This is a genomic window from Bradyrhizobium sp. 521_C7_N1_3 (assembly GCF_052075975.1).
GTDB lineage: Bacteria > Pseudomonadota > Alphaproteobacteria > Rhizobiales > Xanthobacteraceae > Bradyrhizobium > Bradyrhizobium japonicum.
The window spans coordinates 5,133,465-5,189,355 of the sequence record NZ_CP197232.1 but is presented as its reverse complement, the minus strand read 5'-3'; the positions used below and the strand labels follow the sequence as shown (position 1 = coordinate 5,189,355).

General features: G+C 64.4%; 55 protein-coding genes (2 of these 55 only partly in view). 29 read left to right on the top strand and 26 right to left on the bottom strand.

Going from position 1 to position 55,891, the window contains the following annotated elements; genetic code table 11:
* A protein-coding gene (locus AB7008_RS23970) for a FadR/GntR family transcriptional regulator (RefSeq protein WP_304494040.1) crosses the window boundary here: on the top strand, positions 1-678 show its 3' portion. Its footprint begins 270 nt before the window's first position; 678 of the gene's 948 nt are visible here — the last part of the coding sequence; its start codon lies beyond the left edge, outside the window; it ends in the stop codon at positions 676-678.
* Between the two features lie 30 nt (positions 679-708).
* Here AB7008_RS23970 and AB7008_RS23965 read toward each other — a convergent pair whose 3' ends face one another.
* Positions 709-1,698 (bottom strand): zinc-dependent alcohol dehydrogenase family protein, encoded by a 990-nt coding sequence (locus tag AB7008_RS23965; RefSeq protein WP_304494039.1) that lies wholly within the window; start codon positions 1,696-1,698, stop codon positions 709-711.
* Positions 1,699-1,801: 103 nt separating this feature from the next.
* Between AB7008_RS23965 and AB7008_RS23960 the strand changes: the two genes are divergently transcribed.
* Both AB7008_RS23960 and rnd read left to right on the top strand, forming a co-directional pair.
* Entirely contained in the window at positions 1,802-2,701 is a 900-nt protein-coding gene (locus tag AB7008_RS23960) for a LysR family transcriptional regulator (protein WP_304494038.1), read from the top strand.
* 352 nt (positions 2,702-3,053) lie between these two features.
* A complete protein-coding gene (gene rnd, locus AB7008_RS23955; protein WP_041957852.1) occupies positions 3,054-4,202 on the top strand; it encodes a ribonuclease D in 1,149 nt (382 codons plus the stop codon).
* A 201-nt stretch (positions 4,203-4,403) separates the two neighbouring features.
* Here rnd and AB7008_RS23950 read toward each other — a convergent pair whose 3' ends face one another.
* Complete coding sequence (locus AB7008_RS23950) at positions 4,404-5,786, bottom strand: aspartate aminotransferase family protein (RefSeq protein WP_014495749.1); 1,383 nt, start codon at positions 5,784-5,786, stop codon at positions 4,404-4,406.
* Between the two features lie 197 nt (positions 5,787-5,983).
* Complete coding sequence (locus AB7008_RS23945; RefSeq protein WP_080752003.1) at positions 5,984-7,315, bottom strand: MFS transporter; 1,332 nt, start codon at positions 7,313-7,315, stop codon at positions 5,984-5,986.
* A 155-nt stretch (positions 7,316-7,470) separates the two neighbouring features.
* Here AB7008_RS23945 and AB7008_RS23940 point away from each other — a divergent pair, with 155 nt between their 5' ends.
* Both AB7008_RS23940 and AB7008_RS23935 read left to right on the top strand, forming a co-directional pair.
* A complete protein-coding gene (locus tag AB7008_RS23940; RefSeq protein WP_441259644.1) occupies positions 7,471-8,229 on the top strand; it encodes an IclR family transcriptional regulator in 759 nt (252 codons plus the stop codon).
* 95 nt (positions 8,230-8,324) lie between these two features.
* Positions 8,325-9,917, top strand: a complete 1,593-nt coding sequence (locus AB7008_RS23935; protein ID WP_441259643.1) for an FAD-dependent monooxygenase — start codon at positions 8,325-8,327, stop codon at positions 9,915-9,917.
* Between the two features lie 30 nt (positions 9,918-9,947).
* Here the strand turns inward: AB7008_RS23935 and AB7008_RS23930 are convergent, their stop codons facing one another.
* Genes AB7008_RS23930 through AB7008_RS23915 form a run of 4 tightly spaced genes read right to left on the bottom strand, consistent with a single transcriptional unit; the run spans position 9,948 to position 11,966 of the window.
* The gene (locus tag AB7008_RS23930; protein WP_014495754.1) at positions 9,948-10,118 is read right to left on the bottom strand and encodes a hypothetical protein; all 171 of its coding nucleotides are present in this window, start codon (positions 10,116-10,118) and stop codon (positions 9,948-9,950) included.
* A gap of 34 nt (positions 10,119-10,152) precedes the next feature.
* Positions 10,153-10,716 carry an isochorismatase family protein gene (locus AB7008_RS23925; RefSeq protein ID WP_014495755.1) on the bottom strand — a complete coding sequence of 188 codons (564 nt, stop codon included), beginning with the start codon at positions 10,714-10,716 and terminating at the stop codon, positions 10,153-10,155.
* A gap of 25 nt (positions 10,717-10,741) precedes the next feature.
* Positions 10,742-11,362 (bottom strand): GNAT family N-acetyltransferase, encoded by a 621-nt coding sequence (locus AB7008_RS23920; RefSeq protein WP_014495756.1) that lies wholly within the window; start codon positions 11,360-11,362, stop codon positions 10,742-10,744.
* The gene (locus AB7008_RS23915; protein WP_441259642.1) at positions 11,349-11,966 is read right to left on the bottom strand and encodes a hypothetical protein; all 618 of its coding nucleotides are present in this window, start codon (positions 11,964-11,966) and stop codon (positions 11,349-11,351) included. The genes AB7008_RS23920 and AB7008_RS23915 overlap by 14 nt, the downstream gene beginning before the upstream one ends.
* 71 nt (positions 11,967-12,037) lie before the next feature.
* Here AB7008_RS23915 and AB7008_RS23910 point away from each other — a divergent pair, with 71 nt between their 5' ends.
* The gene (locus AB7008_RS23910) at positions 12,038-13,078 is read left to right on the top strand and encodes a LysR family transcriptional regulator (protein ID WP_028157527.1); all 1,041 of its coding nucleotides are present in this window, start codon (positions 12,038-12,040) and stop codon (positions 13,076-13,078) included.
* A 20-nt stretch (positions 13,079-13,098) separates the two neighbouring features.
* Here AB7008_RS23910 and AB7008_RS23905 read toward each other — a convergent pair whose 3' ends face one another.
* A complete protein-coding gene (locus AB7008_RS23905; protein WP_441259641.1) occupies positions 13,099-14,253 on the bottom strand; it encodes an autotransporter outer membrane beta-barrel domain-containing protein in 1,155 nt (384 codons plus the stop codon).
* A 372-nt stretch (positions 14,254-14,625) separates the two neighbouring features.
* On the opposite strand from AB7008_RS23905, the gene AB7008_RS23900 reads away from it, so the two are divergent.
* Entirely contained in the window at positions 14,626-14,832 is a 207-nt protein-coding gene (locus tag AB7008_RS23900) for a cold-shock protein (RefSeq protein WP_007591938.1), read from the top strand.
* Positions 14,833-14,926: 94 nt separating this feature from the next.
* Here AB7008_RS23900 and purN read toward each other — a convergent pair whose 3' ends face one another.
* Positions 14,927-15,580 carry a phosphoribosylglycinamide formyltransferase gene (gene purN, locus AB7008_RS23895; RefSeq protein ID WP_441261241.1) on the bottom strand — a complete coding sequence of 218 codons (654 nt, stop codon included), beginning with the start codon at positions 15,578-15,580 and terminating at the stop codon, positions 14,927-14,929.
* Positions 15,581-15,594: 14 nt separating this feature from the next.
* Positions 15,595-16,668: a phosphoribosylformylglycinamidine cyclo-ligase gene (gene purM / locus AB7008_RS23890; RefSeq protein WP_028157530.1), complete on the bottom strand. Its 1,074-nt coding sequence runs from the start codon at positions 16,666-16,668 to the stop codon at positions 15,595-15,597.
* Positions 16,669-16,822: 154 nt separating this feature from the next.
* Here purM and AB7008_RS23885 point away from each other — a divergent pair, with 154 nt between their 5' ends.
* The 4 genes from AB7008_RS23885 to ppx all read left to right on the top strand — a co-directional run bounded on the left by AB7008_RS23885 (position 16,823) and on the right by ppx (position 22,010).
* The gene (locus AB7008_RS23885; RefSeq protein WP_014495762.1) at positions 16,823-17,365 is read left to right on the top strand and encodes a CDP-alcohol phosphatidyltransferase family protein; all 543 of its coding nucleotides are present in this window, start codon (positions 16,823-16,825) and stop codon (positions 17,363-17,365) included.
* Positions 17,366-17,477: 112 nt separating this feature from the next.
* The gene (locus tag AB7008_RS23880; RefSeq protein ID WP_028157531.1) at positions 17,478-18,155 is read left to right on the top strand and encodes a DnaA ATPase domain-containing protein; all 678 of its coding nucleotides are present in this window, start codon (positions 17,478-17,480) and stop codon (positions 18,153-18,155) included.
* Between the two features lie 144 nt (positions 18,156-18,299).
* The gene (locus tag AB7008_RS23875) at positions 18,300-20,492 is read left to right on the top strand and encodes an RNA degradosome polyphosphate kinase (RefSeq protein ID WP_028157532.1); all 2,193 of its coding nucleotides are present in this window, start codon (positions 18,300-18,302) and stop codon (positions 20,490-20,492) included.
* Between the two features lie 15 nt (positions 20,493-20,507).
* A complete protein-coding gene (ppx, locus tag AB7008_RS23870) occupies positions 20,508-22,010 on the top strand; it encodes an exopolyphosphatase (RefSeq protein WP_304494032.1) in 1,503 nt (500 codons plus the stop codon).
* On the opposite strand, the gene AB7008_RS23865 is transcribed toward ppx, so the two are convergent.
* The 4 genes from AB7008_RS23865 to ndk all read right to left on the bottom strand — a co-directional run bounded on the left by AB7008_RS23865 (position 22,007) and on the right by ndk (position 27,183).
* Complete coding sequence (locus AB7008_RS23865; protein ID WP_441261240.1) at positions 22,007-23,158, bottom strand: PepSY-associated TM helix domain-containing protein; 1,152 nt, start codon at positions 23,156-23,158, stop codon at positions 22,007-22,009. The two genes, ppx and AB7008_RS23865, sit on opposite strands and share 4 nt — an antisense overlap.
* A gap of 30 nt (positions 23,159-23,188) precedes the next feature.
* Positions 23,189-25,522, bottom strand: coding sequence for a TonB-dependent receptor (locus AB7008_RS23860; RefSeq protein ID WP_369525431.1), 2,334 nt, complete (start codon positions 25,520-25,522; stop codon positions 23,189-23,191).
* A gap of 336 nt (positions 25,523-25,858) precedes the next feature.
* Complete coding sequence (locus tag AB7008_RS23855) at positions 25,859-26,719, bottom strand: TerC family protein (RefSeq protein WP_028157536.1); 861 nt, start codon at positions 26,717-26,719, stop codon at positions 25,859-25,861.
* Between the two features lie 41 nt (positions 26,720-26,760).
* Entirely contained in the window at positions 26,761-27,183 is a 423-nt protein-coding gene (gene ndk / locus AB7008_RS23850; RefSeq protein WP_014495770.1) for a nucleoside-diphosphate kinase, read from the bottom strand.
* A gap of 309 nt (positions 27,184-27,492) precedes the next feature.
* Here ndk and AB7008_RS23845 point away from each other — a divergent pair, with 309 nt between their 5' ends.
* The 3 genes from AB7008_RS23845 to AB7008_RS23835 all read left to right on the top strand — a co-directional run bounded on the left by AB7008_RS23845 (position 27,493) and on the right by AB7008_RS23835 (position 30,056).
* On the top strand, positions 27,493-27,747 hold the full coding sequence (locus AB7008_RS23845; RefSeq protein ID WP_014495771.1) for a hypothetical protein: 255 nt from the start codon (positions 27,493-27,495) through the stop codon (positions 27,745-27,747).
* 215 nt (positions 27,748-27,962) lie between these two features.
* Entirely contained in the window at positions 27,963-28,136 is a 174-nt protein-coding gene (locus tag AB7008_RS23840; RefSeq protein WP_441259640.1) for a hypothetical protein, read from the top strand.
* Positions 28,137-28,193: 57 nt separating this feature from the next.
* The gene (locus tag AB7008_RS23835; RefSeq protein WP_441259639.1) at positions 28,194-30,056 is read left to right on the top strand and encodes an ABC-F family ATP-binding cassette domain-containing protein; all 1,863 of its coding nucleotides are present in this window, start codon (positions 28,194-28,196) and stop codon (positions 30,054-30,056) included.
* A 95-nt stretch (positions 30,057-30,151) separates the two neighbouring features.
* Here the strand turns inward: AB7008_RS23835 and AB7008_RS23830 are convergent, their stop codons facing one another.
* The 7 genes from AB7008_RS23830 to AB7008_RS23800 all read right to left on the bottom strand — a co-directional run bounded on the left by AB7008_RS23830 (position 30,152) and on the right by AB7008_RS23800 (position 40,863).
* Positions 30,152-31,117 (bottom strand): tripartite tricarboxylate transporter substrate binding protein BugD, encoded by a 966-nt coding sequence (locus tag AB7008_RS23830; RefSeq protein ID WP_039149430.1) that lies wholly within the window; start codon positions 31,115-31,117, stop codon positions 30,152-30,154.
* Positions 31,118-31,291: 174 nt separating this feature from the next.
* Entirely contained in the window at positions 31,292-32,740 is a 1,449-nt protein-coding gene (locus tag AB7008_RS23825; protein ID WP_441259638.1) for an HlyD family type I secretion periplasmic adaptor subunit, read from the bottom strand.
* Positions 32,727-34,859, bottom strand: a complete 2,133-nt coding sequence (locus tag AB7008_RS23820; protein ID WP_441259637.1) for a type I secretion system permease/ATPase — start codon at positions 34,857-34,859, stop codon at positions 32,727-32,729. Before AB7008_RS23820 ends, AB7008_RS23825 begins: the two co-directional genes overlap by 14 nt.
* A gap of 27 nt (positions 34,860-34,886) precedes the next feature.
* Entirely contained in the window at positions 34,887-37,736 is a 2,850-nt protein-coding gene (locus tag AB7008_RS23815) for a beta strand repeat-containing protein (RefSeq protein ID WP_441259636.1), read from the bottom strand.
* Between the two features lie 513 nt (positions 37,737-38,249).
* Positions 38,250-38,738, bottom strand: coding sequence for a hypothetical protein (locus tag AB7008_RS23810; protein ID WP_028157542.1), 489 nt, complete (start codon positions 38,736-38,738; stop codon positions 38,250-38,252).
* A 166-nt stretch (positions 38,739-38,904) separates the two neighbouring features.
* Positions 38,905-39,357 carry a DNA polymerase III subunit chi gene (locus tag AB7008_RS23805; RefSeq protein WP_014495779.1) on the bottom strand — a complete coding sequence of 151 codons (453 nt, stop codon included), beginning with the start codon at positions 39,355-39,357 and terminating at the stop codon, positions 38,905-38,907.
* 6 nt (positions 39,358-39,363) lie between these two features.
* Positions 39,364-40,863 (bottom strand): leucyl aminopeptidase, encoded by a 1,500-nt coding sequence (locus tag AB7008_RS23800; protein WP_248883050.1) that lies wholly within the window; start codon positions 40,861-40,863, stop codon positions 39,364-39,366.
* 341 nt (positions 40,864-41,204) lie between these two features.
* On the opposite strand from AB7008_RS23800, the gene lptF reads away from it, so the two are divergent.
* From lptF to AB7008_RS23745, 11 genes are all read left to right on the top strand, one after another.
* Complete coding sequence (lptF, locus tag AB7008_RS23795; protein ID WP_028147750.1) at positions 41,205-42,374, top strand: LPS export ABC transporter permease LptF; 1,170 nt, start codon at positions 41,205-41,207, stop codon at positions 42,372-42,374.
* Positions 42,371-43,468, top strand: coding sequence for an LPS export ABC transporter permease LptG (lptG, locus tag AB7008_RS23790; protein ID WP_014495782.1), 1,098 nt, complete (start codon positions 42,371-42,373; stop codon positions 43,466-43,468). The genes lptF and lptG overlap by 4 nt, the downstream gene beginning before the upstream one ends.
* Positions 43,468-45,954 (top strand): LPS-assembly protein LptD, encoded by a 2,487-nt coding sequence (locus tag AB7008_RS23785; RefSeq protein ID WP_248883048.1) that lies wholly within the window; start codon positions 43,468-43,470, stop codon positions 45,952-45,954. Before lptG ends, AB7008_RS23785 begins: the two co-directional genes overlap by 1 nt.
* A 68-nt stretch (positions 45,955-46,022) precedes the next feature.
* A complete protein-coding gene (locus AB7008_RS23780) occupies positions 46,023-46,958 on the top strand; it encodes a SurA N-terminal domain-containing protein (RefSeq protein ID WP_028157545.1) in 936 nt (311 codons plus the stop codon).
* Positions 46,958-47,992, top strand: a complete 1,035-nt coding sequence (gene pdxA, locus AB7008_RS23775; RefSeq protein WP_441259635.1) for a 4-hydroxythreonine-4-phosphate dehydrogenase PdxA — start codon at positions 46,958-46,960, stop codon at positions 47,990-47,992. The genes AB7008_RS23780 and pdxA overlap by 1 nt, the downstream gene beginning before the upstream one ends.
* Positions 47,992-48,849: a 16S rRNA (adenine(1518)-N(6)/adenine(1519)-N(6))-dimethyltransferase RsmA gene (rsmA, locus tag AB7008_RS23770; RefSeq protein ID WP_028157547.1), complete on the top strand. Its 858-nt coding sequence runs from the start codon at positions 47,992-47,994 to the stop codon at positions 48,847-48,849. The genes pdxA and rsmA overlap by 1 nt, the downstream gene beginning before the upstream one ends.
* Before the next feature lie 22 nt (positions 48,850-48,871).
* Entirely contained in the window at positions 48,872-49,930 is a 1,059-nt protein-coding gene (locus AB7008_RS23765; protein WP_441259634.1) for an alcohol dehydrogenase, read from the top strand.
* A 168-nt stretch (positions 49,931-50,098) separates the two neighbouring features.
* Complete coding sequence (locus AB7008_RS23760) at positions 50,099-50,260, top strand: Flp family type IVb pilin (RefSeq protein ID WP_304494021.1); 162 nt, start codon at positions 50,099-50,101, stop codon at positions 50,258-50,260.
* Between the two features lie 70 nt (positions 50,261-50,330).
* A complete protein-coding gene (locus AB7008_RS23755) occupies positions 50,331-50,567 on the top strand; it encodes a hypothetical protein (RefSeq protein WP_304494020.1) in 237 nt (78 codons plus the stop codon).
* A 242-nt stretch (positions 50,568-50,809) separates the two neighbouring features.
* A complete protein-coding gene (locus AB7008_RS23750; RefSeq protein ID WP_304494019.1) occupies positions 50,810-51,520 on the top strand; it encodes a Crp/Fnr family transcriptional regulator in 711 nt (236 codons plus the stop codon).
* A 48-nt stretch (positions 51,521-51,568) separates the two neighbouring features.
* A complete protein-coding gene (locus AB7008_RS23745; protein ID WP_441259633.1) occupies positions 51,569-51,784 on the top strand; it encodes a DUF6894 family protein in 216 nt (71 codons plus the stop codon).
* Between the two features lie 25 nt (positions 51,785-51,809).
* Here the strand turns inward: AB7008_RS23745 and AB7008_RS23740 are convergent, their stop codons facing one another.
* Together AB7008_RS23740 and AB7008_RS23735 are read right to left on the bottom strand one after the other, a co-directional pair.
* The gene (locus AB7008_RS23740) at positions 51,810-52,049 is read right to left on the bottom strand and encodes a hypothetical protein (RefSeq protein ID WP_441259632.1); all 240 of its coding nucleotides are present in this window, start codon (positions 52,047-52,049) and stop codon (positions 51,810-51,812) included.
* A 306-nt stretch (positions 52,050-52,355) separates the two neighbouring features.
* A complete protein-coding gene (locus tag AB7008_RS23735) occupies positions 52,356-52,544 on the bottom strand; it encodes a hypothetical protein (RefSeq protein WP_441259631.1) in 189 nt (62 codons plus the stop codon).
* Here AB7008_RS23735 and AB7008_RS23730 point away from each other — a divergent pair.
* Positions 52,543-52,764 carry a hypothetical protein gene (locus AB7008_RS23730; RefSeq protein ID WP_441259630.1) on the top strand — a complete coding sequence of 74 codons (222 nt, stop codon included), beginning with the start codon at positions 52,543-52,545 and terminating at the stop codon, positions 52,762-52,764. The two genes, AB7008_RS23735 and AB7008_RS23730, sit on opposite strands and share 2 nt — an antisense overlap.
* A 168-nt stretch (positions 52,765-52,932) precedes the next feature.
* Here the strand turns inward: AB7008_RS23730 and AB7008_RS23725 are convergent, their stop codons facing one another.
* Together AB7008_RS23725 and AB7008_RS23720 are read right to left on the bottom strand one after the other, a co-directional pair.
* Positions 52,933-53,223, bottom strand: coding sequence for a hypothetical protein (locus AB7008_RS23725; protein ID WP_441259629.1), 291 nt, complete (start codon positions 53,221-53,223; stop codon positions 52,933-52,935).
* 76 nt (positions 53,224-53,299) lie between these two features.
* The gene (locus tag AB7008_RS23720) at positions 53,300-53,554 is read right to left on the bottom strand and encodes a hypothetical protein (protein ID WP_441259628.1); all 255 of its coding nucleotides are present in this window, start codon (positions 53,552-53,554) and stop codon (positions 53,300-53,302) included.
* A gap of 225 nt (positions 53,555-53,779) precedes the next feature.
* On the opposite strand from AB7008_RS23720, the gene AB7008_RS23715 reads away from it, so the two are divergent.
* Positions 53,780-53,971: a DUF2933 domain-containing protein gene (locus AB7008_RS23715; protein ID WP_441259627.1), complete on the top strand. Its 192-nt coding sequence runs from the start codon at positions 53,780-53,782 to the stop codon at positions 53,969-53,971.
* Positions 53,972-53,985: 14 nt separating this feature from the next.
* Positions 53,986-54,429, top strand: a complete 444-nt coding sequence (locus AB7008_RS23710) for a hypothetical protein (protein ID WP_441259626.1) — start codon at positions 53,986-53,988, stop codon at positions 54,427-54,429.
* Between the two features lie 730 nt (positions 54,430-55,159).
* On the opposite strand, the gene AB7008_RS23705 is transcribed toward AB7008_RS23710, so the two are convergent.
* On the bottom strand, positions 55,160-55,423 hold the full coding sequence (locus AB7008_RS23705; RefSeq protein WP_441259625.1) for a helix-turn-helix transcriptional regulator: 264 nt from the start codon (positions 55,421-55,423) through the stop codon (positions 55,160-55,162).
* A gap of 111 nt (positions 55,424-55,534) precedes the next feature.
* On the opposite strand from AB7008_RS23705, the gene AB7008_RS23700 reads away from it, so the two are divergent.
* Positions 55,535-55,891, top strand: partial view of a hypothetical protein gene (locus AB7008_RS23700; protein ID WP_441259624.1) — the 5' portion only. It continues 258 nt past the right edge of the window; the window shows 357 of its 615 coding nt (coding positions 1-357); the start codon lies at positions 55,535-55,537; its stop codon lies beyond the right edge, outside the window.

The following is a 55,891-nucleotide window of genomic DNA, read 5'->3' as shown; positions in this document are numbered from 1 at the left end:
TTGAGCGACCGGATTTACGACCACGTGCTGGGTCAGATCGCGATCGGCATCCTTCCCGTCAATTGCCGGCTGCCGCCCGAGAATGGCCTTGCCGAACTCCTCGGCGTTTCACGGCCCGTCGTTCGCGAGGCGCTGACGCGATTGCGCGACGACGGCCTGATCGCATCACGCCAGGGTGCGGGCTGGTTCGTGACGCGGCGCCCGGCCGCCAATGCCTTCGACTTCGCGCCCATCAGCAGCATCCCCGACATCCAGCGCTGCTTCGTGTTCCGGATGGCCGTCGAGGGCGATGCGGCCGCCCTCGCCGCACGCAACCGGGACAGGCAAAGCCTGCGCCGCATTCAGCAGGTCCTGACCAGGCTGGATACGATGGTCGCCCAGGGGCGCGAGGGTGGCCTCGGTGTCGAGGAAGATCTCCACTTCCACCGCACGATTGCGGAGGCGAGCGGCAACCGGTTCTTTGTCGAGACGCTGACGTCGTTGAGGGAGCAGATCGCCGTTGGCGTCAATCTCAACCGCAACCTGTCGCTCATTCAGCCGCGCGGTCGCATTCTCAGGGGGCAGCAGGAGCATCGCCGCGTGTTCGAGGCCATCGAGGCACAAGACGAGGACGGCGCCCGCCGCGCCATGCGCACGCATGTCGAAAATGCCCGCAAGAGAATATTCGAGGGGGGCTGATCGCCGCGACGTGAGCCACGCGCCGCGCGGTTAGATCGTCACCACGATCTTGCCGAACTGATTGTTCGACTCCAGGAAGCGATGCGCCTCGACGATCTCCTCGAACGGGAACGTTCTGGCGATCACCGGCTTCAAGCTGCCGTCCGACAGCCCGTCGAGGATGAACGCCTTTGCTTTCGCAAGGCGCGCGGGATCGCCGATGATCTCGTGCACAAGGTAGCCGCGCAGCGTCAGGCACTTGGTCAACACGTTGAAGAGCGGGAACGGCGTCGGCGCGGGGCTCAGCCCGCCATACTCGATCAGGATACCGCCCGGTGACATCGCCGCAGTCAGCGGCTCGAATGCGGGACCGCCGACCGCGTCAAACACCACGCGGACGCCGCTCGCACCGGCGATCTCCGCGAGCCGCGCTTCGATATCCTCCTCCTGCGAGGCGATCACGTGCGCGGCGCCGGCCTCGCGCAAGGCGCGCTGCTTGGCCGAGGTCCGCGTCAGGGCGACCGGGACCGCGCCGATCCGGTTCGCGATCTGGATGGCCGCAAGCCCGACGCTGCTCGATGCCGCCGTGATGGCGACGACGTCCCCTCGCCCAAGTCCGGCGATGTCGACCAGCGCGCCGTAGGCCGTCAGATACTGCATCCACACCGCGGCCGCCGCCTCGAAGCCAAGCTCGGGCGGATGCTTCACGACGAGCTCGGCCGGAAACGTCGCGAGTTCGGCATAGGCCGGCCATCGCACCATCGACAGCGGCGGCACGATGCTGACCGCATCGCCCGAAGCAAAGCCGGCCACGCCTTCGCCGACGGCCTCGACGATACCTGCCGCCTCTAAGCCAAGGCCGGACGGAAATGTCGCGGTCTCGATATAGCTGCCCGTCCGCAGCAGCGCCTCCGCGCGGTTGAGACCGAGCGCCCTGACCCGGATCTGAACCTCGCCCGTTGCCGGCGGTGGAACGTCGATGGTCTCGATACGCAGCACTTCGGGACCGCCATGCCGGTGGAAGCGAACGACGCGGATCATGGATACACTCCAAAACAATTGAACTGAATGGAGCTATGCCGATCCCACCGGAGTGGATAAATGGCCCGAATACGCGAACAGTCGAAACCAGGAGTTTTCAATTATGGACCGCCTGACCAGCATGGCCGTGTTCGTCCGCGCCGTCGATCTCGGCTCGTTCGCAGCCGCGGCCGACGCCCTGGAGATGTCGGGACCGATGGTCGGCAAGCATGTGCGCTTCCTCGAAGAACGCCTCGGCGTCCGCCTCCTCAACCGCACCACGCGGCGGCAGAGCCTGACCGAAGCTGGCCAGGCCTATTACGAGCGCTGCCGCGCGGTACTCAGCGAGGCGGAAGCCGCCGACGCCGTCGTGGCCGATGAACTCTCCGCGCCGCGCGGCAGGCTACGCGTGACCATGCCTGCCCTGCTGGGCCGACACTGCATCGCGCCCTTGCTGATGAAGCTCGCGCGAAAATATCCGCATCTCGAGCTCGACCTGTCCTTCGGCGATCCCATCGCTGACATCATCGAGGCCGGCTACGATATTGCGATCCGGACCGGCGATCTCGACGACCAGTCCGGTCTGATCACGCGGCGCATCGCAAGCCAGCGCATGGTGGTGTGCGGTGCGCGGTCCTATCTGCGCGCCAGCGGCAAACCGAAATCGCTCGACGATCTCGCCCTGCATCAGGCGATCATCTATCGCCGCTCCGGCCGCGTCCGGCCGTGGCTGTTTCCGCAAGCCGACCAGCCGCCACGCGAGATCATGCCTTCGGGCAGGCTGAGGCTCGACGATATGGAGGCGATCGCGGACGCCGCCGCGCAAGGCATGGGTCTCGCCTGGCTGCCTTATTGGCTGGTCCGCGAGCGCCTCGACAACGGCGCGTTGGTCGGCCTCCTCGAAGGCCAGCCCGAATTCCTCTACGAATGCCACGCACTGTGGCCCCGTTCGCCCCGGATTCCGCCCAAAGTCCGTGCCGCCGTCGACGTACTCGCGGCCGCCTTGCCGAAGCTCATGGGGTGATGGTCGAGCCTACCCCCGTTAACCCCCCGTCCACCATCCGGCTTGCCGTGCGGCCGGTAACCACGAGCATTAACAGACCGTCAACGACCCCCCGACAAATCTATCAATGTTTCTGGAGATTTCGCCGTGGATCTGTTGGTTTTCGAGTTCCTGGGGCTGGCGCTGGTCGCCATGTGCGTGGTCGTGGTCGCGCTGCCCTGCGCGCGCAAATCCTCGCACCGGATCCGTTACGAATAGGAATTTGGTCGGAAACAGGCGATTCCGGCCCGATGCAAGGCTCGAATTCGCTTAGAGCCCCTTGACATCACAGCGCTTTCGGCAGAACGGCTGATGTACGTGTCATGGGCCGTTCATGGATTTGATTACCACCACCGCTGACCTCGCGGCTGCCTGCAGCCGGCTGGCCAAGCACCCCGTCATCACAGTCGATACCGAGTTCCTACGCGAGACCACCTACTACCCGCTGCTGTGCGTGGTGCAGATGGCGAGCGCCGAGGAAGCCGTGGTGATCGACACCCTGGCCGAGGGCATCGACCTCAAGCCGTTCTTCGACCTGATGGGCAACGAGGGCGTGCTGAAGGTATTCCATGCCGCCCGCCAGGACATCGAGATCATCTGGCACCAAGCCAACATCATCCCGCACCCGGTGTTCGACACCCAGGTCGCGGCCATGGTGCTCGGCTATGGCGACAGCATCGCCTATGACGCGCTGGTCGAGAAGGTCACCGGCCACCGCCCGGACAAGACCCACCGCTTCACCGACTGGTCGCGCCGGCCGCTGACGAAAGAGCAGATGCACTACGCGGTGTCCGACGTCACGCACCTGCGCGACGTGTTCGCCGCGCTCGACGCCGACCTCAAGAAGCGGCGCCGCAGCGAGTGGGTCTCCATCGAGATGGAGGTTTTGACCTCGCCCCGCACTTACGACTTCCATCCCGAGCGCGCCTGGGAACGGCTAAAGACGCGGGTCCGCAAGCCCAAGGACCTCGCGGTCCTGATGGAAGTCGCGGCCTGGCGCGAGCAGGAAGCGCAGAGCCGCGACGTGCCGCGCGGCCGTGTGCTGCGCGATGAAGCCATCAGTGACATCGCGACCCACGCGCCGAACACGCTGGAGAAGCTCGCCCATCTGCGCTCGGTGCCGAAGGGGTTCGAGAAATCCAAATGGGGCGCGGACATCGTCGCCGCGGTCGAGCGCGGGCTGGGGCGGGATTTTACGACGCTGCCGAAGCTGGAGAAGCCGCGCAACAATAGCAATGGCGCCGCCATCGTCGAGCTGTTGAAGGTCCTGCTGCGCATGACCGCGGAGCGCCACGCGGTCGCCAGCAAGGTGATCGCCACCGTCGACGATCTCGAAGAGATCGCAGCCGACGACGAGGCCGACGTCCCCGCCCTGCGCGGCTGGCGCCGCGAGCTGTTCGGCGATGCCGCCTTGAAGCTCAAGCGCGGCGAGCTGGCGCTGGCGATCGAGAAAGGCCGCGTGATCGGGGTTCAGCGGGCGTAGGGGGCCAGCGCGAACTGCGAACGCGCAACAACTATCAACCCGTCATCCTGAGGTGCGAGGCATGCGGTGCAAAGCGCCGCATGCGGAGCCTCGAAGGGTGCGCGGCCACGCTGCCGCCGCGCCGGGAGAGCCGGACCGTCGCCCTTCGAGGGCCGCTTCGCGGCCACCTCAGGGTGACGGTGATGGAATTGCGCCGGCCCTTTACGCTGGCGTCAGCTTCGCCACTTCCGGCTTCATGTCGTTCAGCACGCCCGTGATCGCCGCGATCAGCTCGTCGATCTGGGCCTTGGTGACGATCAGCGGCGGGCAGATGGCGATGGCATCCAGCATGTTGCGCGAGATCACGCCGCGCTCCTGGAGCATGCGGCTGGCGATGCCGCCGACGGCGCCGGGCGTGCTGGCGGCGGTCTTGCGTCCCTTGTCGAGCACGAGCTCGATCGCCGCGATCATGCCGACGCCGCGGACCTCGCCGACCAGCGGATGGCTGGTGAGCTCGCGCAGCTTGCCCTGCATGTAGCCACCGAGCTCGGCGGCGTGCGCGACCAGGCCGCGCTCCTCGATGATCTTGAGATTCTCCAGCGCGATGGCCGAGCCGACGGGATGGCCGCCCGCGGTGAAACCATGGCCGAGCACGCCGATCTTGTTGCTCTCGTCCGCGATCGGCTCGAACATGCGATCGTTCAGGATGATCGCCGACAGCGGGAAGTAGCTCGAGGTGATCTGCTTGGAGACCACCATCACATCCGGCTTGATGCCGTAGGTCTCGCAGCCGAACATCTTGCCGGTGCGGCCGAAGCCGCAGATGACCTCATCCGCGACCAGCAGGATGTCGTACTTCTTCAGGACGGCCTGGATCTTCTCCCAATAGGTCGCCGGCGGCACGACGACACCGCCCGCGCCCATCACCGGCTCGCCGAAGAAGGCCGCGATCGTATCCGGGCCTTCCTTCTGGATCAGCGCGTCGAGCTCCTCGGCCCGGCGCGTCGCGAACGCCTCCTCGCTCTCACCGGGCGCGCCGTCCTTGTAGAAATGCGGCGAGCCCGTGTGCAGGATGTTGGGCAGCGGCAGGTCGAACGAGCGATGGTTGTTCGGCAGGCCGGTGAGGCTTGCCGAGGCAATGGTGACGCCGTGATAGGCGCGCATCCGGCTGATGATCTTCTTGCGTTGCGGCTGGCCAAGCGAATTGGAGCGATAGGCGATCAGCTTGAGGACGGTGTCGTTCGCCTCCGAGCCGGAATTGGTGAAGAACACCTTGCTCATCGGCACCGGCGCGAGCGCCACCAGCTTCTCGGCGAGGTCGATCGAGGGCCCGTGCGATTTGGCGGAGAACGTATGGTAGAACGGCAGCGCCAGCATCTGCTTGTGCGCCGCCTCGACCAGCCGCTTCTCGTTGAAGCCGAGCCCGACGCTCCACAGGCCGGCCATGGCCTCGAAATAGCGCTTGCCCGACGCGTCGAACACGTAAGGGCCCTCGCCGCGCTCGATCACCAGCGGACCGGCCTGCTGATGCGCGCGCGCGTTGGTGTAGGAATGGAGCTGGTAGGCCACATCCCGGGCCTCTTGCGAATTGGGCAGCATGGACATTGCGGGATTCCTCAACGGTGCGTCATTGGAGGTCATGACGCAGACCTGTCCAAACGACGAGCTTGTCCAAAGAAAACGTCGACATCTTGGCTATTGTGGCAGGCCGCAACTTGCAACGTCATTTCGTTGGCAACAAGCGCACACGAGCGTTGCAGGAAAGCAGCGCTGGCACTTCGGCACAGGATATATCGCCTCGGCTAGCCTCGCCGTGCCAGCACGAAGGCCGCCGCCGCAGCGATCAATGCAGGGACGGCCGCAGCGCCAAACAGCGGCTGCGGTCCCATGTCGCGGGCCAGCATCACGCCGCCAATCAGAGGCCCCACGATCGAGCCGATGCGGCCAATGCCCAGCGCCCAACCCACGCCGGTCGACCTGATCGCCGTCGGATAGAAGGTCGCCGTCAGCGCGTTCGAGGCGATCTGTCCCCCGACGATGCAAAATCCCGACGCGAAGATCGCGATCGTGACCAGGACGATCGAGTGGCTGGCCATGCCGACGCCCGCAACCGCGACCGCCGCCACGAGATAGGTCAGCGACAACGCGCGAAACGAGAAGCGGTCGATGAACTGGCCGAGCGTGAACGTGCCGACCACGCCCCCGACCTGGAGCATCGCACCAATCGCGGCCGCGCCCGAGACTGACACGCCGAGATCGTTCAGCACGGTGGGCAGCCAGTTCGACAGCAGATACAGGTCGAGCAGGCTCATGAAGAACACGACCCAGAGCAGAACCGTCACCGATGCGCGCCCCTCGGCGAACAAATGCGCGACGGGCAATCCCGACAATTTGGGCTCCTGGACCACGAATTTGGCATTGCCGGCGAAGGATACCCCCGGGGCCAGCTTTTGCAGGAGGTTCGCCACCTCGCGGTCGCGGCCGCCCATCATCGCCAGGAACCGGATCGACTCCGGCAACGCCCTGAAGAGGAAGGCCAGAAGCAGCAGCGGCACGAGGCCGCCGACGAGGAACACCGAGCGCCAGCCGAAAGCCGGGATCATGGCGGCTGCCAGCAGTCCGCCCAGGGCCGCACCGATCGAAAAGCCTGCGAACATGATCATGACCATGGTGGCGCGGCGGCGATGCGGGCTGAATTCGGAGGTCAGCGCAATCGCATTGGGCATCGCACCGCCGAGACCAAGACCGGTCAGAACGCGCAACGCGATCAGCCAGGTCGTATCCACCGCGAACACGGTGAGCAGCGTCCCGATGCCGAACACCAGCGTGCTTGCAAGGATGATGCGGCGGCGACCGATCCTGTCGGCCATCGGACCGAAGATCAGGGCGCCGATCATGAGGCCCAGAAGCCCCGCGCTGAACACCGGACCGAGGCTGCCACGCGCCAGCTTCCATTCCTGCGCAACTGCAGGAGCGACATAACCGATCGCCTGGGTGTCGAAGCCGTCAATGAACAGCACTGCGGCGCAGACGAGCAGAACCCGGATCTGAAAGGCGCCGACCGGCTGACGATCGACATAGGCGGGAACGTCGACCGTGCCTGACACGATCTCATCCGTAGCTGTGACGGCCATGCCCAACCCCTCCCCGGCAACTCATGCACTATTATTCTTCTTAAAATCTCTTATAGTGAGATTATAGCGAAGGCAAGCCACCGCCGTGCCACCGTTTTGCGGCCGGCGCGAATGCGGGTATCACGGCGAATACGCGAAGCTGGATCGAATCTCACTTGGTCAAAGCAAACAGTCAGGATCGGGTTCTTGCCGTGCTCGATCTCTTCACCGAGGCACGGCCGCAATGGTCGCCCGAAGAGCTGATGAACGAGCTCGGCTACACGAGGCCGACGCTGTACCGCTATCTGAAGAGCTTGAAGGACAGCGGCTTCGTGATGCCGACGCGCGGCGGCCGGTTCGCGCTTGGCCCGCGCGTGGTGGAGATGGACTATCTCAGCCGCCGCTCCGATCCGCTGATCGCAGCAGCCACCCCGCATCTGGAGCGGCTGTCGGCCGCGCACCCCTGTACGGCCCTGGTCGTGCGCTGGTATGGCGAAAAGATGCTGTGCGTGGCTTCGATCGCTTCCGTCGTGAATCCCGTGAGCAGCTATCCGCGCGGCCGACCGATGGCGATGGGACGCGGCGCAATCGCGCGCTCGATCATGGCCTTTCTGCCCAAGCAGCGCGCGATGCCGCTGGTGACTCGCTATGCCGCCGATCTGCGCAGCGTCGGCGTCGGCGACACCTCCGACGAAATCCTGGCAGCGCTGAAACGCGTCCGGCGCGCCGGCGTCGCCGTTGCCTTTGGCGAAGTGACACCGGGCGCGGTCGGGATCGCCGCGCCGATCCTCGATGCGGGCTACCCGATCGCAAGCCTCTGCATCACGATCGCCGGACCACATGCCAAGGGCGAGTTGATCGATCGCATCAGCGCGGAGGTCCGCGAAGCGGCCCGGCAGATCTCCGAGGCCGCGACAGACGGCACCACACCATAATCTCATTATGTGAGATTTTACTTGACGACATCCCTGCGACGTCTCATGAGGACGAGCGATCGCGCGTCGCGCGATGACAATCGTGGGGAAGCGATGTGAGGCAGGCTTCAGCGGATAGCGACGCGCCCGTCGTGATCGTCGGCGGCGGACCGGTCGGGATGGGTCTGGCGATCGGCCTTGGCCAGCGCGGCATCAAGACCATCGTCGTGGAACGCCACGAACAGCCGCAGCCGATCCCCAAGGGTCAGAATCTCACGCAGCGGACGATGGAGCATTTCCATTTCTGGGGTGCGGAGGCAGCGCTGCGCGCGGCCCGCACCATTCCTCCCGACTATGGCATCGGCGGAATGACCAGCTACGGGACGCTGCTGAGCGGCTACAATTACAACTGGCTGCAGCGCGAGCTCGTCCGCCCCTTCTATTTCACCGACAACGAACGCCTGCCGCAATACGCGACCGAAGCCGTGCTGCGGCAACGGGCGGTACAGCTTCCCTCGGTTGATCTGCGATACGGCTGGACCTGCCGGGATGTCCGGCCTGACGCCGAGGGCGTGAGCCTCGACATCGAAAGTCGCGACGGGATGACACAGAGCCTTCGCGCCGACTATGTGATCGGCTGCGATGGCAGCCGATCGATTGTGCGCGAACGCGCCGGCATCACGCAGACCCGCTCCGACCACGACCGGCTGATGGTGCTGCTGGTGTTTCGCTCCGTCGAATTGCATCGACTGCTCGAGGCCTTTCCGGGCAAGTCGTTCTACAGCGTGCTGCACCCGGACCTCGAGGGCTATTGGAAGTTCTTCGGCCGGGTCGATCTCGGCAGCACCTGGTTCTTCCATGCCCCCGTTCCCGCGGACACCACCGCCGACAATTTCGATTTCCGACGCTTGCTGCACGATGCCGCCGGCGCACAATTCGACATCGAGTTCGAGCACATCGGATTCTGGGATCTTCGCTTCACGGTCGCGGACAGCTACCGCGCAGGCCGCGTCTTCATCGCCGGAGATGCTGCGCACAGCCATCCGCCCTATGGCGGCTATGGCATCAACACCGGCTTTGAGGACGCCGCAAATCTGGCGTGGAAGCTCGCCGCGACTCTACAGGGCTGGGCGCCAGCCGGTCTGCTCGACAGCTACGATGCCGAGCGGCGTCCGGTGTTTGCGTCCACCGCGCGCGATTTCATCGAGACGCCGATCTTCCGCGACCGCGATTTTCTTCGCCGGCACGATCCGGCGCGCGATCGGGCGGATTTCGAGACCGCCTGGCACGAGCGGCACTCCGGCGCGCGCGCCGAGGTCAACGCCTTCGAGCCGAATTACGAGGGGTCACCAATCGTCTTTGGTCCGGCCGGCGCTGTCTGCAGCGCGATCGGCTCGCACGCCTATTCGGCGCGCGCAGGTCATCATCTCACGCCGCAAGCTCTATCGTCAGGCAAAGACGTGTTCGAGGAATTGGGCGACGGCTTCACCTTGATCGATCTGACGGACGGCGGCGCAGCTACAGCTCTCGAGCAAGCCGCCGCGCGGCTTGGCATCCCGCTGACGGTGATCAGGGACACCGCATCAGGCGGCCGCGAGAAATACGAGGCGCGGCTGATCCTGGTGCGGCCCGATCAATTCGTTGCCTACGCGGGCGACAGCGCTGATGACGCCTCCGACATCCTGATGCGCGCCATCGGCCGATCCTGAGAGAAACGCCTTCGCCGCAGGTCCGAAACCCTACGCCGCGCCGTCGTCATCCTCTTCGGCGGCAGCGCGAGCGGCTTCCTTCACCTCCACCAGCGCCATCGAGAGCAGATAGACGGTTGTGGGCAAGCCGACGCGGCGCGCCATCTCCACGGCACGCGACAAATCGCTCGCCAGCTCCTTGAGCTCGTCCCCCCGTGACAATGTCCCACCCCATCCATCCGCCGACCACGGCCGCCTAGACCGCGATGGCGCCGCTGGTTCTGATCAGTTCGGCGCTGGCATGGACTGTAGCAAAATTCCCGATCACATTCACCACCGACTGTTTGTAGGCGGCGGCATCGCCCGTGCCCGGCTGCCGGCAGGCCACGGCGTCAGTGACGATCTGGTAGCGATGGCTACGGTGAAACCCGTCGACGGCGGTCGCCAGGATGGTTTCGTCCAAGGAAAAGCCGACCAGAATGCAGCGCACATTGCGGATATTGGACATGTAGTCCACGAACCGCGAAGAGCTGTAGGCCGACGGCAGCGGGTGCTCGAACGTCATTTCACCTGGCCGCGGCTTCGCCTCCGCGACCCAATCAGTCAGCCTGGATGCCGGATTGAACCAAGCCGCCTGGGCGATGCGCTTCAGATGCATCACCGGCCAGAGATTGGTGCGCCACAGTGTCAGGAGTTCCAGGCAGCGCACAGTGGCGGCCTCGCCGTCGAGGATGACATGGCGACGCCCGGGGGTCAGGTATTCGACCTGGAGATCCGCACAGACCAGGATCGGCGGATCGTCGGTAATGGAAGCCAGCATTGTCTTGCGCAGAGCTGCACCAATTTCAGTGGTCGGCGAGTGCGAGGTCCCGTAGCGGCGAAGTCACCGCCCGCCCCGCCGATGCGTCGAGCACGCCGGGCCGGTCCCAATCGCCCTCGGGACGGATGATCACATAGGGATCGCTGTCCAGCGTGATGGCGTCCGGCCCCGGCTCGATCTCCAGCAGCATCTCCGTGTAGGAGAAATCCGAGAAGGTGATCTTGCGGTTGTGACCGAGCGGCTTGGCGCCGAAATGAGCCCAGAAATCGACCAGCCGGTCCTGGGCCTGGCCGTAGATCTTGCGAAAGCCCTTGCGCTTCACGTAGTCGACGCTCGCCTGGACCAGCTTGAACGAGACGCGCGAGCGCCGATATTGATGGCGCACCGCGAGCCGCTCCACCTTGGCGAAATCGCCGAAGAAGCGTACCCGCAGGCACCCCGCAGGCTCGTTGCCGACGTAGCCGATGAAGTGCGCTGCGACCATGTCGTTGCCGTCAAACTCCTCGTCGAACGGACAATCCTGTTCGGCGAGATAGACCGCCGAGCGAATGGCGGTGACCAGCATGAGGTCGTTGGGATCGCGCGCGAGGCGAATGGTGATGGCGCGGGAGTCGGGTTTGGCGAGGGGAATCCTAGTGCCGTGCATCTGCAAAACTCCTTGTTTGGATGATCGCGCCCGGCATCCGCATCGGCTGCCGATGCCAGGGCCGCTCGTAACACCAGAGATCTGGCTGGAAGCTCGGGACGGGGTCGAATGCCGTCGCCTTCATGATGTCGCGTCCGGCCACGGTTGACGGCTGCGCATAGCAATCCGCGCCACGAAACCTTACCTGACGTAGATGAGCAGCGGCCTTGCCCAGACCAGCGATACCTCGGCCCGTCGCCGCGATCGCCCAGATGTAGATCGCGGCAACCTCTTCCTTCGCGGAAGCGAGATAGCGCGTTTCGGGTGCGGTCAGGCAGATATCGTCGAGCAGCAGCGCATCATGTCCGCGGTCGTTGAGGAACAAGAAGGCCATGCCGCCGACCAGATTGCCCTTGCGACTGAACGTCAGGATGCTCTGAGGATCGAACGTGAAATATCGCGCAAGCTCTGCCGTTCCGATCTGCACACCCGGCACCAGCCGGTGCGCCATTTCGGAAAGCGCAGCAATTTCGGAAGATTGCGCACATCGGACATCGACGTCCGGACTGAGCGGCAAAGCATCGAAATCATGCCTTGCGGCAAAGGAGCCCCTTTCCATACTCATGTCACCCCTCTATCGTTCGAGGATTTAGTGCCCCGCTATGACGACGAGCTTAGCGGTTGGGGATCTGGCGTATGCAGCAGTTATTGCACCGGGGTGCTGCTTTGATGCAGCACCGTGAAGAAGCCCTGGACGCGTCCTGGGACGATTTGAAACTCTTTTTAGCTTGCGCAAAATATAAAAGTTTCCGCAACGCGGCCGAAGAACTCGGCCTCACCTCCACCACGCTGATGCGTAGGATCGACCGGCTCGAAGAGAGCATCGACTGCAAGCTGTTCCTGCGCGACCAGAGCGGACTGACGCTCAGCGATGAAGGCACTGCGATGATCGCCGACGTCGCACATATGGAGCGTCATGCCTTCAACGTCTTCCGGCGTGCCTCGCGATCGTCGAACGACACGTCAGGCACCGTGCGCGTCGCGGTGACGGAAGGCCCCGGCAATTTCTGGATTCTGCCGCGGCTGATCGATTTCCAGAAGACCTATCGCAAGATCACCGTCGATCTGCGCTGCGCGATGGAGCAGGCCGACGTCGCCCGGCTTGAATCCGACATCGCGATCCAGCTCGAGCCGCCGACCAATCCCGACCTGATCGTCGCCAAGCTCGGCCGCCTGCACATCTATCCCTTCGTCTCCAGGGAATACGAGAACCTCTATGGTGTGCCGGCGTCCCTCGCCGAGCTGAAGAACCATCGCATCATCAAGCAGAGCGCGCCGCAGGTCGACGACGGCGCCTACGCCCGCGTGCTTGGACTGAAGTCGCTCGAGGGTATCGTCGGGATCAAGACCAACTCCTCGGTCGGCGTGCTCTATGCGGTGGAGCGTGGCGCCGGCATCGGCTTCCTGCCGACCGTGTCGATCGCGCTCGGCGCACCGCTCGTTGCCGTCGATCTGGGCGTCAGCCACCACGCCGATCTCTGGCTCACCTATCACAAGGAATTTCGCGACTCCGAGCGCCACAAGATCGTGGTCGACTGGCTGAAGAAGATCTTCGATGCCAAGACCCATCCCTGCTTCCGCGACGAGTTCATCCATCCGAGTGCGCTGGTGCCGATGATGACGGCCGCGCGCGAGGGTTTTGGGCTAACGGGCTATGTCGCGGCAACGCCGACTTAGGCGAAGGGGGCACTTCGCGCTCACCATCTGTATTCGAAGCCGACCGTGCCCTGGTGCGACGTCAGCTCGTTGCGGAACCTGCCGTCATAGTTGATATAGAGCCGCGCGACGCTGGTGAGACTGAGCGATGCCGAGGCGCCGGCATCCATGCCGTAACGGCCCTCCCCGATGCCGGGAACGACGATGCTCTGGGTTCCCAGGCTGACCTGCACCGATCCCAGGTTCTGGTAGAAATTGTCGACGAACTTGCCGTAGGCCGACAGGTCCAGGATCTTCTGGTCGTAGATGAAGTAGCGCCCGATCTCCGCGCCGATCATCACGCGTGCGCGTGAGAGTGCCGTGGAGCCGACGTCCAATGGATCGAGCCCTCCGGCCTCCTGGAACGCAGCGCTGGTGGCGCGCACATATTCGAGCGCGCCCTTGGGCACGACGCGCATCTGGTCCTTGGTCCAGTAGTAGCTGATTTCGGTCAGGCCACCGTCGATCGCGGCACGATAACTCGCGGTCGCAAGACCAACGCCGGTGTCCCTGCTGGAACGGACCTTGCCGAAACCGTGCACCACCGCGAACGCCCAGGTCCACGGTCCCTTGTCGACCGAGCCGTTGAAACCGATTTGCGTCAGGTCGAGCGTCGCCGACTGCAGCGCCAGCGGCACGTCGATGTCGGTATGACTCTGGTCGACGGAGAAGCCGAGATTGACGCCCGGCGCGACCCGCGCGCCGAAGCCGGCAACGCCGCCAATGGTCTTGCGCTTGTCGCCGACGAAATCGCCTTGCGCATCGGTCCGGACCGAGATGCCATAGCCTTCGAACCAGGTGCGATAGCGCGGATCCTCCGTGGTCGCCGAGGCGCCGCCCCCACCGGGATTGGTGCGCGATGCACGGTTGACGCCGCCGGAGGCCTGGTCGCCGAGCCGCTCCAGGAAATTGGAGCCAAGATTGAGCGCACTGTTGCCGGCCGACTGATCGTAATTGGTCGCGGTCGGCATGGGGGTCGGTGACGGCGTGGGTGTCGGGGTCGGGGTCGGCGTGGGCGTCGGACTCTGCGCGAAGGCTGATGTCGCCGACATCATCACGACGAGTACAAGCGCCATGACGAGCCCGGCCGCGATCCGGCGGACACGGCCCAGCCCGACTGTCTGCCGTGTCTCGGAGAGCTGCAAGGCGCAGCGCATGACGACCAATCCCGAAGCAAAGTGACGGAGCGCAAAAATGCAACACGAACGGCGCGCGCTTGCGGCGATTTGTGCCGAACTGCCACGCAGGGTCAACCGGTTGGCGCGCTGGAGCGGGGCTATTGCCTCGATTGTGGTTCCCTTGCCACAGGTCGCAAATAGCAGACAGCGACACCCGCCGCGATCTTGAAAGCCGTGCACCGCTTGCTAACGCGCGAATTTCATGTTGCAATATTGGACACAATCGGAATTGGCCGCTCGGCTGTGCGTTTCGCGACATTAAGACTCGAACAGACTACCGGAAGCCCGTTTGTGGCGTGGCACGCGAAACTGCGGCCGCGTCTTTTTTGTATCTAGTGGAGGAGATGAGCGATGCCGCAAAAGGGCACCGTCAAATGGTTCAACCCGACCAAGGGCTATGGGTTCATCAAGCCGAACGGCAGCGATAAGGACGTGTTCGTCCATATCTCGGCCGTCGAGCGCGCCGGACTCTCGACCCTCAACGAGAACCAGGTGGTTGAATACGACCTCGTGGAGAACCGCGGCAAAGCATCCGCGGAGAACCTCAAGGTCTCCTGATTTCTCTCAAAGCTTCGCGCGAGAGATCATGACGATGCCCCCGGCTCTGCCGGGGGATTTTGTTTGCGAAGACGAAACACGGTGCGGCGGAGCTTCAGCGCACCACCGGCGACACCAGGAAATTCTCCGAGGGCCCGCTACCCACCGTCTTGCACACATCGCCCTCGATCCGGACCTTGCCGGTCGCAAGCAGCCGCAGCGCCTCCGGATAGATGCGGTGTTCGACTTCGAGGATACGCTCCGACAGCGTAGCGCCCGTGTCGTGGTCGCTGACGGGAACCGCGCCCTGCATCACGATCGGGCCGGCATCGGTCTCAGGGATCACGAAGTGCACTGTCGCGCCAGACAGTTTGACGCCGGCGCGCAAAGCCTGACCATGCGGGTCCAAACCAGGGAACGATGGCAGCAGCGAGGGATGGATGTTGAGCATCCGCCCGTACCAGGCCTTGGTGAACTCGGCCGTGAACAGGCGCATGAAGCCGCCGAGACAGATCAGCTCGATTCCGTGCTCATCGAGCGCGGCCTGCAGCAGCTTTTCGAAGCCGGCGCGGTCCTTGCCGAACGGCTTGCTCTCGATCACCAGCGTGTTCACGCCGCTCGCCTTGGCCCGTTCGAGGCCGAGCGCGTCGGCCTTGTTCGAGATGACGAGCGAGATTTCCGCCGGAAACTCCGCTGCAGCAGCGGCCCTAATCAGCGCGGACATGTTGGAGCCGCGGCCGGAGATCAGGATGGCGACGCGGCGCTTCATCGCAGCGCCAGTCATCACAGTGCCAGGTCGAGGTGGCCGTTGTAGACGACGCGGTGCTCGCCCTCGGCCGGAATCACGGTACCGAGCTGCGCCACCGTCTCACCGGCATCGCTGAAGACCTGCACGACCTGATCGACCTTGTCGGGCTCGACGATCGCGATCATGCCGATGCCGCAGTTGAAGGTGCGCAGCATCTCGAGCTCGGCGATACCGGCCTGGGCGGCCAGCCATTTGAACACCGGCAACACCGGCAGGCGCGCCAGGTCGATGCCGACGCCGAGATGATTTGGCAGCACGCGCGGAATGTTGTCGGTGAAACCGCCGCCGGTGATGTGGGCAAGCCCCTTCACCGCGCCGGTCTCGCGGATCGCACGCAGGCAGGATTTGACGTAGAGCCGCGTCGGCGTCAGCAGCGCGCCGCCGAGCGTCATGACCGGCGCGAACGGGGCCGGCGCCTCGAAGCTGAGGCCGGACTGCTCGACGATCTTGCGCACCAGCGAGAAGCCGTTGGAGTGCACGCCAGACGAGGCTAGCCCAATCACGGCATCGCCTGCGGCGATGTCCTTGCGCGGCAACAAGGTACCGCGCTCGGCGGCGCCGACGGCAAAGCCGCCGAGGTCGTAGTCGCCGTCCTTGTAGAGGCCGGGCATCTCGGCGGTCTCGCCCCCGATCAGGGCGCAGCCGGATTCGCGGCAGCCTTCGGCGACACCGGCGACGATCGAGGCGGTGGCCTCCGGGTCGAGCTTGCCGCAGGCAAAATAGTCGAGGAAGAACAACGGCTCGGCGCCCTGCACCACGAGGTCGTTGACGCTCATGGCGACGAGGTCGATGCCGATCCCGCCATGCAGGCCGGTCTCGATCGCGATCTTGACCTTGGTGCCGACGCCGTCGGTCGCGGCGACCAGGACGGGGTCCTTGAAGCCGGCCGCCTTGAGGTCGAACAGGCCGCCGAATCCGCCGATCTCGGCGTCGGCGCCGGGCCGCGCGGTGGCGCGCACCATCGGCTTGATCAGATCGACCAAGCGGTTGCCCGCGTCGATATCGACGCCTGAATCGGCGTAAGTGAGGCCGTTTTTGCGGTCGGTCATGCCCGATTTCCAGTGGGTTTGCGGCTGGTTACGTCGAATTCCGGGGACGCGCAATGGCAAGCGTGGCGCCCCGCCCTATACTATGTAGATATCAACCGGTTCAGCCTTCAAACGGGCCGGATTCGAGGTCAGGCCGGGTGCCAGGAAGCGCCGCGTGAGTATTCCGAATATCATTACACTGGGCCGCATCATGCTGGTCCCGATCATCGTCTGGGCCATCGTGTCGAGCCAAATGGAGGTGGCGTTCGCCGTCTTCCTCATCGCCGGCATCAGCGACGCGGTCGACGGCTTCCTCGCCAAGCGCTTCAACATGACCAGCGAGCTCGGCGCCCTGCTCGATCCGCTCGCCGACAAGGCCCTGCTGGTGTCGATCTACCTGTCGCTCGGCATCTGGGGCGACATTCCCCGTTGGATCGTGATCCTGGTGGTCTCGCGCGACATCATGATCGTCGCCGCCGTGATCGTGTCCTGGCTGTTCGACAAGCCGGTCGAGATGAAGCCGTCAAAGGTGTCGAAGCTCAACACCGCCGCCCAGGTGGCCTATGCGGCGCTGGTGCTGGCCTCCCTCGCCTTCGGCTTCAAACCGGCGCCCTATGATATGATCCTGATGGGCCTCGTCACGATCTTCACGCTCTCGTCCGTGTCGCTCTATCTCGTCGAGTGGCTGCGGCACATGAGTACGATCGAAGCCAAGTAGCACGATCGAGGCCAAATGAACCGGGATGCGGCCCCGCAAAAGGCCAACTCCCGCTCGATGACGTCGAATCTCTTCAAACGAAGCCGGCGTGCCGGCACGGAGCACAGCAAGCGTGGCAGGCCGCGTTCATCCCCGACAACTGGCATTCTCGCTTCCGCACGCGGAAAGCCTCAGCCGGGACAATTTTCTCGAAGGCCCCGCCAACGAAGCCGGTCTTGCCCTCATCGATGCCTGGCCTGAATGGCCGAACCGGATCATGTGGCTGGCCGGCCCGGAAGGAAGCGGCAAGAGCCATCTCGCCGCGATCTGGGCCGAGGCTTCCGGCGCCCGGTCGACCACAGCCAATGGGCTGACCGCCGAAAACGTCCCGGGAGCGCTCGCCACCGGCGCGCTGGTGGTCGAGGACCTCAAGGCAAAGGAGTTCGACGAGCGGGCCCTGTTTCATCTGATGAACCTCGCCCGCGAGGATGGGGCCTACGTGCTCTTCACCGGCCGCGAGGTACCGGCGTCGCTCGAGATCGAGCTGCGCGACCTGCGGTCGCGGTTGCGTGCGGTGCCTGTGATCTCGCTGCTGCCGCCCGACGACCAGCTCTTCCGCGGTCTGATCGTCAAGTTCTGCGCCGACCGCCAGCTCACCGTGGATGAGAGCGTGGTCAGCTACCTCGCCACCCGCCTGGAGCGGTCCTCGGCGGCCGCACGGGAGGCTGTACAGCTGCTCGACAGCGAGGCCCTGCGCCTCGGTCGCCCCGTCACGCGGGCGCTGGCCGCCGAGCTGCTTCGGGACGCCTGACCCCTCCACGCTGGCTCCAAGGCCGCTTGACGCGGCGCAACGGCGGAACATCAATGTCATCGAAACGTCATCGGACTAACACATGCTCCCGCCGGTTTTGCGCATAAGTCGCAAATTGGGGCGAACTGGATGGATCGACTTCTGATGGACTCTGCGCAAGCCGTTGAAATCAAAGAAAAAGCCCCGGAGATCGAGGGGCTGCCGGCGATTGCCTCAAGCCCCGAGCGCTTCATCAATCGCGAGCTCTCCTGGCTGCACTTCAACCGCCGCGTCCTGGAGGAAGCGGTCAATCCCAGCCACCCCATGCTGGAGCGGGTGCGATTCCTGTCGATTTCAGCGAATAACCTCGACGAGTTCTTCATGGTTCGCGTCGCCGGCATCAAGGCCCAGGTGCGCGAAGGCATTGCCGAGCGCGCCCCCGATGGCCTGACGCCGTCCGAGCAGCTCGCGCTGATCAACCGCACCGTCTCACAGCTCGCCTCCGACCAGCAGGCGATCTGGCGCGACCTGCGCAGCACGCTGGCCGACGTCGGCATCGCACTGGTCGACGGCAAGGACGTCACCAAGGCGGAACGGACCTGGATCGAGGACTACTTCCTCAACAACGTGTTCCCGCTGCTGACCCCGCTCGCGATCGATCCTGCCCACCCCTTCCCGTTCATTCCGAGCCTCGGCTTCACCATCGCGCTCCAGCTCACGCGCGCCGCCGACGGCAAGCAGATGAACGCTCTGATCCGCATGCCCGGCAAGATCGACCGCTTCATCCGGTTGCCGGCCGAGGGCAAGGTCGTCCGGCTGATCTCGCTCGAGCAGGCGACCGGGCTGTTCATCAACCGCCTGTTCCCCGGCTACAATCTCCACGGCCAGGGCGCCTTCCGCATCATCCGCGACTCCGAGCTTGAAATCGAGGAGGAGGCCGAAGACCTCGTCCGCCTGTTCGAGACCGCACTGAAGCGCCGCCGCCGCGGGTCGGTGATCCGGCTAGAGATCGACGCCAAGATGCCGGAGGAGCTGCGCAGCTTCGTGCAGCATGCGCTGTCGGCCGCCGACGACGAGGTCTTCCTGGTCGACGGCGTGCTCGCCATGAACGAGCTTTCGCAGCTCACCCGCCTCGACCGGCCCGATCTCGAATTCACCCCTTACGTGCCGCGCCATCCCGAGCGCGTGCGCGAGCATGGCGGCGACATCTTCGCCGCGATCCGGCAGAAGGACCTCGTCGTCCATCATCCCTATGAATCCTTCGACGTGGTCGTGCAGTTCCTGCAGCAGGCCGCCCGCGATCCCGATGTCGTCGCGATCAAGCAGACGCTCTACCGCACCTCCAACAACTCCCCGATCGTGCGCACGCTGGCGGAAGCCGCCGAAGCCGGCAAGTCCGTCACCGCGTTGATCGAATTGAAGGCGCGCTTCGACGAGGAGGCCAACATCCGCTGGGCGCGCGACCTAGAACGCGCCGGCGTGCAGGTCGTCTACGGCTTCCTCGAACTGAAGACGCACGCGAAGCTCTCGATGGTGGTGCGCCGCGAGGGCGGCGGCCTCACCACTTACGTCCACACCGGCACCGGCAATTATCACCCCGTCACCGCACGCATCTACACCGACCTCTCCTACTTCACCTCGGATCCGACCATCGGCCGCGACGCCGCGCGCGTGTTCAACTTCATCACCGGTTATGCCGCGCCGAGCGATCTGGAAAAGATGGCGGTGTCGCCGCTGACGTTGCGCAAGCGCATCATCGAGCACATCCAGGGCGAGACCGCGCATGCGCGGCATGGCCGCCCCGGCGCGGTCTGGATGAAGATGAATGCGCTGGTCGACCCTGACATCATCGACGCGCTCTACGAGGCCTCGCAAGCCGGCGTCCAAGTCGAGCTCGTCGTGCGCGGGATCTGCTGCCTCAGGCCCGGCATCCCAGGCCTGTCGGAGAACATCCGCGTCAAGTCGATCATCGGGCGCTTCCTGGAACACGGCCGAATCTACTGTTTCGGCATGGGCCAGGGCCTGCCGAGCGCGAAAGCGGCTGTGTATATCTCCTCGGCAGACATGATGCCGCGCAACCTCGACCGCCGCGTCGAGGTGCTGTGTCCGCTGCAAAATCCCACGGTGCATCAGCAGGTTCTCGAACAGATCATGGTCGCGAATCTGAAGGACAATGAGCAGAGCTGGCAATTGTTGCCGGACGGGTCCTCGACGCGTATGAAGGCCACGAAGGGCGAGGAGCCTTTCAACGTCCACAACTACTTCATGACAAATCCGAGTCTATCTGGCCGTGGAAAGTCGCTCAAGGAATCCTCGCCGCGCCGTCTCACGCGCCGTAATGAACGTCATCAGTCTTGATCCGGGATCGAGGACGTGAAGCGGCCGCGTAAGCGCGGCTCGAGCGTCGCGGTCATCGATATCGGTTCCAACTCGGTCCGTCTCGTCGTCTACGAGGGACTGACACGGAGCCTCATTCCGATCTTCAACGAGAAGACGCTGTGCGGCCTCGGGCGCGAGGTGCAGAGCACGGGCCTGCTTGCGCCCGATGCCGTCGACAAGGCGCTGACCTCACTGAAGCGGTTCCGGGCGCTGTGCCGCGTCATGCAGGCCGGTCGCGTATTTGCGATTGCGACTGCAGCCTGCCGCGACGCCTCCAACGGCCCCGACTTCATCGCGAAAGCCGAGCGCATCTGCGCCGTGAAGATCGAGATCCTGTCGGGCCCGCGCGAGGCACGGCTGTCGGCGCTCGGCGTGATCTCCGGCATCCACCATCCCGACGGCATCGTCGGCGATCTCGGCGGCGGCTCGCTCGAGCTGATCGACGTGCGTAAGAATAGCGTGCGCAGCGGCGTGACGTTGCCGCTCGGCGGCCTCGCGCTCCAGGACCTCGCGCACAAATCGCTCAAGCGCGCCGACCGCATCGTGCGCGAGGAGCTCGACGAGGTACCGCAGCTCACCGCCGGCCGCGGCCGCACCTTCTACGCCGTCGGCGGCACCTGGCGCGCGCTCGCGCGCATCCACATCATCCAGAGCGGCTATCCGCTCCAGGTGATGCACGGCTACTCCATTTCCGCAGCTGAAGCGCTCGACTTTTCGCGTCGTCTCCGCCGCCTTGCGGCCGCCGACATGCTGGCCGATATCGAGATCGTCGCGGATGCCAGGCGTCCGCTCCTCACCTATGCGGCGCTGGTGCTCGAGCACATCATCCGCGTGGCGAAACCCAAGTCCATCGTGTTCTCGACCTTCGGCGTGCGCGAGGGCCTCTTGCACGAGAAGCTGTCGGAATCCGAGCGCAACAAGGACGGGCTGATCTGCGCCGCGGAAGAGCTCAATCAGCTGCTGTCGCGTTCGGCAAAGCACGCCCGCGAGCTGATCGCCTGGACCGACCGCCTCGCGCGCGTGGTGAAGCTGCGCGAGACCGAGGAGGACCGCCGCTTGCGCCACACCGCGTGCCTGCTCTCCGACATCGGCTGGCGCGTGCATCCCGACCATCGCGGCGAGCAGACGCTGAGCCTGGTCGTCAACGGCAATTTCGGCGCAATCACCCACACCGAACGCGCCTTCGTCGGCCTGTCCGTGTTCTACCGCTATGCGGGCCTGAGCGAGGAGAACCAGCCGCCGGTGACCATGCAGGAGCTGCTGACACCGGCCCAGCTCGAACGCGCCCGTCTGCTGGGCGCGGCGTTCCGCGTCGCCCATCTGATCTCGGCGGCGCGCCCGGGTGTGCTGCCGGCCACGCATTTCCGCAGCCAGGGCCGCAATCTGATGCTGGTGTTCGAGCACCGGCTCGTCGACCTCGTCGCCGACCGCGTCGGCAGCCGCTTCCGCGCCCTCGCCCGCCTGATCGGCCGCTCCGGCTCGATCGTGCGGCGCTAGACCAGCCGGCCGGTCCTGATCCTCCCCGGACGCTTCTTGAGCCACATGATCCCGCCGCTGATGAACAGGGCGAGAGGTGCGAAGCCGGCTGCAAACACCAACAGGCGTCCGATCAGTCCAAACGTCGCGCCGTTGTGTATCCAGAGCTGTTCGGCCATATAGCGATCCCCCATCGACATCGCGGCCGAAGTGCGGTCGTGCACCACTGCCCCACTCCATGGATCGAGCCAGATCGCCCCGCGGGCACGCACCGCGGGATTGGCCCCCTCGGCCCGGAACTGCACCCGCCACGTGTTGCGCGTTTCGGTTGGCGGGTTCAGCATGGCAACCGCCATGCCCGGCTTGGCGGCGGCTTGCGCGTTCCGCATGATCGCATCAGGTGATAGCGACGGTGTCCCCGCCGGCGGTGGCGCTTCGATCCGCGGCGAGGGATCGGCCGTCGGTTGCGACACAAGGCCAACAATGGGACGCACCACGTCGGGAAAAATGATCCCGACGCCGGTCATCGAGATCACCGTGAGCGCGAGCAGCGCCCAAAAGCCGGCCGTGCCATGGACGTCGAAAACAAATCGAAGCAGCGAAACGTCCCTGCGGACCGACACCGATCGCCAGAATCGACCCGGCCTCGGCCACCACAAGATGACGCCTGACATGGCCAGGCCGAGCAGCATGAACCCGGCAACGCCGACCAGCTCTTTGCCCCACCACTCATAGAGCAGCAGCGTGTAGTGCAGACGATAAACCTTGAGGGAGAACGCGTTGATGTAGTCACGCCGCCCGAGCACCTTCCCGTTCGAAGGATCGACCATTGTCGTCCAACGATTCGGGTAACGGCCTTTCGCAGTTTCGTGTGCATGTATCACGACCCAGACCGGCCAGGTCCGATCCGGCGCGAGGATCGTGGCAATCGGCGCGGGATCCGCCGCCGCGGCCGCGCGCATCACCTCGCTCAACGTAGCCTCTCGTTCCCGACCGGCGGGAGTGTAAAGCGCCGGGTTCAGCGCGGCGTCGATTTCCCGGTAGAAGACGATGAAGCTTCCCGTGAGGCCGATCAGCACCACGACGATCCCGCCGAGCAACCCGAGCCAGCGATGAGCCCACAGAAGCCCGCGCCGTGCGCGTCCGGTGAGGTTCGGGGCCGGCAACATCGCCATTGCGCGCGTCAAAGCCGACCCGCCTCAGAAATCCGTCGACATCGACAATAGCAGGGTTCGCGGCGCACCTTGCGACAAGGCGGAGAAGCTCGCCACGCCGGCCCAGTAATTGGTATCGAACACGTTCTGAACCAGGGCCCGCAGCGTCACCGGCCGGTTGTTGATCCGCGTGTTGTAGCGGGCACCCAGGTCGAGCCTCGTCCAGGCCGGAACGAACTGCGTGTTGGCCGCATCCAGATACTGGTGTCCCGTATAGATGGTGTTTGCGACCAGCGTCAGTCCGGGTGCGAAGGGGGTGTCCCATTCGGCGGACAGGTTTGCCTGCACCTGAGGCACACCGATCGGCGTCTTGCCGAGATTGGTCGGCGTGCTTGTCCTTGTCAGCTCCGCATCGATCAACGTCACGCCGCCGAGGACTCGTATGCCCGGCTGCACCTCTCCGAATACGGTGAACTCCAGGCCGCGATTGCGCTGTTCGGCGTCGGCCCGGAAGACCTTGTCGACACCCAATTGTCCCGACGGCTTGGTGATCTGGAACACGCTGATCGTGGTGGCCAGCATTCCGAAGTCGACCTTGACGCCTGCCTCGTGCTGCTTGCTGAAGTAAGGCGCAAGAACTTCCCCCTGATTGCTCGCTGTCGTCGGTGCGATGTCGCCTTTGCTGAGCCCTTCGATGTAGTTGGTGTAGAGCGAAACGTTGCTCCAGGGCTTGACGACGAGACCGACCATCGGCGTGAGCGCCGTCTGGTCATAGGAGGACGTGACCGCTCCCGTGGTGGTATTGAAGTTGTTGGACTTGACCCCCTGCTGGCGCACGCCAACGGTCAGCTGAAGACGCTCCTGAAAAACCGACAAAGTGTCAGCCAACGCAAGGCCAGTCAGTTCGGTATCCGAAAGCTTCGGAACCGTCGCTGGAGCAGCGACGAACTGCTCAGGACGGGCGATCGGCGCATAGATGTTGGACAGAACCGGCGTTCCGGACACGGAGCCCCGTGAGATCTGATCCGTGTAGTAGCTGCCCTGGAAACTCACGGCGTGACTGATCGCGCCGGTTTCAAACCGGGCGCGCACACCGGCGTCGGCGACATTCCGGTCGATATCGAATTTGAAGCGTCCCGGTGTCGACGTGGTGTTGCCGGCCGCGTTCAGGATCGTCGGCGTGCCGAACAAGCGATCGACCTGGGTCCTACCGCCACCGCCGTCGGCGAACACCGTCACGGACTCCGTTACATCGTATTCGGCGCGCGCCAGCAGCGAGTTGTCATGAACCTTGGCCCATTCCCAGGCCTGCGTGACATTGCGCCTCCCGACCGGCGCGGTCGGGACAGCCACGCCTGTTGCGACCAGAAACGGTCTCGTGGGCGCGTCGAACTTTTCTTCCTGATCGATGAAGTCGAGCGAAGCTCTGAATTTCTCACCGCGATAATCGAACGCCGCGGCGCCGACATGCGCCTCCCGGTTCTGGTTGTCCAGCGGCGTGTCACCATTGTGATAGCTGCCATTGACCCGAATTCCGAATTCGCGGTTCTCGCCAAACCGTCGGCTGACGTCGAGATGCGTGCCGAGCTGGGTGTTCGTCGCGTAGTCGGTCGTAACCCGCGTGAGATCGACATCAGAAGCACGCTTCGGGACAATATTGATGGTGCCCCCGACGCTGCTGTTCGGGGCCATCCCGTAAAGCAGCGCGGCCGGGCCTTTGATGATCTCGATCCGTTCGACGTAGTCGGTGAAGACACGGTAGTTCGGTGCGACACCGTAGACACCGTTGAAGGCAATTTCACCGACATTCCCCTCGCCGATCGGAAAGCCGCGGATGAAGAAGGAGTCGAGAATGCCGCCGGCCTGGCCGGTGAAACGGACCGAAGGGTCGTTGCTGACGACGTCGGCTATCGTGCTGGCCTGTTGATCCTCGATCTTCTTCGCCGTGTAACTGGTGATGTTGAACGGCGTGTCCATGAAATCCTTGTTGCCCAGCAAGCCGATCTGGCCTCCGCGGGCGACCTGCCCACCTGAGTAGGAGGGCGGGAGTGCGCCGGGCCTTGCAGCAGCGGGCTTCGCTTCCGCCTGCATCCTGGCCCGTTCATTCGCAGGCGCGCCTTGACGGCCTGCCCTTCGACTTGGGTTCAAACGCGGGCGTGCACGCTGCTTCGGCACGTCGGCGGTGACGGTCACCGCCGGCAAGGCTGTCGCCGTCTCCGGCGCAGCGCTTTGCGCGCTGGTGCGGTGAAGGAAGCCGTCGCCGAACAGGGCGATGGAGACCAGAGAGGCCGCGAAGGCCGTCGGTCTGGAGAACTTCGGATGTGATTTGACGGTAGCGGCAAGAATGGCAACGGGACGGCAAGTGGCTCTCGACGACATCTCTCAACAGCTTCCGGTTTGATAGGAATAAATACCGGAGCGACGTGCCGCGGCATGAGCCGCCAAGTCAATAAAAACACCTTTAATTTCAGTAGTTTATAATAAGTCAAAGTCTAAATCGCGCAGAGGTTGAGAGCGCTGTGGGTCACCCCACGAAGTGCCCGGCCGCACTGTGCGTGACCGCTTGACGCGCGAGTCCACCATGAGGCGGCAATGCTCGCCGGCGTGCGGAGCTATGATGACCGGGTCAGTGGGGACGGCGACTGCCGGAATGATCGCGCGCAACACCTCTCCCCGCCGGGAAGAGGCAAGCAAAACCAGATCATGCCGTAGAGATTACTCCGCCGAGGCCTTGGCGTGGCGCTCGGAGGATTCCAGCGCGGCCGCGCTCAGGCTGCGCCGGCGCCAGATACTGCCGACGACCAGCACGACGACGACACCGAGAGCTGCGCAGAGATATTCGCCGCCTCCGCCGCCATGGGCGAATTGGGGCGGGATGCGAAGTGCGCCGAGCATGCTGTCCAGCGAGGCACCGAGTGGGCCGTCGAACAGCGTGTGCAGCTTCGGCGCGATGCCGGGATCGGTCGCGATCACCTCGCCCGAGATCCAGCCGAGCAGTGCTGCACCCGCCCAGACCAGGACCGGCAGCTTTGCCAGCAGCGCCATGATCAGGGCCGCACCGGCGACGATCAGCGGCACGCTGATGGCGAGACCGAGGATCAGCAGCGGCACGCTCCCATTGGCTGCGGCGGCCACTGCAATAACGTTGTCGAGGCTCATGACGATGTCGGCGACGACGACGATCTGCACCGCCTGCCACAGATGCGAGGCGGACTCGACGCCCTCCTCGTCCTCGTTCTCCGGCACCAGGAGCTTCGCCGCGATCACGATCAGCGCGAGGCCGCCGACGAGCTTGAGGTACGGCAGCTCCATCAGGCTCGCGACGATGCCGGTGAAGATGATCCGCAGCAGCACGGCTGCGCCGGCGCCGAAAATCATGCCCCACAGCCGGTGCCGCGGCTTGAGGCCGCGGCAGGCGAGCGCAATCACCAGCGCGTTGTCGCCGGAGAGCAGGATGTTGATCCAGATGATCTTGCCGACCGCAATCCAGAAGGTCGGTTCGGCCATCTCGTTGCGAAACTGGGTGAAGAATGCCCCGATCGTAGCGGGATCGAAGATCTGCCAGAGCCAGTTCACAATACGTCCTTTCGCCCCGTCGATATTAACCTATCGGCTGATCAGCCGACGATCTCGTTGCCCGAGAAGAACTGCGCGATTTCGATCGCGGCGGTCTCCGGCGCATCCGAGCCGTGAGCGGAATTCTCGCCGATCGACTTTGCGTAGAGCTTGCGGATGGTGCCGTCGGCGGCCTTGGACGGATCGGTCGCACCCATCGCGTCGCGGTACTTGGCAATGGCGCCCTCGGCTTCCAGCACCTGGACCACCACGGGGCCCGAGGTCATGAACTCAACGAGCTCGCCGAAGAACGGGCGCGCCTTGTGCACGGCATAGAAGGTCTCGGCCTGTTCCTTGGTCATGCGGATGCGCTTCTGCGCGACGATGCGCAGGCCCGCCTTCTCGATCACGGCGTTGACCGCACCGGTCAGGTTACGCGCGGTCGCATCGGGCTTGATGATCGAGAAAGTGCGTTCGAGGGCCATAATCTTGTCCTTGAGAAGAAAGCGGTGGTTTTCGAGTTGCGGGGCTTATATCGGCGCCTTTGCCAGACGGCAAGCGACCACCGGAACAGCCCCCGGACGCTTCGCCGCAGGCTGCCCGCCGTACCTAGTCATGGATTACCGAGATTTCACCCAGATGAACCCAATCTGAAGGCTCCGTTCAGGGCTTGGTTCAGGCTCGGCGGCGTAAGGTCAGTCCCATCGAAACCTAAGCCTGATCATTGGGCAGACCGTTTCGGCGGCCTTTCCATCGACGCGATAGCCCCGCGCCGGCATCTTTAGGAGATCACCATGTTGAGGAAACTTTCGCTTGCCGCTGTCGCCGCGGTTGCGCTGGGTGCCGCGCTGGCGCCGACCTCCGCCTCCGCTCACTGGCATGGCGGCTGGGGCTGGCACGGCGGCGGCGGTGGCTGGCATCACGGCTGGGGTGGACCGCGCTTCTATGCCGGCGGCCCCGTCTCCTACGGTTATGGCGGCTGCTACGTGCGCCGGCTGGTCCCGACCCCCTGGGGACCCCGCTGGCGGCTGATCAACCGCTGCTACTGAGCCCGACAGCACCTTCCTGAGGTACCTAGGCCCCCAGGTACCTTCCAAGCGAAGCCCCGGCGTTCCCCTGCGCCGGGGCTTTGTATTTCGGCGGCTATTGCCCGGCTTCATGCAATTTTTACTAGAGTGGCGGGCAATCTCCGCGAGCGGCGAAACCAATTGGGGGGCCAAGGACTTGGTACCGTGTCGTCACTTTGAGAACACGGAACCCCACAATGGTTGGCCTTCTTGCCAATGACAGCGAACAGATCGACCGGCGCACCAGCCGCTCGATTTGCGATGCGGTGGGCGAACGGCTTCAGCAGAGCCTGCGCCCCGAACCGCGGCTCCCGACGCATCTCGAACAGCTCCTCGACGAGTTGAAGCAGCGCGACCGCGATTCGCACTGATGTGAGGCTCACGCAAAAACGGGTTGCGTTCGACGCGCCTTGCGGTGACAAGGCCGCATGCTTGCTATCACCGATCTCTCCATCCGCCTTGCCGGACGCCTTCTGATTGACCAGAGTTCCGTGCAGATCACGCCCGGCGCGCGCGTCGGCATGGTCGGGCGCAACGGCACCGGCAAGTCGACCCTGTTCAAGGTGATCCGCGGCGAGCTGGCGGCCGAGCACGGCACGGTCACCCTGCCGCCGCGCTGGCGCGTCGGCAGCCTCGCGCAGGAAGCCCCGAACGGCCCCGAAAGCCTGATCTCCGTCGTGCTCAAGGCCGACCTCGAACGCGACGCGCTGCTTCACGAAGCGGAGAGCGCGACCGACCCGCACCGGATCGCCGAGATCCAGACCCGGCTGGTCGACATCGACGCCCATTCGGCGCCGAGCCGTGCGGCCGCGATCCTCTCCGGCCTCGGCTTTTCCGCCACCGACCAGCTCCGCCCCTGCGCCGAATTCTCCGGCGGCTGGCGCATGCGCGTCGCGCTCGCCGCCACGCTGTTCGCCGCCCCTGACCTCCTGCTGCTCGACGAGCCCACCAACTATCTCGACCTCGAAGGCACGCTGTGGCTGGAGGATCATCTCGCGCATTATCCGCGCACGGTGATCGTGATCAGCCACGACCGCGACCTGCTGGAAAGCTCGGTCGACCAGATCCTGCATCTGGAGCGCGGCAAGCTCACGCTCTACAAGGGCACCTATTCCTCCTTCGAGGAGCAGCGCGCCGCGCGCGAGCTGCTCGATGCCAAGGCGGTCAAGCGCCAGGAGGCCGAACGCGCGCGCCTGCAGGCCTTCGTCGACCGCTTCAAGGCCAAGGCCTCGAAAGCGCGCCAGGCGCAGTCCCGCGTGAAGATGCTGGAGCGGCTGAAGCCGATCACGGCGCTGGTCACCGAGGACGTGCGCGAGATCAGCTTTCCCGCGCCGGAGAAAATCCTGTCGCCGCCGATCATCGCCGTCGACAACGCCGCGGTCGGCTACGATCCGGCGTCGCCGGTCCTGGGCCGCGTTACGCTGCGCATCGACAATGACGACCGCATCGCGCTGTTGGGCGCCAACGGCAACGGCAAGTCGACACTTGTAAAACTGCTCGCCGGACGGCTGGCGCCGTTCTCAGGCAAGGTGACGCGTGCCGACAAGCTGTCGATCGCCTACTTCGCGCAGCACCAGCTCGACGAACTGAACGAGGACGGCTCTGCCTACGACCACGTCCGCAAGCTGATGGGCGATGCGCCCGAAGCCAAGGTGCGGGCGCGCGCCGGCGCGATCGGCTTTTCCGGCAAGGCGGCCGACACCAAGGTCGCAAAGCTCTCAGGCGGCGAGAAGGCGCGGCTGCTGCTGGGACTTGCGACCTTCTTCGGCCCGAACATGATCATCCTGGACGAGCCGACCAACCATCTCGACATCGACAGCCGCGCGGCGCTTGCCGAAGCGATCAACGAATTCCCCGGCGCGGTCATCATGGTCTCGCACGATCGCTATCTGATCGAGGCCTGCGCCGACCGGCTCTGGATCGTCGCCGACCGCACCGTCACCAATTATGACGGCGACCTCGACGAGTACCGCCGCCTGGTGCTGTCGGCGCGCAACGACGAGCCCGCCACGCGCGAGCGTAGCGCCGCGAGCGAGAAGCCGCAGCGCCCGCGATCGGACAATCGCGGTTCGCTGAAGAAGCGCATCGCGGAAGCCGAGAGCGAGATCGCCCGCGTCAGCGAGATCATCACCAAGATCGACACCGCGCTCGCCCTGCCCGACATCTTCACCCGGGATCCCAAGCAGGCCGCGCAACTGTCGAAGGCCCGCGCCAACGCCGCCGACGCGCTGGCGCGTGCGGAGGAACAGTGGCTTGAGGCGAGCACGCAGTTCGACGAAGCGGCGGGCTAGATTCAAAACCTTGAAAACAACCCCATGCACAGTACGGGTAACAAGCTACCCAGTTATAAGCCGCTGGACAGCATGCTCTTTACGGATCAAACGCCTCAATCCGCATACTGCCCCGCCGCCTTGATGATCGGCGCCCAGCGGTCGACTTCGCTGGTCAGCATCGCCCCGAGCGCCTCCGGCGTCGCCTTGTCCTGCGGGACCGGCTCGGTGTTGATGTCGTTGAACCGGGCGATCAGCGCGGGATCCTTGAGCGCGAGCTGGAGCGCCGCCGTCAGCTTCTGAACGACCGCGGGCGGCGTGCCCTTGGGGGCATAGAGGCCGTGCCAGACGCCGAGCTCGAACCCCTTGAGGCCGGCCTCATCGGCGGTCGGCAGATCAGGCAGGCTCTTCAGCCGCTCCTTGGTGGTGATCGCATAGGCCTTGACCTGCTTGGCCGTGATCGGGCCGGTCGTGTTGGTCGCCTGATCGCAGGTGAGATCGATCTGCTTGCCGAGCAGATCGTTCATGATCGGACCGTTGCCCTTGTAGGGCACCGTGGTGAGCTGCTTCTGGATCGCCGACATGAACAGCATGCCGCAGAGATGCGATGCCGCACCTAACCCGGCATTGGCGTAAGTCAGCTTGTCACCCTGCTGCTGGGCGTAGGCGACAAGTTCCTTGAGCGTGTCGGCCGGGAAATCCGGACGTGCGATGATGGTCATCGGCGCATTGGTCACGAGCCCGATCGGCGCAAAGGCCGTCTTCGTGTCATAGCTCAGGTTGCGATACAGCGTGGCCGCGGTCGAGATGCCGACATGATGGACCAGCAGCGTGTAGCCGTCCGGCTGGGCACGCGCGGCGCGGGTCGCGCCGATCGTGCCGCCGGCGCCGGTCGCGTTCTCGACGATGATCTGCTGCCCGAGGGATTTCGCCATGCTTGCCGCGGTCAGGCGCGCGATGGTGTCGGTCGGTCCGCCGGCGGCGTATGGCACCAGCACGGTGATGGTTCTCGACGGATAGTCCTGGGCGACCGCCGCACCAAGCGACAGAAGCAGAGCCGACACGATCGTGACGAAGCGCATGTTCCCTCCGGATTCCTTATCGCGCCATAAAAGCGCATCGCCGGCCGCACGGCCATCCGGAAAGCGACGTCAGTCAAAGTGTCGCAATCGCGATCCGGGCGAACGCCATCAGGCCCATGCGATCCGCCGAGAATGGTGGGCTGGCTTGATACGGCTCCGTCGGAGCTGTGGGATCTACCGTTCCCGCATGATCTCGTGCCGGTAGCGCTGAAGCGGCGACAACAGATAGCTCAGGATCGTGCGCGAGCCGGTCCTGATCTCCACCGTCACGGCCATTCCCGGTGACAGGCTGACGAGGCGATCGTCCACCTGCATTTGGGTGCGATCGAGCGAGATGCGTGCGCTGTAGCTCAACTCCTGCCCGTTAGGCTCGCTGCTGTCGCGCTGCGTCCCGAGCGCGCGGTCGCTTCCCGGCGGACGATCGCGGATGATGGCGTCCTGCGAGACGCTCAGCACCCGTCCCTCCAGCAGGCCGTAGCGGGTGAAGTTGAAGGTGTCGATCTTGACGGCAGCGCCCTGCCCGGCCTCGACGAAGCCGATGTCGCGGTTGGAGATCATCGCCTCGACCTCGAGCCGCGTATCTGACGGCACGATCACCAGCAGCGATTGCGCGGGCGTGACCACACCGCCCACGGTGTGGACCGCAAGCTGCTGCACGACGCCGTCGACCGGCGAGGTCAGCCGCTGGAGCCGGGTGCGCTGCTGCGCCTTGATCAGATCGCGGGCGACGCCGTTGGCTTTCTGCTCGCTCTTGGCGAGTTCGTCGGACAGGCTCTTGCGATACTCCGCCACGGCCTGGGTGCGGGTCTCCCGGATCGCGGCGACGGCCGCCTCGGCTTCCTTCAGATGGCTGCTCTGGACGCGAAGCTCCTCCTGCTGCTCGATCAGAAGCTGAAGGGTCTCGTAATAGGTCAGCTTCGAGCCGATTTCCTTCTCCATCAGAATCTTGCGGATATCGACGCGCTGCTGGGTGACGGGGAGCAACGCATCCAGCTTGTGGATCGTCGCCGCAATGGTCTGACGCTCGGCCTCCTTCTGCGCCTGCTGGCGCGCAAGCGACGCCAATTTGGCGCGATGCTCGCTGACCTGATTGGCAAGAAGCTGCCGCTGTGTCGCGACCAGCGAGGGATCGGCATCCGCAGGCGGGACGAGATCGGCGGAGGCATCTTCGCCGCTCGCCAATGCGGCGCGGAGACGCGCCATATTGAGCCGTTCGGCCATGAGATCGTCGTGCAGGTGATCGCGCTCCGCGGCATTCACGGTCGGATCGAGCTCGATCAGCACATCACCCGATTTGACCGCCTGCCCGTCCTGCACGTGGATGGCGCGCACCACCCCGGTCTCGAACGGCTGAACCACCTTGCTTCGCCCGCTCGACACCACCTTCCCGGTTGCGGACGCCACGATGTCGATCGTGCCCCATGCCGACCACGCGAGTGCCGCGCAGACAAGGAGCATCAGGGCCATCGCGATGGCCCGGCCCATCGGTGACGGTGGTGCCTCGGCAATCTCCAGCGCCGCGGGCAGGAAGGCGATCTCTTCAGTGCGCCGCCCCTTCGCTTTCCGGAAGGGAACGACGGTCTGCTCCGGCCACGGCGCCGGCACCGCGCTAGCCGACCTCATAGATCCCTCCCTGAAGGCGATGCAGGGCCGCGTATCGGCCGCCGGTCTTGATCAACGCGTCATGCGTGCCGTCCTCGACCAGACGGCCGCGCTCCAGCGTGAAGATGCGATCGGCGCCGCGAACGGTGGACAGCCGATGCGCGATGATCAGGACGGTGCGGCCTCTGGCGATCTCCTTCATGTTCTCATGGATGATCCGCTCGCTTTCATAGTCGAGCGCGCTGGTCGCTTCATCGAAGATCAGGATGCGGGGATTGGTCACCAACGCGCGGGCGATCGCGATACGCTGGCGCTGCCCGCCTGAGAGCGTCGAGCCGCGCTCGCCGACCACCGTGTCGTAGCCTTCGGGAAGCTCCAGAATGAAATCATGCGCGCCCGCAAGTTTTGCTGCGTCCATGACGCGGTCCATCGGCAGGGTCGGATCGGCCAGCGCGATGTTGTCGCGCACCGAGCGGTTGAACAGCATGTTGTCCTGGAGCACCACGCCGATCTGGCGGCGGAGCCAGGCCGGATCGGTCATCACCAGATCCATTCCGTCGATCAGCACGCGGCCGCCTTGAGGAACGTAGAGCCGCTGCACCAGCTTGGCGAACGTGCTCTTGCCCGAGCCCGACGATCCGACGATGCCGACGGTTTGCCCGGCCGGAACATCGAACGAGACGTCATGCAGGATTTCCGGCCCATCGAGCCGGTAGCGGAACGACACGTGCTCGAACCGGATATTGCCCAGGATCGGCGGCAGCCCCGCGCGCGCCGCCGAATAAGCCGGCTCTGCCGCGCTGTTGAGGATGTCGCCAAGCCGCGCGATCGAGAGCCGCGCCTGATGAAAGTCCTGCCAGACCTGCGCCAGCCTCAGCACGGGTGCCGAAACGCGCCCCGCAAAAATGTTGAAGGCTACGAGCTCGCCGACGGTCAACGCGTCGCCGATCACGAGGCGCGCGCCGACATAGAGAATGGCGGCAGTCACGACCTTGCTGACGAACTGCACGAGCTGGCTTGCGGTGTTGCCGAGGCTGGTGACGCGAAAACTCGCCGAGACGTAGCCTGCCAGCTGCTCTTCCCAACGGCGCTGCATCTGAGGCTCGACCGCCATCGCCTTCAGCGTCTCGATGCCGCTGACGCTCTCGACGAGGAAGGCCTGGTTCTCGGCGCCGCGGCGGAATTTCTCGTCCAGCCTGCGGCGGAACAGCGGCGTCGCCACCGCCGAGATCGCGATGTAGAACGGGAACGATGCCAGCACGATGCAGCTCATCAGCGGCGAATAGGCGAACATCACCGCCAGGAATACCGAGGTGAAGAACAGGTCGATGAGAAGCGTCAGCGACGAGCTGGTGATGAAGTTGCGGATGTTCTCGAGCTCGCGAACCCGCGCCACGGAATCGCCGACGCGCCGCGCCTGAAACCATGCCATCGGCAATGCCAGCAGGTGATGGAACAGCCGCGCTCCCAGCTCCACGTCGATGCGATTGGTCGTATGCGCAAACAGATAATTGCGCAGGATACCCAGCACCGTGTCGAACAGCGAGACGACGACCAGACCGATGACGAGCACGTCGAGCGTGGACAGCGAGCGGTGCACCAGCACCTTGTCGATCACGACCTGGAAGAACAAAGGCGAGACCAGCGCAAAAAGCTGGAGGAAGAACGAGGCGGCCAGCACCTCGCCGAACAGTCGCCGGTATTTGCCGATCGCGGCGATGAACCAGGTGATATCGAAATGGCGCCCGAGGTCGGAGAGCCCGGCGCGCCGGGCCATCAGGATCAGTCCGCCGTCCCAGATCGCGCACAGCTCGTCGCGCTCCATCAGCACCGGGCGCTGTGCCTGCGGCGATTGCACCAGCACCTTGTCGGCGGAGGCCTTTGCGATGACCATGAAGCTGCCGTCGCGCAGCATCGCGATCGCCGGCAGCGGGCTGCCCGACAGACGACTCCACTGCGTTCGATAGGTTCGTGCCTTGAGGCCGAGAGATTTGGCGCAGCGGATGATGTCTGCTGCGCCAAAGACGGCCGTTCCGGCCCGGTGCCTGAGCTGGTCGCGGTCGGCCGCAACACCCTGCAAATGCAGCAGGGTAAGCAGCGCGTCCAACCCCGTATCGGTCGAGACCGCGTTCGTGGTCATGGGCGTTCTCCGGGCCGGAGCCAAGCGTCAGGCGTGCTGCGGCGGTGCGAGGGTCTGGCTCTGTGCCGCGTGCGGATCGGGCAATGGCATCTCGCCGTGACCGTCACCTGCCGGAACGAGGTTTGCCGCCATGGCCTGGTTGAGCAGCATCGCGGCCGCCATCGCTCCACCCCCGTTGATGACGACGTTATTGCCGGGGCCACCGTCGAGAACGTCCTGTCCGCCGCCACCGATCAGCACGTCGTCACCGGCGCCCCCCGCGAGCGTGTCTTTGCCGGGGCTGCCGATCAGGACGTCATCACCATTGCCGCCATTGGCGACGAGCTGGATGCCGCCGTGCAGACCGGAGGCCGTGATGACGTCGTCGCCATCGAGGCCGTTGATCACGATCCTGTCGCCCACGCCGGCATCGGTGATGTTGATGTCCTGGCCAAGCCCCGACACCGTGATGATGCCGTCGTGCTCGGTCACCGTGATGACGTCGCTGCCGCTGGTTCCGTTGATCGTCACCGTATCCGCGGCGCCGTCATTGGCGCCGAGGTCGAGGTTGACCTGATTCACGCCGGTCCCGGTGAGGTCGCCGACCGTGATGTTGTCGGCACCACCGAGGGCGTTGAAGTTGATGTGCTCGACGCCGTTCAGGTCCATCGCGATGGCGGCGACATCGCGGGTGAACAGCACCCGGCCGCCATTGGCCGAGATGTTGATGTTCTCGTTGATGTTGGCGCCATTGAACAGCAGCGTATCGGTGCCCTTTCCGCCTTCGACGACATCGCTGCCGTCGCCGGGATTCCAGATGAAGGTGTCGTCGCCGGCGCCGAGATTGGCAACGTCGTTGCCACGGCCGCCGTTCACAATGTCATTGCCGGCACTGCCGGTGATGGTGTCGTTGCCGTCACCGCCGTTGATGTTGAGGCTGAACGGCTGCCCCGCCTTGATGGACGAGGCATTGATGACGTCGTTACCGCCTCCGCCGTTGACGGTCAGGAGGTCACCTGCGTCGGCGTGAGCGATGGTCACCTGCGCCGCAAGGCCGTTGACAACGATCGATCCGCCCGAGGTCGTGACCGAGATGTTGTCATCGCCTGCGGTGCCGTTCACGGTCACACGATCTGCCGCACCGTCACGACTCTGGCTGCCGGGGCCGGCACTGAGGTCGATCGCCACCTGCGTGACGCCGGTGCCGGAAAGATCGTTGACGGTGATGTTGTCGGCGCCGCCGGCGGCGGCGATCTGCACGCGCTCGATGCCGTTGAGATCCATCGTGATGACGCCGACGTCGCGGGTGAGAAGCGCACGGCCGCCATTCGCCGAGATCGACATGTTCTCGGCGACGTTGGAGCCGTTGAACACCAGCGTATCCGTTCCCGCGTCACCTTCGACGGTGTCGCTGCCGTCACCGGGATTCCACGTGAAGATGTCGTCGCCTGCGCCGAGAAGAGCGACGTCGTTGCCGCGGCCGCCGGTGACCTTGTCGTTTCCGTCGCCGCCGATCAGGCTGTCGGCGCCCTGGCTGCCGGTGATGGTATCGTTGCCCGCGCCGCCGTCGATGGTCAGCCCAATCGCCGCAGCAAGTAGCGATGCATCGATGACGTCGTTGCCGCCGAGCGCCTGGATCACCAGCCGGTCGTTGGCAGCTTCTGCATTGGCGATCGTCACGACTTCAGGCAGGCCCGTCACCGTCACGGTCGTCCCGTCGGACGTGACCTCGATGTGCTGGCCAGCGTTGGTACCGCTGACCGTCACCGTGTCGGCCGCACCGTCGCCTTGCGTGCCGCCGGGAACGGCTCCGAGATCGACCAGAACCTGCTTGACGCCGGTGCCGGTGAGATCGCCGACGGTGATGTTGTCGGCGCCGCCGCGTGCATCGAATTCGATCTGCTCGATGCTGTTGAGGTCCATCGTGATGTTGGCGACGTCGCGGGTGAAGCGCACCCGGCCGCCATTGGCCGAGATGTTGATGGTCTCGTTGATGTTGGCTCCGTTGAACAGCAGCTTGTCGTTGCCCGATCCACCTTCGACCGTGTCGCTGCCGTCGCCGGGATTCCAGATGAAGGTGTCGTCGCCCGTTCCTAGTTGTGCAACGTCGTTGCCGCGTCCGCCATTGACGATGTCGTCGCCGCTGCCGCCGATCAGGAGATCGTTGCCGTCGCCGCCGGTGATCCTGTCGTTGCCGGCGCCGCCGTCGAGCGTCAGCGAGATCAGGCTGGCAAGTCCATTGCTTGCGGTGATGACGTCGTCGCCGCCGCCGGCGTGCAGCACGAGATTCTCCGTCGTGCCGATGTCGAGCGAGAATGGCGCGGCGCCCGTCCCGTCGAATCGCACGCGCGTGCCGTTCGCCGTGATCGTGAACGTCTCCGGGTCATTGCTTCCGTTGACCTGCGCGGTGTCGTTGCCGTCACCGCCCTCGAACAGGTTGGTGCCGCCCCCCGGATTCCAGATCATGAGGTCGTCGCCGGCTTCGCCGAACAACTGGTTGTCGCCGCTGCCGCCGTCCAGCGTGTCGTTCCCCGCGCCGCCGAACAGCAGATCGTTGCCGCCGCCGCCCTTGATCGTATCGTCGCCGGCCTGCCCAAACAGCAAATCGGCACCCGAGCCGCCCGTGATCCTATCATTGCCGTCGCCGCCGAAAATGTGCACCGCGGGCATCGGGCCGTTGGATTCGTTGACGGTGATCGTGTCGTCGCCGCCCTGACCGAAGATGTCGATCTCGTTGGTGTTGGCCACAGTGGGATCGCCACCGATCGTCTTCACCTGCCCGTTATTGATGAGAATGCGACCCGACTTGTCGCGGCTGACCACGACGCCGTTATTGGCGCTGTCGCCGAAAATGGTGAGCTGGCCCGTAACCGGGGAGAAAACAGAGGTAGTAGACATCCAAATATTCCTTCGATCGATCTAGCCCCTTCCCTCGATGCGTAGCAGTGGTGCGGATGTCTGACTTGAAGCACTGCTTTAGACGCGCGTGATTATTCTGGAGATTTCCTCCAGTTTTCCTCCGGGGTGATTTCGACAGCGGATGCAAAAGCTCTCACATCACGAATTGCCGATCACGTGTAACGGCAGCGTGACTTTCGAAGGCGCGAGCGAGTCCCGCCAACGCATTGATGCGCGCGCGGAAGCCACAGCTCGAAGCGACGACGCATTCGTTTGATGAGATGGCGAATTCGATCGTTGCTCTCGTGCCCGGACACAGCGCAGCACGATAGTGGTGCGCCGCTGAGCCGGGGCTCATGATCGAGAGAGACTGGATCGAGAGAGATTGGGTCCCGGCTCTGCGCAGTAGCGCATAGCGCGTCGAAGACGCGCGTAAACGCGCTGATGGCGCGTCGAAGACGCGCGTAAACGCGCTGATGGCGCTGCAGCGCGTCCGCGACGCGAGAGTTCGCCTTATGCCGACTTCTTCTTCGGCTTCGGCTTGGTCGCCTTCGGCATGACAGGCGCTTCCGGCGTGCCCTCGATGGAGGATAGGCGGCCGGACGTGAAGGTGTAGATGCCCGCACGCGGACCGGAGCTCCAGGTCACCACGGCAACGCGTCGGCCGACGGCATCACTGGAGAGATTGACGGTCGAGGGCGCGCCGATGCCGCGCACCACGTCGCATTCGGTGTGACCGAGCGCGACCGTGCCGCCCATGGGCGCCGGCGCCGTCGTCGAAGCATTGGCGTCAGCCGGCCCGGCGGGCGGCGTCATGCCGGGACAGGCGCCGTCGGCGCTGACCAGATCCTCGGCCGTCACGGGCTTGTCGGGGGTCAACGGCGGCGATTCGATTGAGATGCTCTTGATGAACAGGCGGCTCGGCGTGTTGAACCACTGGGCATCCTTGGACAACAGATCGGTCCCCGAGCAGCCCGCGAGCAGCGGTGCTACGGCAGCCAACGCAACTATGAGCGAGCTGGGAAGCTTTTGATGTCGCACGATAAACTAAATTCCCCGCATGAAGGACCGGCCCTAAGCGATTGTCCCAACATCACTTTGCGGCACGAAGGTGACAAAAGCCAGCATCGCCCGAAAAGTGCAAATTATCATTAATTGCAAACGACCGCTAATTCCGGCGCTGCCAACGGCCCCGTTCGTCGGCCTGCCAATAGGTGACATCAAATCCCCGCGCCTTGCAATCCGTCCAGGCGCTCCGGGCAAACGCCAGCGCGTCCGGATCGTCACCGTTGAACAGCAGCACCATGCGCTCATAGCCCTGCGCGTCCTGCGGCAGCGCGGCGTTGTCGACCAGGAAGCGGACATTGGCGCCGTTGGGATTGTCCTCTTCGATCGCCAGCACGATCGGCTGATCGGCGGCATCGTTCACGCGCCATGTCGCGTGCGGCAGGAAGGAATCGTCGCGATAGGTCCATAGGTGCGCGTCGAGCGCATCGGCGCGCTCCGGCGAGGTCGACTGCACCACGACGCGCCAGCCGCGCTCGAGCGATTTCTCGAGAAGCGGCGGCAACACGTTCTCCACCGTCATGTTTTGCAGATGGTAGAAAAGGACTTCAGTCATCTCAGATCATTTGCGCTCGTAATGGTCGGCGACCAGACGGTCGAGCAAACGGACACCATAGCCGCTTCCCCAGCTCTGGTTGATGTCGGTCTTCGGCGCCCCCATCGCGGTGCCGGCGATGTCGAGATGCGCCCACGGCGTGCCGTCGACGAAGCGCTGCAGGAACTGCGCCGCGGTGATCGAGCCGCCATGGCGGCCGCCGGTGTTCTTCATGTCGGCGAACTGGGAATCGATCAGCTTGTCGTATTCGGGGCCGAGCGGCATGCGCCAGACCTTCTCCCCGCTCTCGATGCCGGCCGCGAGCAGACGGTCGGCGAGTTCGTCATTGTTGGAGAACATGCCGGCATGCTCGGTGCCGAGCGCGACCATGATCGCGCCGGTCAGCGTCGCCAGATCCACCATGAATTTCGGCTTGGTCTTTTTCGCGACGTACCAGAGCACGTCGGCCAGCACGAGGCGGCCTTCGGCGTCGGTGTTGATGATCTCGATGGTCTGGCCCGACATCGAGGTGACGATGTCGCCCGGCCGCTGCGCATTGCCGTCGGGCATGTTCTCGACGAGGCCGATGGCGCCGACCACGTTGGCCTTGGCCTTGCGCGCGGCGAGCGCGTGCATCAGGCCGACGACGCAGGCGGCACCGCCCATGTCGCCCTTCATGTCCTCCATGCTGCCGGCCGGCTTGATCGAAATGCCGCCGGTGTCGAAGCAGACGCCCTTGCCGACGAAGGCGACCGGTGCCTCGCCCTTCTTGCCGCCGTCCCAGCGCATGATCACGGTGCGGCTCGGCCGCGTCGAGCCCTGGCCGACACCGAGCAGCGCGCCCATGCCGAGCTTGTCCATCGCCTTGACGTCGAGCACCTCCACCTTGACGCCGAGCTTGCGGAGCAGGCCCGCGCGGCGCGCGAACTCCTCGGGGAAAAGCACGTTCGGCGGCTCGTTGACGAGGTCGCGCGCGATGATCACGCCGTCGACGACATGGCCGGCCGAGGCAAACGCCTTCTTCGCCGCGGTCGCATCGCCGACCGCAAGCGAGACGTCGGCGCGCAAGCCGCCCTCCTCGCCGTCTTTCTTTTTCGTCTTGTAGCGATCGAACTTGTAGGCGCGCAGCCGCAGGCCCGAGGCGATCGCAACCGCCTGCTCGCTGGTCATGGCGCCATTGGGCAGTTCCGCGATGATGGTCATGGCAGCGGCCGCGGCCGAGAGCTTGCTCGCCGCCACACCGCCGAATTTGAGGAAGTCGTTCGCCTTCAGGCTCGCCGCCTTGCCGGCGCCGATCACGACCAGGCGGGTGGCCTTCACCCCCTCCGGCGCCAGGATGTCCAGCGCGGCGCCGCTTTTGCCCTTGAATCCGGCTGCAGAGGCCGCCCGCTTGACCAGCTCAGTGGCACCGCCGAGCGCCTTGGCCGTCGCCGGGCCGAGCTTCAAAGTGTCGTCGCAGAACACGACCAGGATGCCACGGGCGGCAGCAGACAACGGGACAAAGCCGACCTTGATGGCATCGGACATGGGTAACTCCTTCAAAACATCGGGCTTTTCGTCGCTGGGCGGACCCGGCCACGGGCCGGAGCTGAACGACGATTCACTGGACTTTCCCCACTATGGGCCACCGGCCCGGCAGCTGCCAAGCACCCCCGTGGCCGCCGGGCCACAACGAGGGAAATATTAACCATATATTGACGGCGCCACGGGGCAGCCATTTTGTTGACGGATCAAAGGGATGGTAGAGAGAGAGTAAGCCGGTGGAAGAGGTGGTTGGCCGACCTTGGGGATCCCCTGATCGGGGATTGGTTGGGCAGCCGGACTTCCGGCCTGCATTGGGGCGCTGATGGGGATTCGTGCGGTAGCGCATGGGGTCAATCGATAGGTATATCTTCCGCACGACGCTGGCGTCGTTTGCGCTGGTCCTGGTCAGCCTCACCGGCGTGATCTGGATTACGCAGGCGTTGCGCGGCATCGACCTGATGACGAGCCAGGGTCAGACCATCCTGACCTTCCTCGGAATCACCAGCCTCGTCGTGCCGGCACTGGTCCTGATCATCTCGCCGATCGCGCTGATGATCGCGATCTCGCACACGCTGAACAAGCTCGCGACCGATTCCGAGATCATCGTGATGAATGCCGCCGGCTTCTCGCCGTTCCGGCTGTTCTATCCGTTCTTCTACGCCACCTGTGTCGTGGCGCTGCTGGTCGCCTTCATCGCGGCCTATCTCGCCCCCGACGGCATGCGGCGGATCAAGCAGTGGGACGCCGAGATCACCGCCGACGTGCTCACCAACATCCTCCAGCCCGGCCGCTTCGCCCAGCTCGACAAGAACCTGACGATCCGGATCCGCGAACGCCAGCCCGGCGGCATCCTCGCCGGGATCTTCATCGATGATCGCCGCGATCCCAACGAGCGCGTCTCGATCGTCGCCGAGCACGGCGAAGTCGTGAAGAACGACAACGGCTCGTTCCTGGTGCTCAAGGACGGCAATCTCCAGCGCTTCGAGGCCGGCAAGCGCGATCCCGCGCTTGTGGCGTTCGGCCGCTACGGCTTCGACATGTCGAAATTCTCGGGCCAGGGTCACGACGTCACCCTCGGCATCCGCGAGCGCTATCTCTGGGAGCTGTTCTCCCCGTCCGAGGACGATCCGGTCTACAAGCAGATTCCCGGCCAGTTCCGCTCGGCTCTGCACGACAGCCTGCTGGCGCCGATCTATCCCTTCGCCTTTGCCGTGCTGACCTTCGCCTTCCTCGGCGCGCCGCGCACCACGCGCCAGAGCCGCAACTTCTCGATCGGCGGCTCGGTGATTGCCGTGTTCGGCCTGCGCATGGCGGGATTCGCCTGCTCGGTGATGGCGGTGAAGTCGCCTGGCCCGGTGCTGTTCCAATACGCGATGGTCCTGGGCGCCATCGGCGTCGGGCTGTGGATGATCATCGGCGGTATCGTGGTCGAGCCGCCGCCCCGCCTCATGGAGGCCATCAACAGGTCGAACGCGCGCATCGCGCGCCTGTTCGGACGGCCGGCCGCCGCATGAGCATGCTCACCAACACACTCGGGCGCTATTTCGCCGGACGCTTCGTTGTCGCGGCGCTCGGCGTGTTCGCGAGCATCTTCCTGCTGCTGGTGCTGGTCGACTACATCGAGATGGTGCGCAAGACCTCAGGGCTCGCATCCGCCTCCGCGATCATGGTGGCCGAGACCTCGCTGTTCCGGGTCCCGCAATTGCTGGAGAAGCTGACGCCGTTCTGCATGCTGATCGGCGCCATGACCTGCTATCTCGCCCTCTCCCGCCGGCTCGAGCTGGTGGTCGCGCGCGCCGCCGGCATCTCCGCTTGGCAATTCATCTCGCCGGCCCTCGGCAGTGCGCTCCTGATCGGGGTGATCGCCACCGTCGCCTACAATCCGATGTCGGCGAACCTGCGCGAGCTGTCCAAGCGCATGGAAGCCGAACTATTCGGTTCGGCCCCCGGCGGCGGCATCCAGGACGCCTCCGGCTTCTGGCTCAACCAGGTCACCAATGACGGCCAGGTCATCATCAACGCGGCGCGCAGCGAGCAGCAGGGCGTCCGGCTGACCGGACTGACCCTGTTCCGATTCGATACGGACTGGCATTTCAAGGAGCGGGTCGAGGCGCGCGAGGCGGCGCTTGAGTCCGGTCACTGGCTGTTCAAATCGGTGCGCCGCTTCTCGCTGGATTCGCCGCCGATCGACCAGGCGACGTTGGAGATTCCGACGACGCTGACCGAAGCCCAGATCCGCAACAGCTTTTCCACACCCGAGACTGTGTCCTTTTGGCAACTACCGAGCTACATCCGCTCGTCCGAGAGCTCGGGCTTCGCGACAGCCGGCTATCGACTCCAGTATCACAAGCTCCTGGCACAGCCGTTTTTGCTGGCCGCCATGGTGATGCTGGCGGCTTCCGTGTCGTTGCGTTTCTTCCGGATGGGCGGCGTGCAGAAGATGGTTTTGAGTGGCGTGGGCGCAGGCTTTCTGCTCTACGTTCTGTCGAAAGTGACTGAAGACTTGAGCAAGGCTGAGTTGATGCATCCGATCGCTGCGGCGTGGTTGCCCGTGGTGGTGGGCGGCCTCACCGGCTTTTTGGCCTTGTTGTATCAGGAGGACGGTTAGTGACTGCCGTCCATCGAGGGCTCGTGTCTCGCTTGACGCGGCGTACCGTGGTGCGCGCGAACGGATGTGGCTTGTCCATTCGCAGGCTCCTGCTGGCTGTCGCCGCCGTGGCGTCGCTCGGCGGGCTGCTCGACACTGCCGCCGTGACGCCGGCCTCCGCTCAGAGCTTCACCTACAATCCTCTGCCGCCGCGTCCGAAGCCGCCGAGGGTCGCCAACGACAACCAGATGCTGGTTCAGGCGACCGAGGTCGACTACGACTACAACAATTCGCGCGTCTCCGCGGTCGGTAACGTCCAGCTGTTCTACAACGGCACCAGCGTCGAGGCCGACAAGGTCATCTACGACCAGAAGACCAAGCGGCTGCATGCCGAAGGCAACGTCCGCATGACGGATGCCGATGGCAAGATCACCTATGCTGAGATCCTGGATCTCTCCGACGACTACCGCGACGGTTTCGTCGATTCGCTGCGCGTGGACACCGCGGACCAGACCCGCATGGCCGCGAGCCGCGCCGACCGCTCCAGCGGCAACTACACGGTGTTCGAGAACGGCGTCTACACGGCCTGCGCGCCGTGTAAGGACGATCCGAAGAAGCCGCCGCTGTGGCAGGTCAAGGGTGCGCGCATCATCCACGACCAGCAGGAGAAGATGCTGTATTTCGAGACGGCACAGCTCGAATTCTTCGGCGTGCCGATCGCCTACATGCCCTATTTCTCGACGCCCGACCCGACCGTGAAGCGCAAGACCGGCTTCCTGATGCCGGGCTTCACGTCGAACACGCCGTTCGGCTACGGCGTCGAAGTTCCGTTCTACTGGGCGATCGCGCCCGATATGGACATGACCTTCAGCCCGCGCATCACCTCCAAGCAGGGCGTGCTGTTCCAGGCCGAGTACCGCCAGCGCCTGATGGACGGCGCCTACCAGATCCGAGTCTACGGCATCGACCAACTCGACCCCGGCGCACTCGCCGGCCAGCCCGGCGACCGCCAGTTCCGCGGCGCCGTCGACACCAAGGGTCAGTTCGCGCTGAACGACAAGTGGGTCTGGGGCTGGGACGGCGTCGTCATGTCCGACTACTACTTCTTCTCGGACTACCGCTTGTCGCAATACCGCGATCCGCTGGGCTCGTTCCTGTATCTGCCGACCGACGCATTGTCGCAGCTCTATCTGACCGGCGTCGGCAATCGCAGCTTCTTCGATGCGCGCACGATGTACTGGCTGAGCTACTCGGGCAACCAGAGCCAGGTGCCGATCGTCTATCCCGTGATCGACTATTCGAACGTGCTCAACTATCCGGTGTTCGGCGGCGAGTTCAGCTACAAGACCAACTTCACGAACCTGTCGCGTGACACCGCGGTGTTCGATCCGATCACCACGCTCGCCAACACCAACAGCCTGTGCACGACGACGTCGGCCGATCCGCTCGCGCGCACGCCGTCGCAGTGCCTGCTGCGCGGCGTCCCCGGCACCTACACCCGCCTCACGGCGGAAGCGCAGTGGCGCAAGTCCTACACCGACCCGTTCGGCGAGATCTGGACGCCGTTCGCCATCCTCCGCGCCGACGCGGTCAACGCCTCGATCTCCAACCAGCCGGGCGTGTCGAACTACCTGCCGGTCGGCGACACCCAGGCGTTCCGCCTGATGCCGACGGTCGGCCTCGAATACCGCTATCCCTTCATCAACGTTCAGCCCTGGGGCTCGACCACCATCGAGCCGATCGCGCAGGTCATCATCCGGCCGAACGAGACCTACGCCGGCAGGTTCCCGAACGAGGACGCCCAGAGCATGGTGTTCGACACCTCGAACCTGTTCAGCGTCGACAAATTCTCCGGTTACGACCGCGTCGAGGGCGGCGGCCGCGCCAATGTCGGCGTGCAGTCCACCACCCAGTTCGACAAGGGCGGCGCCGTCAAGGTGCTGTTCGGCCAGTCCTACCAGCTGTTCGGCCTGAACTCCTACACGGTCCAGGACACCATCAATACCGGCCTTGATTCCGGCCTCGACAAGCCGCGCTCGGATTACGTGGCGAGCGCCAGCTACTCGCCCAACAGCACCTACACGTTCAGCGTCCGCTCCCGCATGGACGAGCAGACCTGGAACGTGCAGCGCTTCGAGGCGGAAGGCCGCGCCAACTTCAATCGCTGGTCGGTCAGCATGATGTACGGCAATTACGCCGCGCAGCCGGAGCTCGGCTATCTGACGCGGCGCGAGGGCATCCTGACCTCGGGCTCGGTCAAGGTCGCGGCCAATTGGGTGGTGACCGGCTCGGCGCGCTGGGACCTCGAAGCCAACAAGCTCAACCAGTATGTGCTCGGAGCGGGCTATGTCGACGATTGCTTCGTGCTCGGCGTGAACTATGTAACTTCGTATAGTTACTCTGCGGGCACGGCGCCGCCCGTGCTGAACCACGCGTTCATGTTCCAGATCGGCCTGCGCACGCTGGCGACCTCGACTGGGTCCAGCTCGTCCGCCGGCTACCAATGAACCGTCTGAAATGACGGCCGGGCTCTCCCGATCGCGAGCTCATCCCGGCTGACATGCGAGCGATAATCATGACGACCCAACTGCCTGTTTTTCGCCTCCTCCTCGCCATCGGTGCCGGGCTCGTCCTGACCGGCCTGCCCGCACCGTCGCGCGCGCAGAACATCGTCGTGATGGTCAACGGCGATCCGATCACCGATTTCGACATCGAGCAGCGCTCCAAGCTCGACCAGCTGACGACGCAGAAGACCCCGAGCCGGCAGGATGTCATCAACGCGCTGATCGACGACAAGGTGAAGCTCAAGGAAGGCAAGAAGTACGGCGTCGACCCCGGCATCTCCGACATCAACCAGTCCTACGAGGCCATGGCGCAGCGCATGCGCATCTCGCCGGAGCAGCTCACCAAGTCGCTCGAGATCAAGGGCGTCCGTCCCGAGACGTTGAAGGGCCGCATGAAGTCCGAGATGGTCTGGACCAGCCTCGTGCGCGGCCGCTTCAAGGAGAAGCTGATGGTCGGCGAGCGCGACGTCGCGCAGGCCGTGCAGGCCCAGACCGGCGACAAGCTCCAGATCGAGGGCACCGAATACAAGATGCAGCCGATCGTGCTGATCGTGCCGCGCGGCTCGTCCCAGGCGTTCCTGGAGACGCGGCAGAAGGAAGCCGAGGGCTATCGCTCGCGCGTCGGAAGCTGCGAGGAAGCCAATTCGCTGTTCCGCTCGACGCCGAACGCCACCATCCGCGACACCGTCACCAAGACCACCGCGGACCTGCCCGAGGCGCTTCGCAAGGTGCTCGACGACACCCAGATCGGCCACATGACGGCGCCGGAGGTCACCAAGGCGGGCATCGAGATGGTCGTGCTGTGCTCGCGCAAGCCGACCACGATCGACACGCCGAAAAAGCGCGAGGTCCGCGAGAAGATGTATTCGGAGAAATACGAGAAGACCCAGAAGGCCTATCTCGATGATCTCCGGAAAGCGGCGATGATCGAATATCGCAACCGCTGATGGCCAACTTCGCCGTAGAACCTTCCATCAAACCTTCGAAGCCCCTCGCCCTGACCCTGGGAGAGCCCGCCGGCATCGGCCCCGACATCACGATCGCAGCCTGGCTCAGACGCCGCGAACTGAACCTACCCGCCTTCTATCTGCTCGGCGACGAGGCCTTCGTCGCCCGCCGCGCCAAGGCCCTCGGCGCCGACATCCGGATTGCCCTGGTAAGCGCCGGCGAGGCCGCAGCCGCGTTCTCCGAGGCCCTGCCCGTCGTCGCAACGGGCGAGAGTGCGACAGCCGAGCCCGGCAAGCCCGATGACGCGAGTGCGCCGGCCGCGCTCGCTTCGATCCGGCAGGCGGTCACCGACGTCCGTGAAGGCCGCGCCGGCGCCGTCGTCACCAACCCGATTGCCAAGAGCGTGCTCTACCGCTCAGGCTTCCGCCATCCCGGCCACACCGAATACCTCGCCGAGCTTGCCGCGGAGAACGGCCGCGTGCCGCAGCCGGTGATGATGCTGTGGTCGCCGCGGCTCGCCGTGGTGCCCGTGACCATCCACGTCTCCCTGCGTGATGCGCTGGCCCAGCTCACCAGCGAGCTGATTGTCTCGACCGTGCGCATCGTCGCGACCGAGCTGAAATCCCGCTTCGGCGTCGAAAAGCCGCGCATCGCGATCTCCGGCCTCAATCCGCATGCCGGAGAGGACGGCTCGCTCGGCCACGAGGAGCAGACCGTGATTGCGCCAGCGCTCAAAGTTCTGCGCAAGGACGGCATCGAGGCCAGGGGACCGCTGCCCGCCGACACCATGTTCCACGAGGCGGCGCGCGCGACCTATGACTGCGCCGTCTGCATGTACCACGACCAGGCGCTGATCCCGATCAAGACGGTCGCCTTCGACGACGCGGTCAATGTCACGCTCGGCCTGCCCTTCATCCGCACCTCGCCCGATCACGGCACCGCCTTCGACATCGCCGGCACGGCCAAGGCCAATCCGGCAAGCCTGATCGCTGCGCTCAAGCTCGCAAGCCGTATGGCGGCTGCGCAAAGCTGATGAGCGCGATCGACGACCTCCCGCCGCTTCGCGAGGTCATTCGCCAGCACGCGCTGTCGGCACGCAAATCGCTGGGGCAGAACTTCCTGCTCGACCTCAATCTCACCGCGCGCATCGCGCGTGCGGCTGCGCCGCTCGAGGACGCCACCATCGTCGAGATCGGTCCCGGCCCGGGCGGGTTGACCCGCGCGTTGCTCGCGCTCGGCGCCAAACGCGTCATCGCGATCGAGCATGACGAGCGCGCGATCCCTGCCTTGCAGGATATCTCCGCGCGCTACCCTGATCGGCTCGAGATCGTGCATGGCGATGCCATGACCTTCGATCCGCGTCCGCTGCTCAATGGCGAAAGAGCAAAGATCGTCGCGAACCTGCCTTACAACATCGCGACCCAGCTCCTGATCGGCTGGCTCACGACCGACCCCTGGCCGCCCTGGTACGACATGATGGTCCTGATGTTCCAGCGCGAGGTCGGCGAGCGCATCGTCGCGCGCGAGGACGAGGAGGCCTATGGCCGCCTCGGCGTGCTCGCCAACTGGCGCTGCGAGACGAAGATCCTGTTCGACATTTCGCCCTCCGCCTTCGTGCCGCCGCCGAAGGTCACCTCCTCCGTCGTGCGGCTGGTGCCGCGCGCAGAGCCTCTGCCCTGCGATCGCAAGCTGCTCGAACAGGTCGCAGCCGCCGCTTTCGGGCAGCGCCGAAAAATGCTGCGGCAAAGCCTGAAATCACTTCAAGCGGATCCCGCTCGCCTTGCCGCGGCCGCAGGTGTCGATGCGACGCGCCGTGCCGAGACCATTCCGATATCAGGCTTTGTTGCCATGGCACGTGAATTGGCGGATATACGAAAGCAAGCTGGATAACAGGAATTTCGGAGGAAGGAATATGGCGTTGATGCGTCGGCAGTCCCTGGTCAAGTTCGATGCGCCCTTGTGCGAGACCATCGTCGACACGCCGAAGCCGAATGGCGCCGAGGTGCTGGTACGGATCGAGCGCTGCGGCCTCTGCCATTCCGACCTGCACATCCAGGACGGCTATGCCGATCTCGGCGGCGGCAAGAAGCTCGACACCACGCGCGGCATGACGCTGCCGTTCACGCTCGGCCACGAGATCGCGGGCGTGGTCGACGAAGTCGGCCCTGACGTGCCCGCGAACCTTGTCGGAGCCAAGAAGGCGGTGTTTCCGTGGATCGGCTGCGGCCAGTGCCGCGACTGCGCCAATGGTGACGAGAACCTTTGCGCGAAGCAGCGCTTCCTCGGCGTCTCCATCGACGGCGGCTTTGCCACCCACGTGCTGGTGCCCGACGCGAAGTACCTGCTCGACTACGATCCCCTGCCCGTCAACCAAGCCGCGACCCTGATGTGCTCCGGCGTCACGGCCTATGGCGCGCTCAAGCGCCTGGTCGACCGCCCGCGCCAGCGCAATCTGCTGCTGATCGGGCTGGGCGGCGTCGGCATGATGGGCCTGTCGTTTGCGCAGGCGATGTTCAAGCAGCCGATCACGGTGGCCGATCTCTCGCCGGCCGCGCGCGAGACCGCGCTGAAGAACGGCGCAGCCGTCGCCTACGATCCGTCCGAGCCCGACGTGATCAAGCGCATCCTGAAGGAAACCGAGGGCGGCTTCGACGAGGTCGTCGATTTCGCCGGCAATGAGAAGTCTATGGCCTTTGCCGTGGCGGTCGCCGCGCGCGGCGGCAAGGTCGTGGTGTCCGGCCTGATGGGCGGCCAGTTCACCCTGCCGATGGTGCAATGGGTCTACAAGCGCCTGACCGTCGAAGGCTTCATGGTCGGCACGCTCACCGAAGCCCAGGAGCTGATGGCGCTCGCCCGCGCCGGCAAGATCAAGCCGACGCCGATGCGCGAGGAGCCGATGGGCGACGTCCAGAAATGGATCGACGAGTTGCGCGCCGGCAAGGTCGTCGGCCGCATCGTGCTGAAGAACTGACGCGCAGGAAAATCGGGACAGGCTTGGCGGCGGGATGAGGTCTCGCCGCCGCGTATTCCTCCGCCGAATTAACCCGGAATTGATGCAAGGCCCGGTTCCAAATAGGGGAACCGGCACGTCGCGAACTAAAGTCCTCGCCAGCTTTCTCTTCGGAATTCTGGTGAGGCCATGCAGACCATCCGCCGCTTCCCGGCCGATGAAACCGGCGCCACTGCGATCGAGTACGGCCTGATCGCAGCCGGCATCGCGCTCGCGATCATCGCCGTGGTCAACAATCTCGGCTCGACGTTGAAGTTGAGGTTCGGCTCGATCAGCACCTCGCTGAAGTAGCGCCAAACCTGCGCGCGCTGAAGGCACGTCGCCGCGCGGAACGGCTGCGGCCACACCGCGTTGGCAGCGCATGTCCATTCGTTGCACCGTCGAAAGCGCATTCTTCATGGCCTGGAGCTTCCTGGAGCAGAGCGGCGAGCTCGGACCTCCGGACGAGACCGCGAACACCATTCTGGATGCCATCGAAGCGCAGCTCAGGACCGGTGAGCGGCGGCAGTTGATGCTCGCCAACAAGGCGATCGGTGCCTACCGCAAGCAGGTGGCCCAAAGCCGTCTCCTGGCCGAACGCCAGATCCGTCTCGGATAAGAGCCCGCGGCGCCCCACAAGCGCTGGCTCATTTGGAAATTCCGTAGTTCTCCGGATGAGAACAAAGTTCGCAGCGTGTCCTGCGGGCAACGCCGGACGGCGTGACGCCTCGCTGCCGAGAACTTTTCGGTTTCCCGCAAACACTTGTGTTCACTTTGGAACTGTCGGTTCCTGCGCGGAAACGTAGGGTTTTTCCCAGAGACGCCGATTCCCGGCCAACGAAGAGCCCAGAGACAAGAAGCGTGACCGGCCGGCCCAGGAACGATCTGCTGCGAAGGCTCAGCGCCGAGGATTTCGAGCTGCTCGCGCCGCACCTGCAATCGGTCGAGGTCGCCGCCAACCACGTTCTGCATTACGCCGGCGACGGCATCTCCGTCGTCCACTTCCCCTGCGGCCCTGCGTTTGTGTCGTTCGCGGTGCCGGTTGAGGATGACCGCGAGGTCGAAAGTCTCCTGGTGGGCCGCGAGGGCGGGGTCGGTCTTTCCGCAGGCCGCAGCCCGTCGCCGGCCTTTTCCCGCGTCGTCGTGAAGGTCGGCGGCACGCTGGTCCGCCTGCCGCTGCGCGCGCTCGAGCAGGCGCAGCAGCGATCGCCCAGCATGCATGAGATGTTTTCGCGCTACGCAGCCTGCCAGTTCGCACAGCTGCTCCAGACAGCGGCCTGCAACGCGGCGCATTCGATCGAGCAACGCGCCGCGAAATGGATCATCGCGGCCCGAGAGCATATCGGCAGCGACGAAATCCGCCTCACCCATGAGCAGCTCGCCGGCATGCTCGGCGTCTCCCGCAGCTATGCCAGCCGCGTCATCCAGACGTTCAAGGCCAGGCGCATCCTCGCGACCCGCCGCGGTGCCATCCTGATTCTCGATGCGCCGGCACTCGAGACAAGCGCCTGCACCTGCAACGGCGCGGTGAAGAAGCACTTTCGCGAAGTGCTGGGACGCGCGGCGGGCTAGAACGATCCGCGCAACCGGAACATATTCGCGCGGCCCGCATTGCCCGACATGGCGCGGTACTTCTTTCATTTCGAGGGCCAGCAACCTCACACCGACACGACCGGTGAAGCGCTCCTCGACGACGAGGCCGCCTGGCGCGTAGCCGTCCGCCTCTCCCGCGATGTCGAGCATGCGCTGCGCCCCGGCGACAGCTGGACGCTCAGCGTCTACGACGGCAACGAGCCGGTGTTCGTGCTGGCGATGGTGACGCGGCGATTTCGCTGAGGGCCCTTCGCGGCCCTGCGCTCGATCAATAGAGCCGCGAGGCGTCGCCCTTGCGAACGACCACGTTATGGCCCTTGGCCGTCATGCACTGCTTGTACGCATACCCTTGCGCATAAGTCGCCTTGCGGGCCGAGAAGATCACCTCCGTCGTGCCCGCCTGTGCAAGACAGGTCGCCCGCGCGCTGGCATAGCTCTCCTTGCCGGCGGCCTGCGCCGACGAGACTGCGAGGCAAACGAGTCCTGCTGCGACAACTGGAATTCTCATGTCATATCCCCCCAAAATTGTTGGCCGCTAGGGCGCGGCCATCCTTGCAAGAGCCGACGGCACGAACAAGCCGCTATCCCGCCGCCCCACAACATCTAGCGACAGGATTCGTGAAGCGACGTGACATAGGTCACTGAAAAACATAGATCACTGAAAATCCGGAGAGGCATTCGAATTCGCCCGATCGCTTCGGCCAGACGTTGGAACGTCGCACGCGTCATGCACGTTTGTCCGGTGTCATGGCAAAGGGGGATCGAACGAGGAGATACAAGCGTGGTCCACCCCGGCAAGTGGTACGATCCGATCTCAGAGCGCTGGATAGCGCCGCGCGAACCCCGGCTTGCAACACCGTCCCGTGTGATTGAGAACCACGTCCTCGAGAGGACAATCGAAGTCCAGCGTATCTGGCGCGCTCTGGTCGATTGCTGCGCGCGCGACTGATGCATTCGCGCGGCGCAGGAACGCCTCGACGGCGGCGCCGTTGTAACCCTGCATGACCGATCCCGCATCACCCACAAAGCCAATCGCAACCGCGATCCGCTACCTCTCGATCGCCGTCGGCTGCGCCTGTCTGCTGCTCGCCGCCATCTGCTTCGCGATCGCTTGCCAGGTCTTCATCCAGACCGGCATGCTCGCGCAGTCGTATGCGATGGTGTTCCTCATCAGTGGCGCGCTGGGATGCCTGGCGCTGATGCTGGCGCGGGTGTGGAAGTAGACGATCAGTCCGTAGGATGGGTAGAGCCTCGCGAATCCCATCACCCAGCTAATCCCGTTCTCCGTAGTCACTATCCCACGGATTTCGTTCCGGAGATCTCATCTGCCGCTCTGCGAGGCTCGTGGAGGCCACCGCGATTTCTCGGCCAGTGATGCCGCTGTGAAAGGCTTAAGTGTGTTGCACCACGCGCGGTCCCAGAACGGCAGCCACGAGTTGCGGCCACAGATTAAAGAAGAAGACGTAGATGATCGCAACGGCCCACCCGTAGATCATGCTCGCAACAAACCCGTAGATGAAGTTGCCGACGGTAATCATTTTGAAACCGGGAAAAACGGTCGGCAGGATTTCATGGCCTTTCAGATCGGGGAAGGCTAGCCAGAGAATTACGCATAGCACGTAGGTTACCTGGAACAGCATGCAAGTTGCGAACATGGTTCGAAGATAGGGAAGCTTGGTCATGCCAGTCACTCCTATAAGCATCCATGTCAGGCGGACGCGCCGATTACTTCGGCGCGCCTCACACTTTCGGGCTCTTCTACTGTTTGTCTCCCATGTGATGCGGCGTCGATGTCCCCGGCCCCCCGCTGTAGTGGTGACCACCCGACTGACCGGTGGTGGTCTCCTTGTCGGTCGATTTCTTCTTGCCCATGTGGTGAGGCACTTCGGTCTTCGGCCCTCCGGAATAGTGATGGCCGTTCCGTTCAGTGTCTTTCGTTGCGGTCTGAGCCATCGAAGGAGTGGCTATGAGAGAAGCGACAGCAAGCGCAGCGAGGAAATTCTTGACGATCATACGCATTCCTCCGGTCGAGAGAGTTCGGTTAAGGACAACTCCATTAAACTACAGTCTTAAAATCCAAATTTGACGCATATCAACTCTGGTTGCTCATAGTTGCCGGAACGGATTTGATTTGTGTCAACATGATTTCGGGCGAAATCGGAGAACTTGGTTCTTGTCCTGATCGCGCTGGTGCGATCAGGCACAACACCGGGACTGGCCCGGTCTCGAGTTGCTCCGATGACCTTGTCGCGCAACTTCCTTATCATTCTGGTGCTCGCCGTGATCGCGGCGATCGCTGGGGCGCTGCTGTTCACCCAGCATCAGGCTCATGTACTCGGGGCTCTGCTTTGGCTGCCCCTCCTGGCTTGTCCGCTCATGCATTTTTTCATGCACGGCAGGCATCGAGGTGGGGGCCATCACCACGGTTGACTGTGGAGAGCCCCATGCGCAAAGAATTCGGCTGGCCTGCTTCGTCAATCCTTCTGGCGCTTTCCGGAACCATCCTAGTCGGCGTCGGCTGCTATTTTCTCTTCGTCAGGCCTGCGCTTCTACCGGAGGACATCCGCTACATGAGCCTTACGCCTGCTGAGCTGGCGTCGATTGGTCCAAGATTGGCAAAGTGGCTTGCTCACGTATTCAACGTAATGGGCGGCTACGTGACGGCGACAGGTGTGCTTACGCTAACTTTAGCCGTGACGGCTTTTCGCCAACGAAATACTTTGGCCCTCGCTGGTGCCACTGTTGCAGGTGTGGTCTCGATAGGTTGGATGGCTGCCGTCAACTTGATGATCAATTCAGACTTCAAATGGGTGCTGCTCGGATTTGCGCTCATCTGGGCAGCGAGCATCGCCGCATTTTTCGTCGAAGCGCGCCGCGCCATCCGCTAAGGGTCGACAGCGGACTGGTCGTCGTCTGGGTCCTGTGGAGGGCGCGACTTTCCGGGGGGACCGCGCGACCGCGACCCTTGAGGATCTTTGCGACCGCGCAATTCGCGTTTAGTTTTATGCGAACTGGTACTATTTAGGGACGTGAAGATGGTCGATCTTGCAACAAGAATGTCCCGCGCGCATCGGGCATCCCTCGGCGAAGGCTAGCTTCAGCCTGAGCAGCGCGCAGATGCCGGGGTCGATTTGCCGCTCTTGTGCTTCTTACCGCGCAAGACCGTCGCCATCGAAACACCCCGTCAACCCCTCTTCACGAAAATATTCTACTTTCCAGAATTTCGGATTTATGGCATACACCATTCATCCCGGCCCAACCAAAGGGGCGTTCGCGACCGTCACGAGATGCGGGCCGGGTTGCGGTGGACGCGGCAGCGCCGGTGCGATTGGCGTGATGACAGGGCGGGCAACCCGTGAGTCCTCACGCGACGCGATACGACACGGCGCAGTCACAGCGGGCTTGTCGGATGTCTTGGGTGAGCACGCGCTAGCCCCTGATGATCAGGCAAAACCGTCCGCGGACGGAGAAGTCGTGTGGTCCTGACGTCCAGCACTATTTTTGTGGCTCGAAAACAAATAAAACCCCTGTTATTGCTGGGTTTTCTCGATTTAGCTCGGAGAAGAATGCGGACAGATGGAAGCGCTGGGACCCATTAGGCCCTAGTCTCACGGGGCTCTAGCCCCGCTTGCGCCGTCTGTGACGGTTCCTGTTCAGGTTGAATTGATCGACCACCTCCTGCCACGCGATGATCTCGCACTCGTACCAGAACCGCCGATGCGGGCTCATGAAGGTGCCGCTGGGAAATTTCTTGGCCTTGATCATCCGATACATGGTGGCTCGGGAGAATGGGACGACAGCGAGTACCGCCTGTTCATCGAGCATGCGGCGGAGAAGGGTTCCGTTTGGCGCTACGCCCTCCGCTTCAGGCATTTTATCCATGGTCGTGGCCTTGGTGATGTCGCGAACGCTACGCCAGCGAGCCCCCAGTACCGTTTTATTTATTGATCCGGCGGCTTTCGCCCGCCCCCGTTTCGGACGAGAATACCCTGCATGGTTCCGCTGGCTCGAACATACGATCAGGGCCTTGCCGAGATCGCCGAGGCAGACGCAGTCGCCTATGCGCGCCAGCTAGTGTGCATGGTGCGCGACGAGAAGTTGGAATTTTGCGGCGTCCCATTGAACTGGTTCGACAAAGGTGACAACCACCTTGCCGCCCGCAAGCTCATCGAGAGATTGGCGGTGCTGTCCCCGGATTTGATGCTGGACCTACCGCATCTAGCGCACGCCGGTTGGGGCCTCGCCCATGAGGCTTTGCTGAACCTGCACGTCCAGTACGAACACCAGGGTAAGCCGCGTCCCCCTGCGTTAGCGGCCTACATTCAGGAACTCGCCTCAGGCCGGACCTAT

Excerpts from the sequence above, each read along its gene's own strand:
- AB7008_RS23735 (WP_441259631.1), bottom strand. The coding sequence starts at position 52,544 with ATGCAGGGTTACAACGGCGCCGCCGTCGAGGCGTTCCTGCGCCGCGCG.
- AB7008_RS23915 (WP_441259642.1), bottom strand. The coding sequence starts at position 11,966 with ATGAGTATGGAAAGGGGCTCCTTTGCCGCAAGGCATGATTTCGATGCT.
- AB7008_RS23760 (WP_304494021.1), top strand. The coding sequence starts at position 50,099 with ATGCAGACCATCCGCCGCTTCCCGGCCGATGAAACCGGCGCCACTGCG.
- rnd (WP_041957852.1), top strand. The coding sequence starts at position 3,054 with ATGGATTTGATTACCACCACCGCTGACCTCGCGGCTGCCTGCAGCCGG.
- rsmA (WP_028157547.1), top strand. The coding sequence starts at position 47,992 with ATGAGCGCGATCGACGACCTCCCGCCGCTTCGCGAGGTCATTCGCCAG.
- lptG (WP_014495782.1), top strand. The coding sequence starts at position 42,371 with ATGAGCATGCTCACCAACACACTCGGGCGCTATTTCGCCGGACGCTTC.
- AB7008_RS23835 (WP_441259639.1), top strand. The coding sequence starts at position 28,194 with ATGCTTGCTATCACCGATCTCTCCATCCGCCTTGCCGGACGCCTTCTG.
- pdxA (WP_441259635.1), top strand. The coding sequence starts at position 46,958 with ATGGCCAACTTCGCCGTAGAACCTTCCATCAAACCTTCGAAGCCCCTC.
- AB7008_RS23865 (WP_441261240.1), bottom strand. The coding sequence starts at position 23,158 with ATGTTGCCGGCCCCGAACCTCACCGGACGCGCACGGCGCGGGCTTCTG.
- AB7008_RS23720 (WP_441259628.1), bottom strand. The coding sequence starts at position 53,554 with ATGATCGTCAAGAATTTCCTCGCTGCGCTTGCTGTCGCTTCTCTCATA.
- purN (WP_441261241.1), bottom strand. The coding sequence starts at position 15,580 with ATGAAGCGCCGCGTCGCCATCCTGATCTCCGGCCGCGGCTCCAACATG.
- AB7008_RS23780 (WP_028157545.1), top strand. The coding sequence starts at position 46,023 with ATGACGACCCAACTGCCTGTTTTTCGCCTCCTCCTCGCCATCGGTGCC.
- AB7008_RS23840 (WP_441259640.1), top strand. The coding sequence starts at position 27,963 with ATGGTTGGCCTTCTTGCCAATGACAGCGAACAGATCGACCGGCGCACC.
- AB7008_RS23730 (WP_441259630.1), top strand. The coding sequence starts at position 52,543 with ATGACCGATCCCGCATCACCCACAAAGCCAATCGCAACCGCGATCCGC.
- AB7008_RS23825 (WP_441259638.1), bottom strand. The coding sequence starts at position 32,740 with ATGAGGTCGGCTAGCGCGGTGCCGGCGCCGTGGCCGGAGCAGACCGTC.
- AB7008_RS23800 (WP_248883050.1), bottom strand. The coding sequence starts at position 40,863 with ATGTCCGATGCCATCAAGGTCGGCTTTGTCCCGTTGTCTGCTGCCGCC.
- AB7008_RS23965 (WP_304494039.1), bottom strand. The coding sequence starts at position 1,698 with ATGATCCGCGTCGTTCGCTTCCACCGGCATGGCGGTCCCGAAGTGCTG.
- ndk (WP_014495770.1), bottom strand. The coding sequence starts at position 27,183 with ATGGCCCTCGAACGCACTTTCTCGATCATCAAGCCCGATGCGACCGCG.
- AB7008_RS23805 (WP_014495779.1), bottom strand. The coding sequence starts at position 39,357 with ATGACTGAAGTCCTTTTCTACCATCTGCAAAACATGACGGTGGAGAAC.
- AB7008_RS23740 (WP_441259632.1), bottom strand. The coding sequence starts at position 52,049 with ATGAGAATTCCAGTTGTCGCAGCAGGACTCGTTTGCCTCGCAGTCTCG.
- AB7008_RS23710 (WP_441259626.1), top strand. The coding sequence starts at position 53,986 with ATGCGCAAAGAATTCGGCTGGCCTGCTTCGTCAATCCTTCTGGCGCTT.
- AB7008_RS23820 (WP_441259637.1), bottom strand. The coding sequence starts at position 34,859 with ATGACCACGAACGCGGTCTCGACCGATACGGGGTTGGACGCGCTGCTT.
- AB7008_RS23745 (WP_441259633.1), top strand. The coding sequence starts at position 51,569 with ATGGCGCGGTACTTCTTTCATTTCGAGGGCCAGCAACCTCACACCGAC.
- purM (WP_028157530.1), bottom strand. The coding sequence starts at position 16,668 with ATGACCGACCGCAAAAACGGCCTCACTTACGCCGATTCAGGCGTCGAT.
- lptF (WP_028147750.1), top strand. The coding sequence starts at position 41,205 with ATGGGGTCAATCGATAGGTATATCTTCCGCACGACGCTGGCGTCGTTT.
- AB7008_RS23950 (WP_014495749.1), bottom strand. The coding sequence starts at position 5,786 with ATGTCCATGCTGCCCAATTCGCAAGAGGCCCGGGATGTGGCCTACCAG.
- AB7008_RS23900 (WP_007591938.1), top strand. The coding sequence starts at position 14,626 with ATGCCGCAAAAGGGCACCGTCAAATGGTTCAACCCGACCAAGGGCTAT.
- AB7008_RS23960 (WP_304494038.1), top strand. The coding sequence starts at position 1,802 with ATGGACCGCCTGACCAGCATGGCCGTGTTCGTCCGCGCCGTCGATCTC.
- AB7008_RS23845 (WP_014495771.1), top strand. The coding sequence starts at position 27,493 with ATGTTGAGGAAACTTTCGCTTGCCGCTGTCGCCGCGGTTGCGCTGGGT.
- AB7008_RS23875 (WP_028157532.1), top strand. The coding sequence starts at position 18,300 with ATGGACTCTGCGCAAGCCGTTGAAATCAAAGAAAAAGCCCCGGAGATC.
- AB7008_RS23910 (WP_028157527.1), top strand. The coding sequence starts at position 12,038 with ATGCAGCAGTTATTGCACCGGGGTGCTGCTTTGATGCAGCACCGTGAA.
- AB7008_RS23725 (WP_441259629.1), bottom strand. The coding sequence starts at position 53,223 with ATGACCAAGCTTCCCTATCTTCGAACCATGTTCGCAACTTGCATGCTG.
- AB7008_RS23765 (WP_441259634.1), top strand. The coding sequence starts at position 48,872 with ATGGCGTTGATGCGTCGGCAGTCCCTGGTCAAGTTCGATGCGCCCTTG.
- AB7008_RS23860 (WP_369525431.1), bottom strand. The coding sequence starts at position 25,522 with ATGTCGTCGAGAGCCACTTGCCGTCCCGTTGCCATTCTTGCCGCTACC.
- AB7008_RS23920 (WP_014495756.1), bottom strand. The coding sequence starts at position 11,362 with ATGCACGGCACTAGGATTCCCCTCGCCAAACCCGACTCCCGCGCCATC.
- AB7008_RS23755 (WP_304494020.1), top strand. The coding sequence starts at position 50,331 with ATGTCCATTCGTTGCACCGTCGAAAGCGCATTCTTCATGGCCTGGAGC.
- AB7008_RS23945 (WP_080752003.1), bottom strand. The coding sequence starts at position 7,315 with ATGGCCGTCACAGCTACGGATGAGATCGTGTCAGGCACGGTCGACGTT.
- AB7008_RS23705 (WP_441259625.1), bottom strand. The coding sequence starts at position 55,423 with ATGGATAAAATGCCTGAAGCGGAGGGCGTAGCGCCAAACGGAACCCTT.
- AB7008_RS23830 (WP_039149430.1), bottom strand. The coding sequence starts at position 31,117 with ATGCGCTTCGTCACGATCGTGTCGGCTCTGCTTCTGTCGCTTGGTGCG.
- AB7008_RS23925 (WP_014495755.1), bottom strand. The coding sequence starts at position 10,716 with ATGCTGGCTTCCATTACCGACGATCCGCCGATCCTGGTCTGTGCGGAT.
- AB7008_RS23715 (WP_441259627.1), top strand. The coding sequence starts at position 53,780 with ATGACCTTGTCGCGCAACTTCCTTATCATTCTGGTGCTCGCCGTGATC.
- AB7008_RS23905 (WP_441259641.1), bottom strand. The coding sequence starts at position 14,253 with ATGCGCTGCGCCTTGCAGCTCTCCGAGACACGGCAGACAGTCGGGCTG.
- AB7008_RS23815 (WP_441259636.1), bottom strand. The coding sequence starts at position 37,736 with ATGTCTACTACCTCTGTTTTCTCCCCGGTTACGGGCCAGCTCACCATT.